This is a genomic window from Rugosimonospora acidiphila (genome assembly GCF_039543385.1).
GTDB lineage: Bacteria > Actinomycetota > Actinomycetes > Mycobacteriales > Micromonosporaceae > Rugosimonospora > Rugosimonospora acidiphila.
In genome coordinates this window covers 1-56,716 of sequence record NZ_BAABJQ010000045.1, presented here as the reverse complement: position 1 = coordinate 56,716, position 56,716 = coordinate 1, and the positions used below count along the sequence as shown (strand labels likewise).

Below are 56,716 nucleotides of genomic sequence, written 5' to 3'. Positions count from 1 at the left end.
CCCCTGCGTCTGGCCGTTCCCGGAGACCTCGGTGCCGAAGATGCCGGACTCGGCGAAGTTCCAGCCGAAGTGCAGACCGATCGGGAGCCACAGCTTGCGCGTGGCCGCGTAGGCGGCGGCGAGCGTGGCGCCGGCCTCGATCGCGATGGCGACCGCGCCCCACACCGTGGCGTCCGGGTTGATCGAGTGCCACAGGCCGAACAGCGCGGCGGTCAGCACCAGCGCGATCCACGTGCCGAGGCGTCCCTCAATGAGCCGGAACAAGACTCCGCGGAACATCAGCTCTTCTGTCACCGCGGCGGCGGCCATGAAGCCGAACAGCCCGATCGGGCCCGCCGCCGACCCGAAGCCGTGGACCCGGTAGCCGCCGAGGAAGGCGATGTTCCCGATGACCGCCGCGAACCACGCGACCCCGATCAGTACTCCCAGGCCGACACGGGTCGTGGCACCCTTGACGGCCACCTCGACCGGCGCGCGGTGCTCGGCCCACCGCACCGCCCAGGCGTACACGAACACCGCGAGCACGGCCGTCGCGAGACCGAGGACCAGGCAGAGAAGCGCATTCCCCTGCACCGCCGCGACGACCTGGCCGCCAACGAAAGCGACCGCCACGACGGGCAGGAGCTGCTTCAACAACCGCATGCCGACTCCTTAGCGAGTATCCGCGGTCGAAACGCCGCGGCTGACTCGAACGCTATGGAATCGGCGATCCGGAATCGTCACCGCACAGTGGACATTCGCGGGTAGCTCGCACGGGGGACAAGCGCGGCGCTTGGCTAGGGCATGGGCCAGCTCTGCCGTGGATACGCCAAGCCGGGTCAGCGCACGCGCGGACGATAGCCGGTTCCACCGGTCGCTGGCCGCATCCTGCGCCGTCTCGGCAAGCTGGCACATCCCGTACCCGGACTCTCATCAGTGGCGCCCTCGCGCCGTACCCACTGATCACCTCGGCAGCTCAGTCCCCCACGGCGGCACGTCATACACAGACATGTCAGTGCGTATGCGGATGAAGCGGACGGGATGCCGCCATCGGTGGTACTCGTACGCGGTGTCGACCTGAATCTCGGCGACCAGCACCGGTAGGACCTGCCGGTAGCGCAGCGGTTGTGGGCGGTTGAACTGCCCAGACCAGTTCGGCGGCAGCGGCTGGGGCCACGGGTGCGGGGTGCTGCGCCCTGGGTCGTATGGTGCCGGTGGGATCAGCAACCAACCCAGGTCCTGCTGCTGCTGGGCGGACAGCGAGTGGCTGCGTCCGGTGTAGCGCAGCCGGCCGCGGGCATCAAGGCGCCCCAACAGCAGCGTCTGCGGGGCGCTCAAGGTGCCGGTGACCCCACCGATGATCGCTTCAGTGGTCAATCGTGACCGGATCTTGTACCAGTCGCGGCGCTGGCCCGGGTGATAGCGGCTGTCCCGCCGTTTCGCGACCACGCCCTCGATCCCGGCCGACACCCATTCTGTCAGCCATTCCTGCGCTGTGACCCGATCGGCGGTTTGTGGGCACAGCGTCAGCGCGGCGGGTGCGTCGGCGAGCAGGGCGGCCAGCTGTCGCCGCCGCTGGGACAGCGGCTCGTGCAGGAGGTCCTGGCCGTCGCGGTCGCGCAGCAGATCGAAGACCACGTAGTGGGCCGGGTGATCGCGGGCCATCCGTAGCAGCCGGGAGCCGCTGCTGACCCGGCGTTGCAGCAGCGCGAAATTGGTCTGCTGCCCATCCCAGATGATCAGCTCACCGTCGAGGATCACTCCTGGTGGAACGTTGGCGTGGACCATTCGACTGACGTCGGGGAAGAAGCCGGTCAACGACCGGCCGGACCGGGAGTACAGCGGTGCCCGATCGACGCCGCACTCCGCGATGGCTCGCCACCCGTCCCACTTGGGCTCGAACACCCACCCCGGACCCGGCGGCAACACTTCGGCCGCCACCGCGAGCATCGGAGCCACTCGGCTGACCAGGACGAACCTCCACGACCGGCGTGGCGTTCATCCCCTCCCGATCGTCGCCTGTCACATGCGCCTCGCGCAGCAAGATCTGCGATCGTGGATAGGCGGCGACCAGGGCAGGGACAAACTGATAGGTCCTGAACCCGACGCTTAGGGCGCGCAATCGGATACTCGGGAAGCGGCAGGTCGCGGCGATACTGGTGACGTTACGCGGAGGCTGTCACCCCTGGTTCGCGGGAGGATCCATGTCCGACACCGCCGAGACCGACGCGATCGATGTGCTGATGCTACGCGATATCCGCCACGGCGGCCCCGCCGACCAGGCGGCCACCGTCGCGCAGCACCTGGCCGCGTTCATCCACGCGGCCGCGGCCAGCGTGGACGTCGCGATCTACGACTTCCGGCTCTCCGAGCCCCTCGCGACCCCGGTCGTGACCGCCCTGGTCGAGGCGGCGCAGCGGGGAGTCAGCGTGCGGGTCGCGTTCGACGCCGGGAAACCCGCCGAGGCCGACCACGCCACGTTTGCCCGGCTGCAGGCCGACCCCGCCCCACCGGGCACCGCCTCCTGGGTCCGCGACCACCTCGGCGACACCCCGGTGGCCATCAAGGCGATCACCGCCCCGTCCGGGCAGCTCATGCACTCCAAGTACGTGATCCGCGACGTACACCACCGTGACTGCGCGGTGTGGACCGGGTCGGCGAACTTCACCGACGACGCCTGGTCGCTGCAAGAGAACAACGTCCTGACGATCCGGTCGGCCGCTCTCGCCGTCGGGTACCGCGCCGATTTTGACCAGTTGTGGGCGGCCGGGACGATCAAGAACACCGGCGGTGGGGACGCGGGCACCACCACCGTGCACCGGGTGCCGGTGGGCTGGGACTTCGCCCCCGCCGACGGTGCCGCCATCGACACCTACCTCACCCAGAAAGTCACCGCCGCAGCCCACCGCATCGTCCTGTCCACCATGGTCCTGACCTCACATCCGCTGCTGGCCGCCCTGGTCGAGGCGATGGGCCGTGGTGTGCCCGTCTCGGGCATCTACGACGCCGGGCAGATGGATTCGATCGCCCACCAGTGGGCCCGCTACCCCTCCGACACCCAGGTCCTGGCCGACTGGAACACCGTCGCCGCTCACCTGACCGGCAAACACTCCACCCCGTACAGCCCCACCACACCGCACGACTTCATGCACAACAAGATCCTGATCGTCGACAACGATCTCGCGACTGGCAGCTACAACCTCAGCGCCAATGCCCAGCACAACGCCGAAAACCAACTCCACATCCACCACCGCGACCTGGCCGACCAGTACGCCGCCTACATCGCGGCGATTACTATCGCCTACCAGCGGGGTTAGCCGCGCGGCCGTCGCGCGTCGGCGGCCGCGAGCCCGCAGCGGGCTCGCGGCAACGCCATTACGCCAAGGTCGGCTCAGTGGTGGGGCTCAGCAGGTGCCGAGCATGCTGGTCAACGCGGTCTTCTCGGCGCTGGTGACGGTCAGCGCCCAGACGTACTTGCTGCGCACCCACATCCGGGCGTAGGTGCAGTAGTAGCTGGTCAGCGGCGGCTTCCACGCGTCCGGTGACTTATCGCCCTTGGATTCGTTGATGTTGTCGGTCACCGCGATCAGTTGCGGGTCGGTCAGGTCGTTGGCGAACGATTCACGCTTGCTGGTGGTCCACGCCCATGCCCCGGACACCCACGCGTTTTTGAGCGTGACGACATGGTCGATGTCCACGTCGGAGGCCGCGGTCCAGGTCGCCCCGTCGTACGGGCTGTGCCAGGTGCCCGAGGTGGCCGTGCAGGCGGAGTTCGTCGCGACGCCGGTGCCGTCGCGCTTGAGCACCGTCTCCCGGGTGTCGCAAGTACCAGAGATGGTGTCCCAGGTGGGGAACAGGTCCCGGTTGTAGGTGGTGGTATGGGTCCATGCGGCCACCGTGAGAGTGGCCAGTTCGGATCGAGCAGTCGCGGCGGACGGGATGCCCGGCGGCGTGGCGCCAGCGGGTGTGGGTACGGCCAACTCCAGCACGCCGATGGCAGCGACAGCGGCGAGCAGCGTGGCCAAGAGACGTCCTCGGATCACAGGTCCTCCCGTTCGATCAGCCCCCAGTTGACTCAAATAGTGCCCTACCGATTGATGGCAAGCTATACATCGAGGTGAACGGTGCCCGACATGCTCAGGAGCGGATCATTGACAAAGGCAATCTCAGCCGTGTGGTGTAGGAATCTCGCCGAAGACGGCTTCCTTGGCCGCTTGGGCGAGTGTGGCTTGGGTGGTGGCGGGTAGCCCGGTTCGGTTCCAGTGAAAAATGATGTGTAGCGCGATCACTGCGCGTAGTCCGCGGGTGAGCTTGCCGGTTTCCCGCAGGTTGCGCAGGTTTGTGCCGGCATGCTCGAACGCGGTGCGCCAGTCGCCGGTGGTGCGGGCGGTGCCGAGTAGCAGGCGGCGGGCGTCGTCGGTGAACGTTCCCCAGGTGCGGGGGTCGGGTCCGGGCGGTTGGTTGAGGTGTTCGGCGCGGTGCTGTGCGACTTTTGCCCAGACGTCGCCTTGTTCGTTGAGGTCCAGCGCTGCGGCGCGCATCAACGCGGTGCACAGGATGAGCGAGCGTTCCCGTCGGTCGGTTGGGTGCTGGTGGAGGTAGGTGAGTAGGTGGCGGCTGTCGTGGTGGAACAGCGTGTGCGCGGTGGTCATGGCGTCGGCTCCGCCGAACGCGTGGGTCTCGGGTTCATAGATGTCGCGGGTCCAGCTGACCCTGTCGGTGAGCAGGTTTCGGGCCAGATCTTGGCCGTCCTGTTTATCTGTGGGTAGGTAGCGGATGCGCCAGGCGCCTTTGCGGATGAACCACCATGAGGTGATGAGCCCGGCGGTCTCGGCGGCCGGAAGCACCTGGCCGAGGTGGGCGACGGCGTGCTGTTCGTGGTGTTGCCGGGTGTGGCCGGGGTAGGAGAGGTTGATCTGTTGCCACTGGGTCTCGTCCACGGCGGACCTTTCGTCAGGCGAGCAGGAGGCAGGCGTCCCACGAGGTTGTGGCGGTGGCGGTGGCGAGGGCTGATCCGGCTGTGCCGTCGAGGAGCCCTGCGGGTTCGTCGATCGTGGGGGTGGTCTGCCGATGGAGATCTTCCATGGAGGCCAGGGGTATATAGGTGAGGGAGTCGGCGGCGACGCGTCGGGCGGTGGCCAGGAGTCCGGCGGTGCCATGGCACAGGCCGCGGTCGATGAGCAGCCGGGTTTGCGTGGGGTCGGTGAGGCAGCTGGTGAACGCGGTTTCGGCGAGGTGCTGGCGGGCGGTGTCGCGCATAGCGCGGCCGGCGAGTTGTTGGGCGCGGGTGATGCTTGGGGTGCCGTAGCACCAGGAGGGTCGTAGCGGGGCCTGTTGGGCCGGTGTGCCGTGGCGCAGGTCAGCGCGGGTGAGGGTCTGCGGCCACCAGGTGATGCTGTTGGTGTGCTGTTGCCAGGTGTCCAGCCAGCGGCAGATGCGGGTCATAGCTGGGATGTGCCCCTGGACGGTGACGCCGTCGAGGAGGGTGAGGGACAGCAGCGCGAGCGGGCCGGTGATGCCGTGGGCCATGCCGAGGTTGGCGTGGCCGCCGGCGGGCGGTGGTTGGGTGCGTTCGGGTCCGTTCCAGCACCACCAGCCGGGCAGGGTGCCCAGCGGCTCGGTGAGCCGGACGAGGTAGTCCAGGACTTGGCGGAGCAGGTCGTGGTCGCGGAGCCGGCGTAGGGTGACGCCGAGACCCGTCAGTCCGCGGATGAGGTCGTATTCGGCGTAGTGGGGCTGCTGGTGCTGGTCGATGCGCCGGTGCGCGGCGTCGAGTCGTCGGCGGGTCACTGTGGCGGTTCCGTGGGCGGCGGTTGCTCGTGCGTGGGCGAGTCCCGGATAGTCGGTGGCGGCGAGGACGAACGCGAGGGCTGGAGCACCGTAGAAGAGGCTCGCGCCGTTGGCAATGCTCATACCACCTGTGGTGGCGCGGCGAAGTGCTGCGCACGCCGCCGGCCAGTTGCCGGTCTCCAGGTGCAGGAGGGCGATGCCGGCCGCGCCATCGGCGAGGGACTGCCCGTCGTTCATGGTGTCTGCCTGGCGTGGGTGGTGTGGGCGATGGTTCTGGCCAGGCGCAGGCAGTGCTGTTCGGAAGCGGTGTCGACGCCGATCATGCGGGCGTGGTGCAGGTGCAGCAGGTCGGCCAGGATCTCGTCGGTGTCGAGCCCGTCACGCTGCGCCAGGGCTCGGTAGCTGGCCAGCGCGGCGGCGAGCCGGTCGTCGCGGATCGGGATGCGGGCGAGGTTGAGCTGGGCGGGGTTCAGGCGGGGGCCGGTGCGTTGGGGCACGTGCGCGGCGAGCCAGCGCAGGCCGCTACCGGTGAAGCCGTCAGCGATGGTGATCATTCCGGCGGCTGTGGCCGCTTGCCGGTCGCCGGTCAGCCGCCGCAGGGTGGCGTGGGAGTCGGCGGCGAACACCGCGTGCGCCGCGGCCAGGGTTGCCCCAGCGCCGTGCCGGGTTTCGGGCCGGTAGGTGTCCAGGGTGTAGTCGTGCGCGACGGCGTCATCGTGGAGGTTCTGTACCCAGGAGTCGAGACGGCCAGCGGTCTCGGCGAACCGGCCGAGGACCCCGACCGGGATGCGCAGCCGCAGGTGGGGTTCGGGGTCGGGATAGCGCAGGAACCACCAGCCCGCCGGTAGGTGGTCGTCGGGGCGGTTGGCGAGGTCGGTCAGGATGTCGTCGAGTCGGCCGTACAGGTGTGCTTCCAGCCATGGTGATAACGGTCCGGGCCGGTGCTGGAGGGTGCACGCGGTCCGGGCCGGTCGGGCCGGCTGGGCGGCGGGTGTGGTGTGGGTGAGGGTGAGCAGGAGTTCGGCGGGGCGGCCGCCGATCCAGCCTGCCGGACCGGGCGCCTCGGTGATCACGGTCCGGGCGTTTCGGTCGAGCTGGTCGCGCAGCACCGCCAGGTGGGCGTTGTCGTTCAAGTCCAGGCGCAGCCGCACGTCGTCGTCGCCCACCAGGACCTGCTGCGGGAGCCGATGCTGCTGGCGGTATCGCTGCCACGCGTCGCGCCACTGCTGCCATGCCACGGCGCGAGCGGGCAACGCTGCTCGGTCGATGATCCACCGGGCGGGGTGCAGGATGGCGCGTCCGCGCCGGACACGGGGCAGGAACGGCAGCCCGGCCGCGTGTCCCCAATCGAACCGGGCGCACGGCGCCGTCCACGCGGTCCAGATCTCCGTCAAAAACCGCATCAGCGGTTGCTGCAGTGTCGGTAGCAGCACGCTGTTGAACAACAACGGTTCGACGGGTCGGCCGGTGGTCCGCGACACCAGCCACAGCCGGCGACCATCGCCGGTCACCGCGAGATCCTCGACCGTCCACGTCGGCTGCGGGTGGAACTCGCCGAGGGGCAGAACGGGTAGCAGCTCGGGCGCCCGGGCCACCGCCGTGAGGCGGGCGTCCAGGGGAGGGCCGGACAGCTGAAGCGTGTCCGCCTCGCACAGGGCGGTCGGCAGGTGCTGGTAGACCCGCTGGAAGGATGCGAGCTCGGCGGGCGTGAGCAGGTGCAGGAACCGCGCGGCGGCGACCCCGGCGTGGCGAGACCCGCTGATCACCGTCAGCGTGAACGCGCCGCGGTCCAGGTCCTGCGGGGTTTCGGCAGCGAGCGTGAACCGCAGTTCGGTATGCGGGATCGGCGGCCGATCATCAGCGCCGCGCAGTCGGCCGATCAGCTCATCGTCGAGTACCACCTCAGTGCTACCGTTCAGCGCGGACTGCTGCGCGAGCTGGCCGAGCAGCCGATCGCGGGCGGTGAACATCACCGGGGCGCGGCGCGAGGATCCCCGGTAGCCAGCCGGGAAGCCCAGCACGTTCAGCACCTCCCGGACCGGCACGGCCGCTGCTGGACCCCACCGCTCGATGAACGCGTGGTGGTACTCGGCCCATCCACGTAGCTGCGGGGCTACCGCCACCAGCGTCGACGCGGCCCGCCCCGCCTCACGCAGCACTGCCGGGGGCAGCGTCACGGCGACCTCGACCCGCAGATCGACCGCGACCTGGCCACCGGCATCCGGTAGGGCATGATGGTCGGCGGTGTACCCGGCCAAGTCGGTGACAGTCATCGCCGGGCGCAGCGCCGACAGCAGCACCCCGATCCGCACCAGGTCGGCCAGCAACCGCTCGGCCTCAGCAAGGCCGGCGGGCCGGGCGATCCGCCCGGCGAGGTCGGCGAACCCGACCGGGCAACCCGCCGCCTGGATCACCGTTCGGACCGGGCCGGTCAGGCGGATCTCGACGTCGAACCGTCGGTCGCCGTCAGCGCGGGCGCAGGGCAGCACCCACCTGCCGCCGCGCTGGTACCCGAGTGAGTTCGTCACCACGGCGACGGTGCGGAGCATGGCGAGGTCCTGCTCGGCCCGGGCGGTGTGCTCGGCGATGAACTCGCCGTCGGGGCGGGCGACCGCGCGATGAGCCGCGCCGACGCGGACCGTCGCGCGGGCACCGAACTGGACCGGGGCCACGCCGGCGAAGGTGCCGAACGGGGTCGCGCGGGTGGTCCACCGCAGCAGATACCGGACCACTGATTCCACGAGGCGGCGCAGCCGCGGCGGCGGTACCGGCTCGCCGGCCACAGCCCGGTCGATCTGTCGGGCCAGCTGCGGCGCCGCGCCGGTGACGGCGCCCGCGAACCCCGGCAGCTGCCACGCCGCGCCCAGCCAGTCCCGCCACTGCTCAGGTTGATCGGACGTCAGGTCGGGCCACGTAGGCAGGACCAGATTGGTCGGATACGCGGCGACTCGGATCAGCGCCGCACCAGCCGCGGGAATCATGATGCACCACCGAGTTCGGACGGGCCCGGCGCGCTGAAGCGCCGGGCCCGACATGTGAGGGAAACGAAGCGGCTAGAAACTGCCGTCGCACTTGGTCGTGCAGGCGCTCGAGCCCGTGTTACCCGAGCCGCAGCCGTCGTCGGTGCTGGTCGCGTAGCCGGTCGCTGCCGGCCCGGCGTCCACCAGGGTCACGTCCAGCGTGAACTCCGAGGTGTTCGTTTCGTCCACGTGCTTGCCCTTCCTATGCGGGGGTGAAGGTGAGGACCAGGCGGCTGTGCCGCTTGTCCAGCACCGTCCCGGCCGGCAAGTCGCCGTCGGGAGTATCAGCGGGCAGGACCTGCAGCACCGGCGAAGGGCTGCCCGCGTCCAGCCATGCGCGCATGTGCTCGACCATCCGCCCGCCCGCCGCCGCGGCGTCAGACCCGTGGGCACGGGCGCCCAGGTCAAACGCATCGTCCGTCCACCGCAGCGTCGAGCGGTAACAGAACGCTCCGTCGTGCAGGGTGGCGGGCGTACCGAAACGCCACGCCGGCACGACCAGGCCGGCATCGACGGCCTCCTGCTGGGCCGAGAGGACAAGGAACTGCTGCCCTGCGTCGGTGATCCGGGCCGCCAGCCACAGATCCAGGTCTGCCAGGACGGTACGAGGCGGCAAGCCCGCCCCGGCCCACACCTGCACCGGCGGCTGCGACAACAGCCCACCGACGGTCCCCGGGTCGACCTGCTGGCCCTCATCCAACCGCAGGTGGACACCCTCGGCGACGTCGACGTACCGCATGTCATGGGCTCCAGCGCCTCGCATCGACACGAACCCGCACAAACGCTGGCTGCGGCTTACCAGCCGGTCGCCCTCCCGACACAGTGCCCACGACCGGGTCATCCCGAACGTCCGCAGCGGCACGACCAGCGTCCCGTGCTCGACCAACTGCTCGGTCCAAGCCGGAGGGATGTCCCACGCCCCGACCGTCACGATGATCAGGTCGTAGAGGCGACTCGGGGGAATCGGCTGCTCGGCGTCCGCGCAGACCACGGTCACGTCGTCGTAGCCGGCCGCCGCCAGGCACGCCGTGGCCCGGTCAGTCACGTCCGGGTCGATGTCCACGGTCGTGACCGACCCCGACGGCCCTACCAGCTCGCGCAGCAGCGCGGCGTTGTAACCGCCGGAACCGATCTCTAACACGTGCCGGGCGTACATTTCGCCATCGAAGGCGTCGGCCGCCTGACCGAGCATCTCCGCGATCAACCACGGCGCCGACACCGAGCTGACGGCCTCGTCACTAACCCGCTTAGTGACCACCGCCTCCTCGGCGCAGTACGCCTCCTCTAACCGAGCATCCGGCGTAAACAGGTGCCGTGGGACGACCCGCAGCGCCGTCTCCACCTCGGGCCGCATCGTCAGCCCTTTATTCGCGTGATCCGCGATCAGCTGATCAACCATCGCGGCACGGAGGCCCTCGCCGCTCACCGTATCGACACTCATCGGACTGCCTCTCGCTATCCATCAAAGTCGCCCGACCGGACAATCCCGCCGTGCGCGCCAGCGTTCCTTCGCCTGTCCCACACGTCCTTCGGTGTGCGGCGGACATCGATGCTTCCCTTACCATCACAAACTGTCGAGTCGACGCGGAAGACCGACTTATGGGGAGACTTACTGGGAGCGCTAACCGCGAGAGGCTCATCGAAGGCAAGGCTCCGCCGCTCACGACGCGACGCAGCGCGGGCCGTAGCACAACTTATGCGGCAGGGCGGACGCCATCGACAGGTAAGCTTCGAGCTGATGGGGACCGACAGGACAGCGTCGTTCGCGGCCAGCCAAAGAAGGCTTCAGGACTCGCAGGGCGGCGTGGTCAACGGCTTGCACAGTTATGCGTTGGCATGTGCAGTTCGATAGGGGCCGGCCCGTGGGCTGCGGCGGTGGTGACGGTGGATCGATGCCGGCGTTGACAGCGTTGCAGGCCGCTGGCGCGGCGGCGACGTGCGACGAGGTCCGTACTGAGAGCGACGACGTCTACTGGTTGGAATCTCGCCCACGGGACAACGGCCGAATCTCGTTGATGCGTCTCGGAAACAACAATGTCCCGACCGAGGTGACGCCATCGTCCGCGAATGTCGGCAGCGTCTTGCACGGCTACGGTGGCAGCGCGTACGCGGTAGACGAATCGCGGATCTGGTACATCGACTCTTCAGATGGGCATATACGGCTGATCAGCGGGTCTGAGGTCCGGGTCATCGTGCGGCGGCGTAACGACCGCGAACATTACGGCGACCTGACAGCTTCCAGCGGCCGTCTATGGTGCGTCCGGGAGACCATCAGCGGCGATGAGCTGGTCGAGATTCGGACGGACGGTACGTCGCAGGTGCTGGCTCGCACGACTGGTTTCTTCGGATCTCCCCGCCCTACTGTGGGCGGGTTAGCGTGGCTGCGGTGGAACGCCGATCAAATGCCGTGGGACGGCAGCGAGCTAGTGGTCGCGCACTACAAGGGTCGTGAGCTTGGAGCGCCGACGCCGGTAGCCGGCAGCCCCCTTGAGTCAGTGACCCAGCCGTGCTGGGGAGCCGATGGCAGGTTGTGGTTCGTCTCCGATCGGACTGGCTGGTGGAACCTCTACGTCTGGGATGGGCAGCGCTCAGACCCGGTCTCCCCGATGGCTACCGACGTTGCTCCAGCCGAGTGGGAAGCCGGATACGCGAGCTATGCTCCCTTACCCGGCGGCGGCGTTGTCATGATCGCTTACGACGGTCCCCGTCATCAGCTTGTCGTCCAAGACGGCTCGGGACTGCGGCCGTTGGGCAGCTCATACACCTCTTACAAGCCCTATCTCGCGGTACGCAGGCAGCAAGTACTTGCGGTAGCAGCCTCGCCGCGTCAGCCACCGCAGGTCGTCACAATCGATCCGGGTCCTCGGGCGCACACCCGGGTACTGTCGCGGCCCGCACCCACCTCGACGACCACTCCGTTGTCACAGCCTCAACTGGTCGAGGTGCACACGGTCTCGGACACGATGGTCAACGTGTTGCTGTATCCGCCGACGGGCGCTGCAGCAGAATGGCGCGCCCCGTTGGTGGTCCGGGCACACCCCGGGCCTACTGCGTCGATCAATACCCGGCTGGACTGGCACGTGCAGTTCCTGACGAGTAACGGGTTCGCCGTCGCGGACGTTGACTACCGCGGCAGCGCGGGATACGGGCGAGCTTTTCGGCGTAGCCTCTACGGCCACTGGGGCACTGCTGAGGTACAGGACTGCACCGCCGTCGCGCAGCACCTACTCGATACCGGCCGCATCCATCCAGGGCGGGCGTTCATCACCGGAGCCAGCGCCGGCGGCTACACGGCCCTTCACGCCGTGTCCGGTCCGTCAGTGTTTGCGGGAGCTGTTGCCCGCTCGGCGATAATCGACCCGACTCGGTGGCGACATACCGTACCTCGCTGGCAGCGGGCTCACGCGGCGGCGCTGCTCGGACCGGCGGGCGCGGTCGATCCACGGGCGGTCAACCGGCCGGTCCTACTGATACATGGAGCCGACGATCACATCGCGCCCATCGCCGACGTCGCCGCACTTGCCGCAGGGCTAGCAGAGCAAGGCCGATGGCATCAGCTGATGATCCTCGGTCGTACGGGACACCGCCTATCAGCTCAGGAAGAGGCAGCTCAAGCCCTTGAGGCGGAAGTCGATTTTTACCGCAGGGTCATCGCCGGCTGAGCACATCTCTGTTGAGTGCTCAGAGCGCCGCCGGGAGGGCGACTCGAATGTACTCGCCCAACTCCGCCACAGGCCGAGTTCCGTGAAAAGGGGTTAGGTCGGCGTATGTCTGAGCCACCCGCACAACCGCACGCGCCGATCCAGCACGTGCCGCCAGATCGGCTGCGGCGCGTCCTCGCGCGCACGCCTCCTCGACCCGGCCCGCAGCCGCCAGCGACGAGGCGAGCAAGGCGGTATCGATAGCGAGCCGGCGTACTCGTCCCGCACCAACACCGGCAACGGCCTGCTGGACTTCCCGCTGCGCGGTGTCGTGGCAGCCGAGGTCGAACATGCAGTGCGCCACCTCGTCGGCCAGATACGCCGGGGTCAGATAACGGATCCATGTCGGCTCTGCGGTTGGATCGCTGGCCGCAAGAAAGTCCTCGGCGGCGCGTAGCGCGTCGGCGCAGCTCGCCGAGTCGCCGAGGCGCGCGTTCGCTCGGGCAACGACCGCCCATAACGCTGCCCGTACCGCAAATGTTGCCTGGGCCGGTAGACCTTTGAGCGCGATCTGCGCCATCCGCAGGCCGCGGTCCGGATGCCCGCAGTGCAGAGCAAGATGACCGAGGCTGACCCCAAGCATATAAGCGCCGAATGCCCGCTCACCGGCCGCGGTAGTCAACACCAACGCCTGCAGATAGTGCCGCTGGGCCAGTCCAGCAGCACCACAATCGACGGCCTGGTAACCGGCCAGTTCATGGGCGCCGATCGCAACCAGGTAAATCTGGTCAGCGGTGTCGCCGTCCCTACATCCGGCCGCGAGTAGGGATCGAATGATGTTGTCGAGAAAGCCCGCGACCAGAGGCCCCACAGCTTTCGCCCCAAACCCGTGGTCCAGCTCGCGTAGCGCGCTCAACTGTCGAGCAGCTGCCTCGACCTCCCCGGGATCCACGCGATGTGAGCCGGCAGTGACGGTCAACCGCTGACAACGCTCACCGCACAGCCAGTCCAACGCCCGGCGGTCTAGCATCGCTGGCTGAAACGGCATATGAGGTCCTGGCGGCGGGCCGATTTGCGTCGCAATAACAGGCGCCATCAGTTCCAGACCCGGCGACGCCCGTCGCGGCAAGGGCCGGTCGGCGGACGTTCCGTGGAGGATCGCCGATAGAGTGCTATCTCCATTGTCGGAATGTTCAAATGGCGAGTCGGACTGTTCGGCGACGACGGACGGATCGACTTCACGCTCGCGCCGGTTGATGTAGAAGCCAAGCTGGACGTCGGTCTGTGCTTTGAGTACGTCACGGAACGCTTCCCGGCGACGTTGGCTGGGCCAGCGAGTGATCCCTCGCTCATACTTGCCGATGTCGTTGCCGTCGAGACGTTCCTGTACACCGTGTGTCCGCCACAAATAAGCGTTGAGTTCTTCGGCTAGCTCCTGTCGGGACATCGGCCTACCCGATCCCGACGGAGACAGCAGGGCGCGCCGAGCGGCGCGCAGCCGCGCGTTACGCGGTGACTCCGGACGCCCGCTCATGGCCCGGCCAGCCTTCCTCGTCCCGTTCGTCTCGCACGACCAGCCCAAGCCGTCGACACTGAAAACGATGCGGCCAGGATGCCACCCGGGCCCAACGGGTACAAGCCAGCACGCCGATTCTCGACACCAGGGCGCGGCCGAGCAAGGAACACGCCACGGGACCAGTACGTAGGTGAACGACTTCCGAGTTGTCCCACGAGCTAAGGACTTGGCGCTCCGTGTTGGCTCTGACATAGCTATGGCTGCGCTCTTGAGGCGCGAGCCCAGATCCTGTGGGGGATCGCCAACGGTCTCGCCAGACTCCTCTGAACCTCAAACGCTGTCTCCAAACTGCTCTCGCCTAATTCTCCCCCTAAATTTCCCTGCAACGCGCCCTCCCGTGTATGCCGACTGTCCTTGATCGTGAACGCACGGCGTACCAGGCGGCGCTTCGGTCGCTCCGGGCGTGCGGTCCGGCGCAGGTGCCTCACCATCCAGCGGTGCACGCCGCGAAAGGCATATAGAGAGCTCGGGGAGGGTTGATGGCTGACGGGCTTCCACCACGGATATGGTGGCCTGGGGACGCGTTCGTAGGCGCCAATGGCGGCCACGGTGGCCGTGCGAGAGGACCCTCGCGTGCCGGACCTGATACTGCTGGACGTGCAGTATCAGGTGCCGCTTCGACCGGCGCAACGGTAACCAAGCCGCTCGGGGCTCAAGGGCGAAAGCCTTATCCGCAGTGCTCCGCTAACCCACCTTCGGTCTCTCTCGGGGTGCCCATCAAGATGTGGCTACCAGCAGAGGCGGAAGCCTGCGCCGATCCGAGGCCGACCTGCTGCAGCGCTTTAAGCCTGCCCAGCAGGCGGCGGTCCGTTTCGCGGAGGTGCCGTCGATGGTTTGGGTGAACGATGTCCGGGGCTGGCCACCTCGGCTGTGGCTCGCTGACGACTTTTGGCTGATCGCGCACCACGACTCCACCGGCCGCCCGAGGCTTGGGCCGGTGGCTCTGCAGCTGGGCGCGGCTGGCGCGCTGTTGGGCGAGCTGGTGCTGTCCAAGCGCATTGTGGTGGCTGGGGGCCAGGTCCGGGTCGTGGCGCCCGCCGTGCCGTCGGACGCGGTCGCCTGCCGCATCGTTGACCAGTTGCTCACCGAGCCTGAGCACGAGTTGCGGACCTGGCTACGACATCTGAGTCACGACGCGGACCGGACTGTTGCCGCGCGGCTGGTACGGGCTGGCTTGGTCGTCAAGGGCGGCGATCGACGCCTGTTCCGGACCGCGGCGGCTTACAGGCCGGTGGACTCGTCGTACGCGTTCTGGCGCTCGGTGCGCCTCAAGCATCTACTGGCGGACGGTCGGGGACAACCCGACTGGTCAGACGTCCTGTTGGCGGGGCTGATCCACGCGGCCGGCCTGTTCCGGGCCGTGCTGTGGGAGGACGCGCCAGCCGCGACCGTTCACCTGCGCAGCTGTCTGGCCCGGGCGGACCCGTCGGTGCGGGAACTCATCGCGCAGGTCGGGACGCTCGTCGGTGACGCGGTACTCGCCGCCCGCGGCTAAACCATCAAGCACCCATCCACGGCCACGCGCCGCCGTTCTTCATCCCTCAAGACTTTTCCCTGGGAGTGTCCATGTCTGCTTCACGATCGGGTACCCGGCCGAGCCGTGTGTCCACCACTCTGGCCGGCGACCGGCTCAATTTCCCCCACGTGGTCGGCTTCGTGATCACCGCGGCGGCGCCGCTGACCGTGGTCGCCGGCGTCGTGTCCACCGGCTGGGCCGTCACCAACATTCAGGGGAGCCCCCTGGCCTTCCTGATCGTCGCGGTCGCCCTCGCCCTGTTCTGCGTCGGCTACCTCGCGGTGGCCCGCCGGGTCCGCAACGCTGGCGCGTTCTCCGCCTACATCGCCCGCGGCCTGGGTAAACCCCTCGGCGTGGCGGGCTCGTTCGTCGCGGTCGCCGCCTACGGGATGATGCAGACCGCGACCTACGGGGCGATCGGCCCCACCGCTGCGGCCCTCATCCACGACAAGACCGGCCTGTCGCTGCCGTGGTGGCTGACCGCCCTGGCCGCCTGGATGCTGGTCGCCGTGATGGGCATCACCCGGGTCGAGGTCACCAGTCGGGTCCTAGCCGTCGCCCTGGTCGCCGAAGTCCTCCTGGTCGTGGCTTACGACCTGGTCGACCTGGCCCATCCCGCACAAGGGCGGCTTACCTTTACCACTCTGGCCCCGCACAGCTTGACCGGTGGCGGCCTCGGCGTGGCCCTGGCGATCGCGGTCACCGGGTTCATCGGCTTCGAAGCCGCCGCCGTGTTCTCCGAAGAATCTCGCAATCCGAACTGGACCGTGCCTGTGGCCACGTACCTGTCCCTGACCATGATGGCGCTGCTCTACGCCGGATCGGCCTGGGCCATGTCCGTCACCATCGGCCCTACCCATCTGCACGCCGCCGCGCAGACCCAGGGCACCAACCTGCCGTTCAGCATCGTCGCCGCGCGTCTGGGCGGCACACTGGTCATCGACCTCGGCCAGGTGCTGTTCCTGACCTCGCTGCTGGCCGCCGCCTTGTCCTACCACAGCACCGTGGCCCGCTACCTGTTCGCTCTCGGCCGGGAACGGGTACTTCCCGAACTGCTGGGCCGCACCGGCGTGCGCACCATGGCCCCCACCTACGCCTCCCTCACCCAAACCACCGTCGGGCTCGCGGTCATCAGCGCCTACGCGATCAGCGGCGCCGACCCGGTCGTCACCCTGTTCTACTGGTTCGGCACGATCGGCGGGTTCGGGGTCCTACTCCTGATCACCGGCACCTCGCTGGCGATCATCCAGTTCCTGCACCGCCGCCCCCTCGGCGAAACCGTCTGGCAGCGCGTCATCGCTCCCAGCCTTGCCTGCGCCGGATTGCTGACCATCGTGTGGCTGATCAGTCGCAACCTGGCCGGCCTACTCGGCGTACCCGCCGACTCCCCGCTGCGCTACGCGTTCCCCGCCGGATTCGCCCTCCTCGCTGTCGCCGGCGTGACCTGGGCACTGGTCCTGCGCCGCACCCGCCCACCCATCTACGCCGCGATCGGCCTGGGCACCCTCGCCTACGGCCTGCCCACCGACTACACCTCACCCACCCTCGCCAGCAGGAGCAGTCACCAATGACCACACAGGTCCGCACCGCCAGCGCCACCGACGCCGCGACCATCGCCTACGTCGTCGCGACCGCCTTCCACCCCCTGGACGTCACCCGGTGGCTGATCCCCGACCCGCAGGAACGCGCCAACCGGTTCCCCCACTACGCCCGCATCCTCATCGACCACGCCTTCGAACACGGCACCATCCACATCACCACCGACCTCAACGCCGTCGCGGTCTGGCTGCCCCACCCGCTGCCCGACCCACCCAGCTACGCCACCAAGCTCGCCTACGCCTGCGGCGTCTGGACCCCGCGCTTCCAGCTCCTCGACCAAGCCATGCACCACGCTCACCCCCAGGACCTGGGCCCGCACGACTACCTCGCGTTCCTCGCCGTCATGCCGCAATACCAGGGACAGGGCTGCGGAGCCGCGCTGCTGGATCACCACCACAACTACCTCGACGAACACGGTCGGGCCGCCTACCTGGAGGCCAGCAACACCCACAGCCGCAAGCTGTACACCCACCACGGCTATACCGACTGCGCCCCACCACTGGACCTGCACTACCAGGGCGAGCCCATGTACCCCATGTGGCGACAACCCCCAACACCCGGCAACAACCGTCTCGCCTGACACCGACACCGTCCGACGATCCCGGCAGGGGCCGCTCGCCCCCGACAGCGGGCGGCCCGACCCCTGCCGCCGCGACCCTCAGGGAGCGGATCGGAGAGTCGGCGCCGGCACGAAGACCCAGGCGCGCCGGGGCCCCGGCAACGGGAACCCGGGGGCCACCACAACCCGACGAGTACGTTGTCGTCTACGGGCCGGACCACCAGGAGGGGCAACCGTCCATGAACCCACGCGTGTCATGGCACGACATGCCGACCGGGCTCCAGGAACGCATCGAAGCCGAAGCTGGCCCATTCATCCGCGCGGAACAAGTCGGCATTGGGCACAACTGCCTGATCGGCATGGTCCTGCACACCACGTCCAGGACCCTGTTCCTCAAGGGAGTACCCGCCGACCACACCCGGGCTGTGTGGACCCAGGCGAACGAGGCCGCGATCAACCGCCATGTTCAACCCGTCACCGCCCCGCTGGCCTTCCACGTCCAGACCGACGGGTGGGACGTCCTGGGATTCCATTACCTCGCTGGCCACCGGCACGCCGACCTCACACCCGGATCCCCGGACCTCCTGTTCGTCAGCACAGCCCTCCACAACCTCGCCACCCTGCCGGCACCTGAGGACGTGCCGCTGCGCACGATCGAGGACCGGTGGGCCGAATACGTCGGCCACGACGCGTCGCTACTGGCCGGGTCGTCGATCGCGCACACCGACGTGCACCGCCACAACATCATGATCGGCGACACCGCGAAACTGATCGACTGGGCGTGGCCCACGCTCGCCGCGCCCTGGGTCGACACCGCCTGCCTCGGCTTGCAACTCATCCACGCCGGCCACCACCCGAAAGGCGCCGAACGCTGGTGCCAGCAACTACCCGCGTACGCGGCAGCCAGCGAGGATGCCGTGTCCACGTTCGTCCGCGCCGTGCACGCGATGTGGCACGAAATCAGTACGGCGGACCCCCAACCCTGGAAGCGGGAAATCGCCGAGGCAAGCGAGCGCTGGGCACAGTACCGAGGGCTCTAGCACAAACCTAATTGTTCTAGACAGCAGTCCGTCACGGCGTGCGCCCGGACAAGCGGGCGGGATGTCAGCCTGCGCGAAGCCGGGACCCGAGCGACATCAGGACGGCGGACACCCTTACCTCCCGCGACTTTCCAGCGCGACAAGACCGACCTCAACGCGACCTGAGGCCAGCCACGGCATTCATGCCGCGCTGACGCCCCAACCCCAATTCGACCCCAGACCGCGGACCCACGCCCAGCGAGGCTGCCGTTCACGCCGGACTCGCCGACATCCAGCAGGCCATCCATGCACATTACCGACCACGGCCCGACCCGTAAACCCGCCACCAGCGCCCGGATCTACGACTCCTACCTCGGCGGCGTCCACAACTTCCCCGCAGACCGGCATACCGCCGACACGATCAGCACCTATCTGCCCCGTGCGGCGAACGCGGCCCGCGCCAACCGGGCGTTCGTCCGCCACGCCGTCCGGGACATCCTGGGCGCCGGCGTGCGCCAATTCCTGGACATCGGCGCCGGCATACCCACCCCCGACCACAACGTGCACGACCTCGCCCGCACCACCGCCCCCGACACCCGCGTCGTCTACGTCGACAGCGACTCGTCCACCGTCGCGGAACTCCTCGAACGACTCAGTGACCCCGAACACGCCGACGCGATCCGCAGCGACCTGCGCACCCCACAGACCATCCTGACCCACCGCACCGTCCGCCGAATGATCGACTTCACCGAACCCGTCGGACTCCTACTCGCCGCGGTACTGCACTACCTACCCGACACCGACCAGGCCCACCACGCCGTCGCTTATCTCACCGAAGCTTTACCCGTCGGCAGCTACGTGGTCATCTCCCATCCAGCCGCGGAAACCTACCCGCCCCAATCACCGCAGTACACCGCCGCTATGCGCACCTACCAGCAGTACACCGGCCACCATCCCACGCCCCGCGACCACGACACCGTGCAGAAGTTCTTCGCCGGCCTGCAACTACTCGATCCTGGCCTGGTCGACGCTCACCACTGGCACACCCCACCCGCCCCACAACCCGCAGAACCGACAGCGGAAAGCGGAGTGTGGGTCGGTGTTGGCGCGAAGACCTGAGAAGCCCGAAACCCGTCTCGGAAGGCCACCACGACCACCCGACAGGCTGACCACCTCGACGCGCCAAAAATCGCGCCGCCGGGAAGTGGGGGGACCGGCCCGGCAAGCGTCGGGTAATCTAAGGCGGCGCGGGCCGCTAGCTCAATGGTAGAGCAGCAGACTTTTAATCTGCGGGTTCAGGGTTCGAGCCCCTGGCGGCCCACCTCTGAGCAGGCTATATAGCTATTGGATGATATATGTTTTGCCCGCTTCGGGCGATATCGGAGGAGCGGCCACCGAGCGCCTAGGGCGTGGCAAGCCGTCGCGCCCCACTTCAGCGCGATAAGGGCCGGTCGCGACCCGCGCCGTTGCTAGAGGCATTCCAGCGCGATCCACTTTTCCACAGGCACGGCCGGCGTTATCCACAGGCTTAGGGTGTGACCTGGACAAGGTGGCGTGCGCGGGGCAGGGTGAGCGATGTCGTCGGCGCGGCCACTCCGAGCCCGACCGGCCACGCCCGTGGGAGGTGGGGTCGAGTTAGCAGCAGCGCCACCGGCGACCGTCTGCCGGCCCATCCTAGGCACTGGGCCGGAATGGACGTCCATGCTTGCGGGCGGACTTCGAGGGGGAATTCGGCCAGCCACTGCACGCCCCAGCTGACTGGATGGGAGTGGGAGGAGGCCGTCGCAGGATCATGTCCAGTCGTGAGGTGTAGCAACAGTGGTTCGGGGTTCCACGACGAGCCGAAGCCAGCGCGTGATCGTGAAACCCCTCCACAGGCCAAGCAAGAACCGGCTCGCGTACTCCACTCTGATCCGGACCTGCGAGTCCGGCTGCGCCTCGAACTCCACCGGACGGCTAAGGGTCGCCGCGACGCCAGCCCGAGCCGTGTGAACCCCGGGACGAACCAAGACGCTGACTCCCTGTCCACGGCGCACTTTAACGGTGGGAACACCGTCGAGCTTGATGAAGTACGCACGTTGCTGGTACCACCGACCACGCCGACGATAGAAAACGACCCACCCGTGAGCAGCCCGCTCTCCGCTCTCATCCCAGCCCGCCACGCCGTCGATGGTTGCAGACCGGTGACGGGACGGGGCTCGCAGGTCCAGAGCTGCCGACTGAAACGCGTTGGTCAATTGGCCGGCATTTTCCGCCACTGGTCGATGGCCGTGTTCGCGGTAATCCTGGCGACGTAGCGCGAAGCATCGGGCTCGCAGTCGTATTCTTGCCGGACGCTGGGGCCCTCAGCCCCGCCTTCCCGGGCCTCGACCCAGAAGTGGCCAGTGGTGTCGTCCTCGTTGAGGAAGACGTCTCGGCGGGCGAGCCGTCCCCATTTGCCGTTCCACCAGTGTTGTCGTCGCCGTTCCACGCTCAACAGGATCGTACAAGCGTTCTAACTGGTCAAGCGGAGGAGGGGTGCGTCACCGGGCGACGATCTGCATGTCCCCAAGCCGGCCGTGGCCGGCCCACCGCGAAGGTCCGGTTTAACCGCGCCACCCCGTCCTCTGATGGGAAGAGTCGCGGGGCGGGCGGCGGCGTGCCCCGCCTTCCCGCCCTGCGGCTGTTGCCGTTCGGCCGTCAGCTGGCGCGGCGTCGGGTGCGGGGTATGAGTGCGGCGGCGGCCTCGGCTTTGGCCCGTTCGGTCTCCAACTCCTGGATGACGGAGGTGTAGGTGTCGGCGGTGATGGAGATGGAGGAGTGGCCGAGGGTCTCCTGGATGTCCTTCATGTCGGCACCGGCGGCCTTGAGGTAGCTTGCGGCGCAGTGTCGCAGGTCATGCAGTCGGATGGGTGGGAGGCCGGCGTCGGCGACGAGGTGTTCGAAGCGTTCGCTGACCAGTTCGGGGTGCCAGGAATGGCCGTCGGGCTTGACGAAGAACAGGCCGGCGCCGGGCCAGTCGGGTCCGCTGACGAGTTGCCAGCGGGCTCGGCGGGCGTGGTGGGCGCGCAGTGCGGTCAGGGTGGATGTGTCGAGGGTGATGGTGCGGTCACCGGCCTCGCTCTTGACCCGTTTCGTAACAGGCGCGTAGCCGAGGGTCGTGATCTGCTGTGAGATCACGGCGATGCCGGTGTCGAGGTCGACGTCTGCGTCGCGCAGCCCGACGGCTTCACCGCGGCGCAGCCCGCGGTGAAGGATCAGCGCGTACAGGGGGTAGAGCATGATGTCGTGCGTTTCGGCGTAGTCGAGGAACTGACCGGCTTGTTGTGGCGTCCAGACCATGACGGGGCTGGGACGCGCCCCGGTGGCCTTCCACGCGGCGACGGCGGCGGCGGTCCAGACTCTGGCCTTCGGGCGTTTCCCGGATGGGAGCTCGACGTGGGCGGCGGGGTTGAACTCGATGAGCCGGTGCGCGCGGATCGCGTCGTTGAGAGCTTTGCGCAGGGTGGCGCGGATGCGGTGCATCGTCGCCCCAGATACGAGCCGGGCGCCTTTGACGCTGTCCCGGATCTGTTTGTCGTCGCTTTGGCGGGCCAGTTCGACCTCGGTGGTGCGCTCGGCGATGGCGTCGAACATGTCCTGCACGTGTCCGATCCTGAGTTGGTCGATCGGAACATGCCCGAGGTGCGGGACGAGGTAGTTGCGAATGTGACCTTCGTAGAGCCGCAGCGTGGTGGTCTCGATCTTGCGGCTGCGGTGCCACTGCCAGAGGTAGTCGGCCAGTGGCATCGCCCTGCTGGCGGACACGCCGGCGCGGACGCGGCGGGCGACGAGGTCCCGGTCGGGTAGGGGTTGGCCGCGTTTGAGGGCGGCGAGCAGGTCGGCGATCTGGACTTCGACGCTGTGCTCGCCAGCGGCCAGGGCCAGCAGTGATCGGGCGGTGCCGAGGTCGTTGGCCGCGTCGTCGCGGGTGTCGAAGCTGGAGCGGCGCAGTTGACGGCGGCCGCCGTCGGCCTTTTGCGGGAGTTCGATCTGGTAGGCCCACCGGCCGTGAGTGGGGCTCCATCCGCCGCCGGGGCGGTGTAGCTTCGGGCACTTGCCGCGTAGTTTGCGGCCCAGCTCGTTGTGGCACGAACAGATTTTGAAGATGGATCCTTCCGCCACGAAACGGGTCTCCTTGGTCTAGGTGGTATCGGGTGCGGCCATGTCGGGCCTGCTGTTTTCGTGGGGTCGATCGACGCGTGACTCGCCCGCGTCGATCAAGTCGCCGGTCGGACTGGTGGGCAGGTGCAGGGCGGCCAGGATCGCCGCGACGGGGATGCGGTAGCGACTGCCGAACCGCAGCACCGGCACGGGGAATTGGTCTGTCTTGATCAGGTCGTACGCGACCGAGCGGGACAGGCCGAAGATCGCTGCGGCGATCGGCACGGTGGTGACGGTGCCGAGCGCCTGGATCCGTTCGGCGGTCCACGACGCGGTGCGCGAGGATGGGATGGGTGGCGAGGCTGGGTTGGACGGGTACGGCGGGGCGGTGGTCATCGTGTCGCGCCTTCCTCGGGTTCACGGCGGTGCGGTGGTCAGCGGGTCTGTGGGCACGGTGGCGGGTTGGCGTTGACTTCGGCGAGCCAGCGCAGCAGGTGGGGGAGGTTGCGGGTAGGGCCGTAGGCCAGGTAGGTGCCGTAGACGGAATCGCAGCCGACTGCGGCGGGGCGCAGCCGGCGCAGGCTGTTGACTCGGCTTCTGGGAGCAGTAGCCGCGTCCACCGACCTTCGTGTTGCGGATGTGCCATCACTGATCTGCACGGTCAGTAGAAGATCGGGCCGCGGCCCTCGGCACGTTGGTGACGGTGCCGAGGGCACGGATTCCCTCGACGACGAGGCCGTATCGGGCGGTCAGCCTCTCGCCACGACGGTGGTGACGGAATCAGTGGAGGCGTTTAGTGGCAGCGGGTTCGGTGCCTGCTTCGTGGTGGGTGGTTGCACCGCCGCCGCTGGCCTGACCCTGCTGGCCCGCGACTGGGTCCACCACGGCGCCGGCCGGCCCGAGGTGCTGGCCTGCATCGCGACCGGCGCCCTGACCAGCGCCGCCCTCGCCGGCTCACGCGTCGCCCTGGCCTCCGCCACCGCGTTCCTGCTTTCCGAACTGGCCGACCTAATCGTCTACCAGCGGCTGCGGCGCAGGGGCTGGATTTGGCCCGGCGGGAATGGGTGTGTCGGCGAGCCGCTTCCGCACCCCGGCCCCCAGGCTCAAGATTCTCGGCGTGGAATCGGTCACGCGACCGCCTCGCCCCCGCCTGCGATGTGGGGTTGAGCCTTGATGAACACGAGGACGTCCTCGTGGGTGATCAGGTGCATCGGGGTGCCGGCGGCGCGGGCCCTACGGACCTGCTGCAGTTGGAAGAAGGACGGTCGGGCCACGAGTCCGCCGTCGCGGACCGCGGCCAGTAGCGCCACGCAGCGGTCTACCGGTGTCAGGCCGGCCCGTAGCCCGGCGCGGATGACCGCGGATGGGAGGTCGACCAGCTCACCGTGCTTGCGCCATGGGCGGGCGGTGACCACGACCACGCCGCCGGGGCGCAGCAGCGTCGCGCAGCCGGTGAGGATCTGGGCGAATCCGTCGGTCAGGCCGGTGAGGTCCCGGTAGGCGAGGTTGCCCTTGTCGGTGCCGTCGTTGTAGGTGTTGTCGAACTTCGCGACTCCGTCGCTGCCGGGTCGGACCAGGCCGTGCACGGTTGGCCCGTACGGCGGGGACGTGACGACCAGCGCGGCTTGGCCGGCCAGGGCGGCGGGCACCAGTGACAGGATGCTGGTGGCGTCGCCGCGGATCACGGCGGCGCGACCGGTCGCTCCTTGGGCGTGGGCGTGGGCGACGTTGGCGTCGGCGATGTCCGACCAGCGGGACTCGTACTCCACCCCGAGTGCGTCGCGACCGAGGTGGACGGCCTCGACCAGGGTAGTGCCGATTCCGCACATGGGGTCCAGCACCAGGTCCCCGGGTTGGGTGTAGGCGGTGATGGCGTGCGCGGCGATTGCCGGGAGCATGCGCGCCGGGTGCTGCACGGACTCGCGTACGTAGCGTCCCTTGCGTTGGACCGGGCCGGTCGCCTGAGCGGTCGCCCACACCGACAGGACTTGGGGACCGGGGACACCGGGTAAGTGTCCCACCGGGAGATCGAAGCTCCCGTCGCGCGGCGGGTCGTCGGGTTGGTCCGCCGCGGCGGTGGTGCGGCGCTTAGCCACGGCGACCACCACTCTTGGGGTCGGACCGGCGGGGCGGCACCGCACGCTGTGCCTGGCTGAAGACCAGCAGGTCCGCGTGTACCCGCAGGTGCGCCAGCTGCCACTGGTCGGCGGTGGTGCGGGCGAGGGCGAGCAGTTCCTCGTCGGTGACGTGGTAGACGAACGCGTCGGCGTCGGTGTCGGCGGTGACGGCGACGATGTGCTGCAGGTAGCCCAGCCCGACGCCGGCCGCGGCGTGGACCACGTCGGAGAAGTCCTGCGGGGTGGCGGTGGCGGGGCTGGTGACAACGAGGATTAAGCAGCCGCCGGGGCGCAGCAGCGCGGCGCAGGTGGTCAGCAGCCACGCCAGCCGAACCCGGTTGGTCGCGGTGCCCTCGTGCAGCGGCCAGCCCGCGACGACGAGGCTGGTTGCCCGCTGCAGCGATTCGCCCTCGGGCGCCTCGGCGTTCGGGCCGCCCGAGGGTGGCAGGTCCGGGTCGGTGAGGTCGTCGCCGAACCAGGCGCGCAATTCCGGCGGGTCGTCCCCGTCGTTGACGCTGTCGCTGGTAGCCGGGTCGGTGCGTGCGGGTGGGGTGGCGGGGCCGATGATGAGGCTGGAGGCGTCGGTGAACCACGCGGGGTGATGCTGGCGGGGACCGGCCGCGCAAGAGGGCGTGAGGGCGTGGTCGCGGGTGAGGTCGACGACGGCTTCGCCGGGGCGGCTGTACGCGGCGATCAGGCGCGCCGCGAGCCGGGCGCCGATGCTGCGGCCAGGGTCGGCCGGGGTGCGGGCGGTGCGCCAGACCGTGAGGGGTACCGGCGGATCGCCGGCGACCAGGTCGGTCTGGGTCGGGTCCCCACCGGCGCTGTCGCTGGTGTCGTCGTTGTCGGGAGTGCTGTGCTGCGGCGTGTATTCGGCCATGTGGTGTCGGCTCCGCGCCGCGCCGTGGTGCGCTGACATTCTCAAACCGGGTTCTGTCGGCCGTGGCGAACACCTGCCGACCTCACACCGCGCTGACAGCGGCACCGCCTGTCCACACAGTCCCGGTTCCAGACGCTTGAACACGAGTGGCCCGTTTCGGTGTCGGCTGGAGCGGGGTCAGCGTGGTGCGGCCGTCGCGGCACTGGACCGCCGTTCGCTGTCGGACACGCGATGTCACACGCGCGAACACGGCGACGGTCCTCGTCAATGACATCAGCCATGTCACGCCGGGTCGGGGGATCGGGCCGTGACATCCCGGCCGGCATCCATGACTGGTCGTGGTGATCTGCCGGTGCCAGTGGCGTGTTATCTCGGTGTCCACGCCTGCCGATCTGCGCTGTCAGTAATCCGTGAGCCAGCCGTGGCGCAATTCCGGTCGTGCGCGCCGGCCATGCCACGCCGGCGTGTCATCGACATTTCGCCTCTGACATGGGAGTTCGTGAGATGACCGCGAAGGACTGGCCCGACTCGCCCCTGGACGCCGTGGACGCCGCGTTCGCTGCGCTGACCAACGGCCCGCAGCCGCTGTCGCTCAACCTCGACCAGGTGCTCGACGCCGTCGGTGATGACGACGGCCTACCCGGTGGTGTCATCGCCTTGCCGGCGCTGCGGCAGTGGCTGCTGGCACACCCCCGCGCCTACTCCGTGCGGGACGCCGTGTGGCGGGAGCTGATCCGCCGGGCCCGCCTGGACGGGCCCGGCTGGGTCATCGCCGCCACGGCGATGGCCATGCCGGCGCTGCGCCGGTACGCCGGACAGCTGCGCGCCGGCTGGGCCTGCGATCCACACGACCTGGACGCAGAAATCCTCACTGGCTTCCTGGCCGCGCTACGCGACCGGGTCGATCTGGCCCGGCCCGCACCGTACGCGGCGATATGCAGGGCCGCGTGGCGCGCCGGCTTCGAGCTGCGCCAGCGCGACGGCGCCGAAGCCATCCCGGTGGACAACCTCGAACACGTCACCGGCCCCCGCACCCCGAAGCGGCCCTACGGGCACCCGGACCTGCTGGTCCGCCGAGCCGTGGAACTGGGCATCATCGACCCCAGCGACGAGCAGCCCTACATCGACCTGCGGCTGGGCCGCCGCGCGATCGAACCCATCGCCGCCCGCCTCGGCATCGAGATCGACACGCTGCGGCGGCGGATCGAGCGCATCGACACCCGCATCGCCGACGCCCTCGCCGACGGGCTGCTCACCGAGGTCACCTCGCCCCGCCTGCAGGAGGACCTCGCCCGGGCGGCCCAGCGCCGCGAACGCATCCGCGCCAGCCGACGCGGCCCTGCCCGCGCCGTGCAGATGCCGCGGAGCGAACTCGCGGCCGCCTGACCGCAGCGCCCGGACGCCGCAGTACGGCGACGCGGGTCCGACCACGGGTCGGGCCCGCGTTCGTCTGCGGCCCCGTCACCGCGATGTGCCGCCCGCCGCCGCGGCGCCCGCACCATGGCCGACCCCAACGTTCGCAGGGTTGGTTGAGGTGCTGGGGTTAGGGTGCGGTGTCGAGGGCGCGGCGGTTGATGACGCTCGGGAGGCATCAGGTGGGTGAGCGAGCGACGGCTGAACGTCTCTTGCTGGTGTCACGGATCGGCCAGTGGTTCCATCTGCGCCGGCCCGTACTCGTCGACCGGGGACAGTCGTACTGGATTGATCGTCAGACCGATGAGCTTTGCGTGGACCGAGGCGATGGCCAGGTAACGCGGCACGCTGGGTGGATGTGTCGGTAACGAGTCGGCGGTGCCGGCCGGTGTCACCCAACCTGGCCAACGTTCGGGGCCAGGTCGCCGGGCCGTGCAGCGGCACAGGGATCTCACCAGAGAGGTACTGAGTCTTTGCCCTGCGTGGGAAGCTGGTCTTATGGACTCCGCCCGCGCGGGGCGACGGCCTCGTCTCACGTCGCCTCAGCTGCTGATCGCTGCCGGTGTAGCGCTCGCCGTGCTCGCTGTAGCGGTGACTAGCTACCCGCGGCTGGTCGCCTCCGGTGCGAACGGCCGGGTTATCGAAACAGTGGGCATCGCAGGTTACATCGGTTTAGCCGGAATCGTACTCCTGCCACTCGCGGCGATCGTTCGGCGGCTTGTCCGATAGGCGTCCGAACCGTCTCCCGGCCAGCGCCGTCGATCTGGCAGCTGTCAGATACCGGCAGCGACCGCCCTCACCATCACCCAGCCCCCGGTGACGACCGTGAGTGCCTGTTGACCCGCGCTGTCAGGAATCCCGAGGCGGTGTGAGAGTTTGCGAGACGGGCAGGTGTTCGCCACCGCTCACCGACGCCGGTTTGAGGATGCGGAACTCCTCCCTCGCCGAATCGGGTGGATGGATCCGCCTGCCGCCGGGCCGGGACAATGGCCGCGAAGGGGCCGGGCGCCTCGGGTGCCGCGCCACGTTGATGCGCTGACACTCATCGATCACCGCTAACCCGAACGGGAGGACGAGCTCCTCCCGAGGTTTGCCGCCGGTCTCGTCGTATGCCTGCCTTCCGTGCCCGGCGGTGGCCGCTAACCGTCGTATCCGACAATTCGCTCCGCCGCGCGTGTAGCGCGAGCGGGGCGGGAGGTGAACCATCCATGTCCCGCGCTGCGCGGGCACGTCTGCGTGCCCTGAACACCGCATTGTGCACGTCGCTGGCGGCCCGTCGGGTCGCCCGCGCCGTGGCGTACGCCGTGCCGGCTGTGCTGGCACTGGCCGTGCCCAGTGTCGCCTATGCCGATACCGGCGAGGCGGTCGTCGTGGCCGCCAACGATCTGCCCACGGTCGTCGCCAACCTGCAGGCGTGGGTAATGGGGATCCTCGCCGCGGTGGCGACCCTGTTCCTGGTTCTCGGGGGCGTCTTCCGGGTCACCGCCGGCGGTGACCCGTCCCAGGTGGACCGGGCCAACGGGTACTTCAAGAACGCGCTGATCGGCTACGGCCTGGCGGTGCTCGCCCCGATCCTGCTGGAAGTCGTCAAGGGCATCGTCGGGGGGTGACGAGTGATGCTCGATTGGTTCGATCCCGCGCATTGGTTCGACGCGATGATGAACTGGGCGTCGCAGAGCATCCTGACGGTCTTCGACGCGATCTTCGCGCTGATCGCCCAGACCATGCTGATCAGCCCGGACGTGACCGAACTGCCGCAGGTGCGGGCGCTGACCGCGAAATCAACCGTGGTGGTCGACACCGTGTTCGTGCTGGCCTTCGTCGCCGCCGGAGCCCTCACCATGGTCGCCGGTGGCAGCGAACGCTCCCGGTACACAGTCAAAGACCTGGTACCTCGCCTGGTGGTCGGGTTCATCGCCGCGCACTTCTCGCAGGTGTTGGCCCGCCAGGCCATCGGCGTGGCCAACGGACTGACCGGTGCGCTGAGTTCCGGGGACACCGACAAGGTCGGGGCGCTGACGGCGATCAGGGGACAGGTCGACGACGCCGCGGGCGGATCGGTGACGCCGATGCTGTTCGCGGTCCTCGTGGTGATCATCGCCGCGCTCGTCGCGTCCACGGTGCTGGGGATGCTGACCCGCTTCGCCGTGCTGCTGGTCCTGGCCTCGGTGGCGCCGCTGGCCCTGGGCTGTCACGCGCTGCCGCAGACCGAATCGGTCGCCCGCGTCTGGTGGCGGTCCTTCTGTGGCTGCCTGATCACCCCGGTCCTGCAGGCATTCACTCTGCAGGCCGGGCAGTGGATGTTGGAAGACCCCGCACATGTCCTGCCCGTGCTCGGCTTACCCAACGACCCGACCGGGTTGCTGAACCTGTTCATCATCATCGTGTTGCTGTTGACCACGGTGAAGATCCCCGGGCTGGTCCGCCGTTACGTCACCCAGGGCGCACGCGGCACCAACCCGCTCGGCGCGATGGTGCGGGTCATCATCGTTCAGCAGCTCACCCGTGGTTTCGGGCGTGCGGCGCAGGCGGTAGCGGCGGTGGCGCGATGACACCGGAAAGTCGTCACGGGGAGCCGCGGATACGGGCGCGGATGCCCGCCGACGTCGACGCCCCGGACAAGGTGCTCTACGGGCTGACGTTCCGGCAGTTGGCGATCCTCGCTGTGGCGGGCGTGGCGTTCTACGGCGCCTGGCACGCCCTGCACACGGTGGTACCCGTACCGGTGCTGGTCGGCGCCGCGATGCTCGCCGGCGGGCTGGTGTTCGCCGTGGCCGTGGGGCGCCGCGACGGCGTGCCGCTGGACCGCTGGTTACTGTTCGCGGTCCGGCACGCCCGGGCACCGCAGGCGCTGACGACTACGGACACCACCGCCGTCCTCCCGGACTGGGTCCAGGCACCGTCGGCGGTGACGCTGCCGGCGCCACTCGCGCTGCCCGCCGACGCGATCGCCGCCGACGGGCAGATCACGCTGGCCGGCAGCCGGGCGGCGGTGGTCGCCGCGACCAGCGTGAACCTGGCGCTGCGGACCGCGGACGAGCAGGCCGCGCTGGTCGACACGTTCGGCCGGTGGCTCAACAGCCTGTCCACCCCGACGCAGATCGTGGTGTCCGCGCAGCCGGTCGACCTGCACTCCCACGCCCGTGGCCTGGCCCACACCGCGGACCGGCTGCCGCATCCGGCCCTGGCGGCGGCGTGCACGGACCACGCCGGGTTCCTCGACGAGCTCGCGCAGCGCCGGGACCCGCTGCGCCGGCAGGTCCTCATCGTCACCCGGACCGGTCCCGGTGAGCGCGGCGAGCACGTCGCCCGCCGACGGGCCGAGAACATCGCCCGGTCGCTGTCCGGGCTGGGGGTGAGTACCCGCGCGCTGGACGCCCCCGCGGTCACCGCGGCGATCGCCGCCGCCGCGGACCCCTACCGGGCCGCCCGCCCCGGTGGGCTGGCCGCCCCCGACACCGTCATCACCGGTTCCGTTACCCACCCCAGCGCCCCGGGAAGGAAGCCCTGAGATGAAAGCTCGATGGCGTCGTGCGGACAGTTCTGGTGGTGGCCGCAAGCCCTCAAGGTTGACGGCCACCGTCGCCCCGGCCTCGGTCGAGGTCACCCCCCGATACTTGCGGGTCGGAGACGGCTACGCCGCGACCCTCGTCGTCACCGGCTACCCGGCCGAGGTCGGCCCGGCCTGGCTGGACCCGCTGCTGTCCTGGCCCGGCCGCCTGGACCTGGCCCTGCACATCGACCCGATCCCGGCACCGACCGCGGCGGCGCGGCTGCGTACCCAGCGGGCCCGGTTCGAGTCCTCGCGCCGCGCGGACGCGGACAAAGGCAGGCTGTCCGACCCGTCCGTGGAGGCCGCCGCCGACGACGCCGCCGACCTCGCCCAGCGGCTGGCCCGTGGCGCGGCGAAACTGTTCCGCGTCGGCCTGTACCTGACCGTGCACGCCCGCACCGAGGACGAACTCGCCGAGGCCTGCGCGCAGGTGAAAGCCGCCGCGGCCTCGACGCTGATCGAGGTGGCGCCAGCGACCTGGCGCCACCTGCCCGGGTGGGCCACCACCCTGCCGCTGGGCACCGACGCGCTGCAGATGCGCCGGACCATGGACACCCAGGCCCTGGCGGCCGCGTTCCCGCTCGCCTCACCCGACCTGCCCGCCCCACTGCCCGGCGAGCCAGCCGCAGCCGGGGGAGTGCTGTATGGCATCAACCCGGACAGCTCCGGAGTGGTGTGGTGGGACCGGTGGGCGCAAGAGAACTACAACAGCGTCGTGCTGGCCCGCTCCGGGGCCGGCAAGTCGTACTTCGTGAAACTCGACGTGCTGCGCAACCTGTATCAGGGCGTCCACGTGTCCGTCATCGACCCCGAAGACGAATACCTGCGCCTCGCCAACGCAGTCGGCGGCACGATCGTGCGGCTCGGCGCCCACAGCGTAAAGATCAACCCCCTGGACCTACCCGTCGGTGACACCCGTCCCGACGTGCTGACCCGCCGCGGACTGTTCCTCCACACCCTCGTCTCGGTCCTGCTCGGGCAGCAGCCACCGCCGGGCGAACGCGCCGCCCTGGACCGGGCCATCCTCGCCGTCTACCGCCACTCCGGCATCACCCCCGACCCCGCCACCCACCACCGCCCCGCACCGCTACTCAAAGACCTGACCACCACCCTGCAACGCGACGACGATCCCGCCGCCGCGCAACTGGCCGCCCGGCTGACTCCCTGGGTCGACGGCAGCTTCAAATCCCTGTTCGACGCGCCGAGCACGACCCGTCCGGACGGGCACCTGGTGGTGTGGTCACTGCGGCAACTACCCGATGAACTGCGCACCGTCGGCACTTTGCTTGCCCTCGACTCGATCTGGCGGGCCGTGGACGCCCCCAGCCGGCCCGCGATCCGCCGCCTCGTCGTCGTGGACGAGGCGTGGCTGCTGATGCGCGACGGGGAAGGCGCCCGGTTCCTGTTCCGCATGTCCAAGGCCGGGCGTAAACGCAACACCGGCCTGACCGTGGTCACCCAAGACGTCGGTGACGTGCTGGGCACCGACCTCGGGCAGGCCGTGGTGTCCAACGCCGCCACCCAGATCCTGCTCAAGCAGGCCCCGCAGGCCATCGACGCGGTCGGCGACGCGTTCGGCCTCACCTCCGGAGAGCGACACATCCTGCTGTCCACCCCCATCGGCCACGGCCTGCTCATCGCCGGCACCAACCGCACCCGATTCGAGGCGATCTCGTCCCCGGAGGAGCACCAGCTGGCAACGACTTCTCCGGAGTTCGTCGCGAGTCCAGAGGATTTCTGACGGAGGTCTGGAGATGACTGCGTGGGAGCGGTCGTCGGCGGTCCACAGTCGAGCCGATCCTGGACGGCGGGCGGCTCAAGCGAGGTTACGACACACTTCGTTGAACACGTCCACTCTAATCTAACCGACCAGGTTGGCCAGTTGCTGCTGCGCCGCAGTCGACTCGAACCGGCCGGTGGTGCCGTTGCTGATCAACTGGCACCCGGTGCGGCGGCCCGTGAGAACCACCGTCCGGCCATCCTGGTAGCTGTAGTACACCCGGATCGTGGAGTCGTCATCTCGCGGGCAATTGATCAGGTCCGACGGTCCCGGTTGGCCTGAGTTGAAAGCTGCGGCAAGCGCCGCCGCCCGATCAGCGTCGATGGTTGCCGAGTTGGCCAGGCTTCTGGGCAGTGATGGGGCATCGTCCTGCCCGTGGTAGCGACATACGATGGCCCCGGCGGGTTGGCCTGGGACCAAGGTAGTCAGGTCCTGGTTGGGCTCATTGGGCGTTGTTTGAGGGTCGGTGTCGGGGCAACCGATTGTCGCGTCGGCGGCGGCAGGCGGGTGCCCACCCGGCGTGGAGCCAGCGACGGCGTCCCCAGAAGCCAGGGCGGCGGTGATGACCACCGCGAGACCTACCCGATGTTTCATGATGGTCATCGAAACTCCCTCCGAATCTGTTGTGCCTATGGGCTCTAACGAGTGATGGGCCCGGACTGCCAAAATGCAGGCGTGGACGACGCGTTGACGGTGCTGAGTCGAGAGTTCGAGGCGGTGGAGGGCAGCTTCCTGCTCCGCCTCCGGGCCGATCGTGTCTGGGACCGAGCGGCGTTCAGCCGATTGGAGCGGACGATGCGGATGGCCTGCGGGCAGTACGAAGGTCGTGATGATCTGCCACGCTGGATGGCTGAGGGTTTCTACGAGGTCTCACATTTCGTAGCGGAGTGGTCCGGTCACCCGAATTTCCCTCGGCCACAGCCGGCGCAGTACTACCAGGATTGCCTCGGACGGTTGCGGGATCTGGCGGACTGGTTCTTCCGCGGGTGGCACGCCTACCAGGAGCCGCACGTGTGGCGTGATCTCTAAGCTAAGGTCACGCGGAGGGCTTGGGCTGAGCCTTGGCGAGAATCTGGTCGGCGGTTTGGTCCAGCGAAACGGTGGGCAGCGCTCGTTGTAGCCGTCGATGAAAGCGCGGATCGCGCCGATCAGGTCGGCGACGCTGTTCACGCGGCGGCAAGCTGGATAACAGTTGCTCGTCCGCGGGTAGCCTCTACGGGGCGCTTGGTCCACTGGCCGTGGAAGGGGCGGCTGTAGGCGAGCTGTGGGACAGCGTTGTCCAACTTGGCTGGGTATCGCTGCGCCCAATCCTCGAGCGGCAGCCGAGACAGGTACGCGGGAGCGGTCCGGACATCTCTCGGCCTCAGGACTCCGATCATTTACTCGTCGAGCCCTGGCGCACCTTCGACAGCACGTCTGGCGCTCCGGTATCTGTGCCATTGCCAGCGCTAAGCATCAGCAGCACGCCCAGCAGGGCGCCGACGTCTCGGATACCCGAGATGACGCCGGTGTCCCTCTGCTGATCGAAGCGACCATCACGACGGTGATCCGCGCCATCGCCGTCGGACGAAACCGTCGCGCGCCGAATCGCGGTCAACACACTGAACTCTGGCGAACACGCGCCGACGAGCAGCTCTCTGACGTCGTCGATCAACAACGCATGAACTCCCGTCACCGAAGAAACCCGTGTTCGGTGCCGATCGACCTCGAGAACGAGGAGAACTCCTGTGACACCCCATCTTCCACTTGTCCTGTCGCCTGGGCCCGCAGGGCCGGGCGACGGCGCCGTCCCGCCCCCGATCGCCACCACCCACTGGGCGACGAATGCCGCCGTGTGGGTTGCTCACCGGTTCTGGTTGCTCGACGTCGCCGCCGCCGTGCTGATCGCCTACTTGGCTGGGCGAAACCTGCTCGACTTGTGGCGGCATCGCCGCCACGCGGCCGGAGCCCGGGTGGTGACGATCGCGGCGCCGCCGCAGGTCGAGCCGCGCGGCGCTGCCGCGCTGTGGGCCAATCTCGCTGGCATCCTGACCCCGTCACGCCACCGCCGGTTGTTGTTGGGCAGCCCGCACGTGGTGTGGCAGTACACCTGGATCGGCAGGCAACTGCTGATCAGTATCTGGGTGCCCGGCACCGTGCCGCCCGGCGCCGTCGAGGCGGCCGTACGCGCGGCCTGGCCCGGCGCGGCCACCAGCACCGCCGAGGCAGGGCCGCCGATCCCCGACACGACCAGCGGCGCGGTGGGCGGTCATCTGCTACCCGTCAGCGCGGAATGGCTCCCATTAGCCACCAGCTTCGACAGTGACCCGCTGCGGGCGTTGATAGCCGCCGGGTCACAGCTGCGAGCCGACGAGTTCGCCTGCGTGCAGGTCCTCGCCCGCCCCGCGACACCGCGCCGGGCCGGCCGGGCCCGGCGGGCCGCCGCCCGGCTACGCCATGGCAAACCCGCCGTGGCAGCTCTGAACCCGGCCCTGCCGCTGGTGTGGCTGCTCGACGCCCTGCTGCCCGGCCACGCCACCCACCGCCGCCCCGGCGGCGGACCCGTCGCACAGCGCGATCCGGCGGTCGAACGTGACGTGCGGGCCATCCTCGACAAGACCAGTCACCAGCTGTGGCAGACCGGCATCCGTTACGCCGTCGCGACGACCGGCCGCCGCGGCGGTGACCCCCGTGATCGGCTGCGGGGGATCGCCGCTGCGCTCGCGTCCTCCTTCGCGGTCTACGCCGAGCGCAACCAGCTGGCTCACCGGGCCCGGATGCCGCACCCGGTGGGGGTCCTCGCCGCCCGGCACCTGCAATCCGGGTTCCTCACCTCCACCCCCGAACTGGCCGTCCTGACCGGGCTGCCGCAGGACCTCGCCGTGCCCGGCCTGGACCGGGCTCGCGCCAAGTCCATGCCCCCACCGGTCGCGGTGCCCAACGGCGGGCGCGGCACCAAGGTCCTCGGCGACGCGGAAGTCGGCGGCCACCGGGTAGCGGTGTCGGTGCCCGACGCGAGGTACCACGTCCATATGGTCGGCTCTACCGGGTCGGGTAAGACCACTCTGCTGGTCAACATGGCCGTTGACGACATCAAGGCCGGTCGCGGCACCGTCGTCATCGATCCGCACGGCGACATGGTGCTGGACATCCTCGACCGGCTGCCCGCCACCGTCGCGGACCGCCTCGTCCTGTTCGACCCGGACCAGCCCAACCCGCCCACCCTCAACCCGCTGTCCGGGCCGGACCCCGACCTGGTCGTCGACAACCTCGTCTCGATCTTCGGCAACATCTTCGCCAAGGCCTGGGGACCGCGGATGGACGACGTGATGCGGGTGGCGTGCCTGACCCTGCTGCGCCATGCCAACGTCACCCTGCAGCACATCCCACCCCTGCTCAACTCCGCCCAGTTCCGGTCCGCGATGACCGTTGACCTCGACGACCCGGCCGGCTTGTCCGGCTTCTGGCAGTGGTACGACGAACTCAACCCCGCCCTACGCTCCCAGGTCATCGGCCCCGTCCTGGCCCGGCTGCGCGCGTTCCTGCTGCGCGACTTCGTGCGTAAGACGATGCGTTACCCGCAGCCCAGCTTCGACATGGGCAAGGTCCTGGACGGTGGGGCGCTGCTCGTGCGGATCCCGAAAGGTCAACTCGGTGAGGACACCACCCGCCTGCTCGGTTCCCTGGTGCTGGCCCAGGTCTGGCAGGCGGCCACCGCCCGCGCCGCCGTCGCCCCGGACCGCCGCCGCGACGCCACCCTGATCATCGACGAGTGCCAGAACTTCCTGACCCTGGCCAACAGCCTGGACTCGATGCTCGCCGAGGCCCGCAAGTACCGACTCTCGCTGGTGCTGGCCCACCAGGACCTGGCCCAGTTCCCCAGGGACCTGCTGGCCGCCGCCAGCGCGAACGCCCGCAACAAGGTCTATTTCACCTGCGCCCCGGAAGACGCTCGGGTGCTGGCCCGCCACACCCTGCCCGAGTTGGACGAGCACGACCTGACCCACCTGGACGCCTACACCGCCGCGGCGCGGCTGGTCGTCGCCGGCCGGCACACCCCCGCGTTCACGATGCGGACCCTGCCCCCGAAACCGCTGGTCGGGCAGACCACCGCGATCCGGCAGGCCGTGGCCGCCACCGTGGCCCCGCAGGACACCAGCGCGGTCGACGCTCTCGTCGAGCATCTGTCCCGCAAGCCCGGCACCGCCGGCAAGGCCCGGTCGAAGCGGACCACGGCGCCCACCTGAGCGTGGCCGCTGCCGCTGCCGCTGCCGCTGTCGCCGACGGCGTTGAACTGGTCGTTCCGTGGATCGTCATACGGCGCGTTGCCCATACCCGCGATCCGCGGCTGTCTACGACCTCACCTGGCGGTTCGTGCCGCACCCGGCCCTGACAGTGGCCGAAACCGGCGCCGACCGGTTCCAGACACCCCTCCCAATGGAGGGGACACCCTGATCCGTAGGAGAACTCAGCCATGTCCGCTCGCGTTCCCCCCGCTCCCGCCAAACCCGATCCGCTCGCGGTGTTCCGCCGCGTCGTGGCCCGGGACCGGATCCTGCTCGATCTGCTCGCCCAGCATTACCTGCTGTCCACCCCCCAAATCGCCCAGGCACTGTTCGCCAGCCAGCGCACCGCGCAACGGCGGCTGACGATCCTGCACCGCCTCGACGTGCTGCACCGCTTCGCCCTGCCCGCCCCGGACCACCGGGCCGTGCCCTACCTCTACACCCTCGGCCCCCTGGGCGTGCAACTGCGCCCCACCACCTACAACGACCCGAATAGGTCGGCGGGCAAAGCGCCGCGCAGCTCACTGGACCGGGCTCGGCGCATCGCCGCCAGCCCCACAGCCCGGCACCTCCTCGGCATCAACCAGTTCTTCATCGACCTGCTCGGCACCAGCCGCCGCGACCCGGGCGCCCAACTGGTCCGCTGGTGGTCAGAGCAGCACGCCACCGCCGTCTACGCCCAGGCCGGCATCCACCCCGACGGGCACGGCGTCTGGACCCGCGACCAGCGCACCGTCGGGTTCTTCCTCGAGCACGACAACGGCACCGAGAACCTCGCCCGGGTCGTGGCCAAACTGCGCGGCTACGAACGACTGACCACATTCGGGCCGCGCTACCCGGTCCTGCTGTGGGTGCCCTCCGCCCGCCGCGAAGCCCACCTCCTGCAGGTCCTGGCCGGCCTGCGCTCACCACACCTGAGAGTCGCCACCGCAGTCCACGGCCCCGACCCGGCCGGACGGATCTGGACCCTGGCCGGCCCCAACACCGGCCGCAGACAGCTGCACGACCTGCCCTCCGATCACGGCCCGGACGCCGCGACCAACCCGAACCCATTCACCGACCTGCCCGACACCGACCCGTGACACTCACAGCCCAGGTCACCCCGCATTCGTTCCGCGTGTCCCTCCCGTGCAATACCCACCGCGACTGTCAGACCACCCGACCGGCGGTGAGCGGCGAATCCCGCTGCCCGCACGCCCACAACCTCCCGCTCACCGGGCCGCGGATCCCGCTCACAACGCAGGTCACCGGCACTATCACCGCCCACCATGAGGCGTCGGGTGCTGACAGTGGGCGCGGCTACCGTCTTCGGCAACACCTTTCCTCATATATCGCTCCACCCGGTTCGGTCCCGCCTTTGGGAACCCATCGCCGCACCCACCGGTGCCCGTCGCTCACCCGCCCCTAGCGGGCCGGTCAGCACCCGCATCGCGCGGCGACCGCCCAGGCCGCACCAACCGCGCACCACCCACGCAACCTGCCCCGCCGACCCACACACCCAGTGGGCCGGTCATCGTCGTGCGCCCTGCGGCGCCCTTGACCGAGGAGGACAGATCATGGCCAAACCCGCTACGACCGGAACGCCGCTGACCCGCTACGGCAACCGAGCGGTCAGGCTGCTACCGCGTCCGGTCACGCCGACCGCCACGGCCACCCGGCCCGCCGCGGTCACACCGGCGGCGACCATCCGCACGATGATCGTCTGCCTGCCCGACGAGTTGCCCCGCGACACCCTCACGGCACACCAGCTCGACCGGCACTTCGGCGTCACCGGCACCCTGTTCGCCGGCTTCTGGGCCACCCCGGCCCTGCACCGGTGGCAACGCACCCACCTGATCGGGCCCCGTCAGGGCCGACCGACCTGCTGCGCCGGTGGACCGGTCAAACTGCTCGACCTGGCCGGCATGCGCCACGCCGCCGGCCTCGGCGCGGGCATCCGCTACCAACAGTGGACCCACGTCGTGCACGGCACCCGACCGGCCACTCCGTGGCCCGTCTTCCACGCCCGCCACCTCGCGGACCCGTCCAGGTACCCGATGGACACCGCCCAGGCGGACTACCACAACCAGCCCCGCGTCAACGCGATCCGGATGCACAACGCCGTCACCTACGGCGCCCAGCAACTGGACCTCGCCGAGCTGGAAATGTTCCAGGCCGGACTCGTGGCCTACCAGCACTACCGCGCGGTCGACGTCCTCGTCCGCGACGCGGTGCTGACCGCCCAGGGCGCCACGCTCGCCCCGGACAGCGACGCCTTCACCCACCGGGTGACCTACCTCGAGCAGGCCCACCGCTACCTCGACTCCCTCGAGCCGACCCAGCGGCTGCTCACCATCACCCTCTAACACCCGCCCGGGAAGGTGGTCTGCCCCCACCGCACCCCGTACCAGGGGACGCGGACGTGTGGAAGCAGACCACCGCACCCCCTCAGCCCTCAACGGACGGAGACCAAACATGATCATTAACTTGACCCCGCATCCGCTGCACATCTTCCCGGCGCAGACCCCGGACCGGATCGCCTCTGGCAGCGTTGAGCCGCTGCGAGTGATCCCCCCGTCGCAGGACTACCCGCCGGCGCGGCTCGGCCAGGTCGTGCTGCGCACCGATTTCATCGACGACATGATCCCGGTCGACCAGGTCGCGTTCGGACCCAGCACCGGGCAGGTCAGCCAGCTGCCTGCGAGCGTGCCGGGCACCTGGTACGTGGTGTCGTTGGTCGTCGGTCTGGCCGCCACGCACCGCACGGACCTGCTGGTACCCCACGAGTACGTCCGTGACCTCGACGGGTCGATCATCGGCTCCCGCCGACTCGCCCGTCCCAGCCGACAAGCACCTGTCATCGAGGCGGCCGAGACGAACCTGAGCAGGCTGCCTGTGGCCGCCTGAAGTCCCCGTTCAGCCGTCAGAACCGGTCAGGCCGGCGCGCCACTCATCCCTGTACCCGGGGGACACGAGTGCGCGCCGCCTGACCGGCTCCTTCCTTGCCTGTCAACACCCACCCGCGAGACGAGAAGGAGAACGGCAGTGAGCAAAAGCATCGATACGCCGGGCGGCGATCAGGCCTCCCACGACTGCCAGACGGCGGGGACGCTCACCTATCGGGGCGACTACGGAGCACCCGGCTTCGGCCAGGCGTGGCGCTGCACCGCATGTGGCAAGGCGTGGTCGCGCCTCGGCAATGTCTTCCAGCCAGAGGAGTGCGGCGCCCACATCCTGACCATCCACGACGTCGAGTGAGCCGACTCGAGCCCCTGCGGGCACCCCGTCCACCACCGCCCCACTAGCCGCGCGAGATCCGCCTGCCGCCCCCGGGCCGGGGCGTCATCCACAGCCCGGCCGGCGCGACGGGCCCTCTTCCCCTCTTCAGCCACCCCGCGACCCGTACGCGGCGCAACCCCGCTATCGCGGCAGGCGACTGCCATGCCGCTGGCCCGCGCCACCGGCGGCCTCAACGGCGCAGCGACCGGGCTCCGCCACACCCACCAGGCTTTCGTCACCGGCCTGACCGCCCACCACCCCAACCGTCACGACAAGCGAACGCACCACGGGCGTGGCCGTCGGCGGCAGCCGATCAGCGTCAAACCCCAGGACGCCGCAGCCAGCCCCGGCACTACCCAATCCCGGCACTACCCAGCCCCGCGCGCCGTCCCGGCGTCGGGGCTGCTCCATATCCGCACAGGGGAAGGACCCACCACACCATGGCAACCCGCTACCTCATCGTTGACGACCTGGACGGCAGCACCGCCGGCGTCGAACCCTCCCGGTTCGCGCTCGAAGGCGTCGACTACCTGATCGACCTGTCGGAGAGCAACCGGGAGCGGCTGCACGCCGCCCTGGCACCGTTCATCGCGGCCGCACGACGCGAGACGCGGAACAGCAGAACGCGCCCTCAGCGCGCCGCCCAAAAGGCCAACCCGGTCAGCAACGCCACGATCCGTACCTGGTGGGCCGAGCACTGGCAGTCCGCCGACCTGCCCGAACCCCGCACCCACGGGATGATCCCCACGCGGGTCCGGCAGGCCTATCAGGCCGCGCACGCCACCCCCACCGCCTGACCAATCGGCCGCCGGCGCGCCACCCACCCTGGGGCCAACCCCGCAGGCGGCGCGCCCGGCGCCCACCCAACTCATCCACGGAGGCCACTTCACACCATGACCATGTCCACACGCCTGTGCTTCCGGCTCGACGAGGTACTACCCGTCGCCGAGCACGCCATCGCCAGCCCGACCTGGCGCGCCACCTCCACGCACCACCACCCCGCTGACCGCGGCCCCGCTCTGATCTGGAACCCCACGGACGAGCAGGACCTGCTGACCTCCAACGGCCTACCCGACCAACACGACGACGACGGCGACCTACGCGCCGCGCCCGCCTGGACCTGGCGACACGTCCCGACCGGGCGGCGGGGCCGACCACACCCCGGCGACGCCGACAGGTTTTGGCCCCTGAACCACCACGACCCCGACTCTCATAGTCGGCCGCTCATCGCCCAGTTGCGGGAGGGCGCCGCCAACGGCGGGCACTGGCTGATGGTCGACGCCGACCCCCGCGACCTGGCCAGCCCCGACCGGTTCCTGGTCCTCGACCACCGGGAACAGATCGCCCCACCCGACACACAGTGGGTCCACGCCCGGGTCACAGCCGCCGCCGTCTGGTACGCCACCTACCCGGCGCTCGTCGCCGACGGCTACAGCGTCCGTGACGGCGACGTGATCGCCCGCTTCGCCCTTCCGACCGTTCGCGGCATGGTCGCCGACCTGCGGGCCATCTACCGCAGCGAGGACCGCCGCAATGACCCCATGCCCGGCGAGACCGCGGCCCTGCGCCTGGACGGTGAGGTCCTGACCGTGTCGTGGAGCCACGACGACGGCCACACAGAGCAATGGACCGAAATCGACCGGGTGTACCCCGACAGCGATGGCCACTACGCGGTTGGCGCCTATCTCTGGCCCTGGAAGCCCTGGCCGACGCCACGACAAGGCGGTGACCGCCGTGGGCGCTGACACCTTCGAGGTCTACAGCGACGGCCGAGACGTACACGACGCGTTCCGGACCGCTGTGGACGCTGTCGCATGGGAACACGGGCACGGCGGCTACACCGGCACCATCGCGGAGAAGAGCGAGTTCGTGATCATCACCAAGCGGGCGATGAGCTACGACGACGCCACCCGCATGGCCGACGACCTGCTCAACCGCGATGACTCGCGGGTCGCGGATAAGTGGGGCCCTGCCGGGGCGATTCCGGTCAAGAAGCCCACCCGCACCGTGCGCCTGGACAACCTGCCGGCCCGCGCGCTGACCGGTCGGCCCAGCGAGCACGTCGCCGAGATGAGTCGCATCGCCCGCGACCGGCAACTGGTCACCGACGCCGAGACCGTCACCAAGGGCGACCGACTGACCAGCGACAGCTTCAGTCTCACCGTGACCAAGGACCCCGCGGTCACTGCGGCACAGACAGAGCCGGATGGTTGGCTGTTCTTCGGATGGGCTAGCAGCTGATGCAGGCGTCCCCCGAACACCGGCCCGGCCGTGAGCCCGGCACCATCCCCGACGCAGCGGCGTTATAGGCGCACGTTAAGCAGCGGCGCTCCACGCCGCCGAGCTCCGCGTTGCCGTACGACCTGGCCACTTGCCGGCCCAGCCCGGGCACGGCCACAGCCGTGCCCGGGCTTCCACCACCCGCGGCGGGCGCCGGATCCCTCTAGCGGAAGGCGCGCAACTGGTGGGCTGGCCACGCGCAGACCACCAGTTGCCCAAGCTGCGGGCGGAGCGATCCGATTCGCCACGCGGTGCACGACGCCTACCGACAGATCCACCCGACCGGCAACCGCTAACCGCGCCGCCAGACCGCCCGCACGGCCCGCCCGGTAGCGGTCGTTCGACCGGCCCACCGGCGCGTCACCGGACGCGAGGGCTCTGACCAGGGCCGACATTAGCGCGTGTCCGTGGCCTCGCGCCGAGTAAGCCCTCGGCGAATAAGTCCCACGATCCGGGCAGACGACTTGATTCATCCCCTTGTCGAAGCGTGCATCAGTGCACGCGCTGACTCATCAACCCTGCCGCGGGCAGGAGAAACGGAGGCCATCCCCTCATGACCGGCAAGCCCACGACCACATCTGATAAGCCCGAACTCGCCCCGGGCCCGGAAAAGGTACTCGCCGCGCTGCACCGACTCGGTGAGGCCACCGCGGCCGCGACCGCCACCGAAGCCTGCCTCGGCTACTCCACCACCACTCCTAAACTGCGCGCCCTGGAAACGGCTGGCTTCGCCGAGCCGTTCCGCAGCGAGGACGGCCGCACCCTGTGGCGCCTGACCGACGCCGGCCATACCCAGGCCGAACAACTCACCGACCTAGGGCGGGCCACCGCGCAGCCAGCGGTGACCGACAGCCCCACCGTCGACGCGGCCGATACGAAGGACACGACCGCCGCGGACATCTGCGAGAACACCAGCGACGGCGCCGCACGCGACGATCCTGAACAGCCGCGCTCCACCGATTTTCCGGACACTCCGGTCGACGTGGCCGCGCAGTCCGCCGAGGCGGCGACGTCCCCCACCTCGGCCGAGAACACGCACAGCGCGGCCGACGACGAGCACGAGGACGGCCCCGCAGCGAGCGCCTCACCCGCCGCCGACGAGCCTCAGCCGGTGGCCGGGGACGCGGCCGGGACCATCACCGTGCCGTCCGACAGCCAGGCGGCCGACGCGCCGACTGAAACCCGGCCGGACAACGAACCGGCGGCGACGGCGGACGACCGGCGGGCGCCGGGCACGCTGCGCGGAGCGATCCTCGACATCCTCGAGGCCAACCCCAACCAGTGTTACAAGGTCAGCGAGCTGTGCAAGCTGATCGACAAGGCCAACGAGGCAACCGACGCGAGAAACGCCAGCGCGGGCGCGGTCAACAACGCCGCGATGAAACTCGTCGGACTCGGCCGCGCGGTCCTCGCCATGGAGAAGCCGGTCACGTTCGCCCTCGCCCGCGACGGCGCCTGACCCGCCGCCCCGCTTCCCGGTAGCCCGGGGGGCGCGCGTCGAACTTCCCGGTCCACGCCCGCCCCCCGGTGCTCCTTCCGAACAAGGAGCTGAATGGAAGTGTCCCCCATCTGGTCCTCGATCGTCACCGCCGCCGGTGGACTCCTGACCGGACTCGCCGGCACCAGCGGCCCGCTATGGCATCAGCGTCGGGCACTGGCCCGGGCCCGGCACGCCGCGGAACACGACACCACCACCGGCCTGCCCAATCGGCGGGCACTGACAGCGGCCGTCACCCGCACCGTGCGCCGCGCCACACCGTTCGGGCTGGTCATGCTCGACCTGGACGGCTTCAAGGCCATCAACGACACCTTCGGCCACGAAGCCGGCAACGACCTTCTCGCCGAAGTCGGCACACGGCTGGCCCACCTGGGGCCGCCGGTGGTCATGGCCGCGCGGCTGTCCGGCGACGAGTTCGCCCTCCTGGTCGCCGGCGGATCCGACGAGATCGCCGCCGCCGCCCACGCCGCCTGGCGCGCCGTCAGCCATCCCCCCGTCCGCCTCGGCGAACAGGCGGTGCCGCTGCGCGCCAGCGTCGGGCACACCACCGCCACCCTCGGGATCAGTCCCCGCAACCTCCTGCACCAGGCCGACACGGCCATGTACCAGGCCAAACAAACCGGAGGCGGCGTCCACGGCGCAACAGAACCCGGCCCGGTCACCGACCCACCGCCGGGCACCCGCCGCCGGGACCTGCGCCACCCCCACTAAAGCCGCGCCTTCACCAGTCAACCGGCAGTGGCCTCGCGTCCGCGACCAGACGCGAGGCCACCGCCACGCGCCCACCTGACGTTCTCGACCCACCCACCCACCCCGCCGCGGAGGATCCCGTGCTGTCGTTTCCCACCGTCCATGCCCTGACCGAATGCCTGCTGCAGGCCCAGCACGACACACCGCCCGCCCCTATGGGCGAGCCCGAGCAGCTGGGCACCATCGTCCTGGCCCAAGACCGCCCGATCGGTCCCGTGCGCTGCCACCTGCGGCAGCTGCGCATCCTGCAACTGCCGCTGCTGGGCGACCCCCACCACCACACGCTGCCCGCCCTGCTACACCGATTCGCCGACACTCTCGCCCCCCGTCCGGCCGCGGCGGGCGACCACATCACGAGCAGCGGCCGGACACGGCACGAGGATGCGCCGCTGCATCCCGACGACCTCGCCGCACTACGCCTCGCGCTGTCCGAGCCGCTACCCGGGCTGCGGCTGCTGGCCTGGGCGGTCTGCTACGACGACGTGCTCGCCGACGCCGAGGAACCCACCACGCTGCGCCGCGTCGAGGCCGTCGACATCGACGGCCGGTTCTACCAGCTCAGCCGCCGCGCCACCGAAACCGGGCCGGTCGTGCTCCTCGACGAACACCCCAACCGCGACGACCTGCCCGCCACCTACCCCGCGCTCGCCCGACTGGCCACAACCGGATGGCCAGCGCAGAACTGACCGCCGCCACATAGCCCCGGCCTCAACACGCCGGCGGGCTGGCGCCCGCCGGCTCGGCGGCACGCACACCCCCGGTTCCTGCTTCGGCGACCCGCTGCCGAAGACCGTTCCCCTGACAAGGAGCAGATCGGCAATGACCAGCACCCACACCTACGCCATCGGCGACCGAGTGATCATCGACCCCGCCGTGGCCCGCCCCAGGCATCTGGGCATCGTCTACCGCGTGACCCGGCTGCTGCCGGTCAACGTCATCATCGAACCAGCCGCCGGCGGCCGACCCGTCCGGGTCAATCCCGGGGATCTGCGGCCCGCGCCCGACACCGACAGCACCACCACCACCGTTACCCCGGCGGCGGTGACGATGCCCTATACGCCGCCGTTGCACCAGGGCACCTTGGTCACCGTCTCCGGTGGGGGCTGGAAGCAGCCCCCCGGTGAGCTGTACGTGGTGCTCCGCGACGCGGGCATGGGTCGCGTCTCCTTCGTCAAGCTCGGCGGCGACGACGGACGCCACTGGAGCGGCGTGCCCCGCCGCCTGCTGTCGATCGTCGACCCCACCCGGGTGCACCTCGAGCCTGACCCGACCATCTGACCCGGCCACCTGTCGTCGTGCTGAGCGGGGCGAATCTGACGCCGACCGACCACGACTTGACCTTCGTCAAGAGATAAGCGTCGATCAGTGCTGGTCGCTGTCCGGCCCGCCATCAGGACATGGAGCTCCCAGGCCCTGGCGAGTCGGGCGGCGATCCGTGCCCGCAACCAGTCGACGGAAGGCCAGCAGCCATGACGCACCGACCGCACCACCCCCGCCCGCAGCACCGCACCAGTGACCGGGTACAGCCGCCGGACGACGTCACGGACCGGCTGCTGTGGGCACTCGCGGTCGACGTCGCGGCCGCCCACCGCCCCGGTCCCGACGGGAACTGCGCCAACCTGCAGTGCCGCGGGCAACAAGGCGCCTGTTGGGCACTACGCGCCGCCCTACACGCCGAACAGTGCGCCCGCCGCGCTGCCACCGACGCTCGCCCGGTAGCCGCACCACGGCAGATGCCCGCACCGAGGCCGCGAGGCCGAGCCGGCACCGCGCAGGGACTCGCCACCGTACCGACCGCCCGCGGCCACTTCGCCGGCTGGTTCACGTCCACCGCCACGCCCGCCGCACCGATGGCAGCCGAGCCCAGGCGGTACGCGACACCCGCAGCCGCACCGTCGCGGCGACCACTCGGGGCAACACTCGCCGCCTGACCCGCTCCCCGCCGTGCCCGCCAACCTCCCGAGGAGTGACCATCATGACCACACGAACGCTCACCGGCATCGCCCTCACAGTCGTCGTGGCCGTCCTGCTGTGCACCGGGGTAGCCGGGTCCCTGATGTTCGCAAACAGCGCCGCCACCGCCGCTTGCCCCACCCCGACCGGCACAGCCCTCGCGGACACCCACGGCTCCGCCTCCGACACCAGCACGTGGAACGCCAAGCAGGTCGGCAACGCCGCCACCATCATCACGGTCGGCGGTCGACTGTCCGTGCCGGCGCGCGGCTGGATCATCGCCGTCGCCACCGCCATGCAGGAGTCATCCCTGATCAACAACCCAGGCGGCGACGACGACTCGATCGGCCTGTTCCAGCAGCGGCCCTCCCAGGGCTGGGGGACACCCGACCAACTCCACGACCCCGAATACGCCGCGACCCGGTTCTACCAGAAGCTGTCGGACGTCCCGAACTGGCAGACGATGACGCTGGCCGACGCGGCACAAGCGGTACAAGGCAGCGGGCATCCCGACGCCTACGCGAAGTGGGAGCAGGACGCGACGCTGCTCGTCAACGAGTTGGTGAGCACCAGCGGGCAACCCGCTACTACCTCGGGCTGTCTGTCAGGCGTCGCGGTGCTGGCTCGGGCATCGACATGGCTGACCGCGTGGCACGGCGGACCCGTGCCGTACCTGTCCAGCGGCGACCCCACGACCTGGTTACAGGGGTACCGCCGGGACTGCTCCGGGTACGCGTCCATGGCTCTCGGGCTGGCCGGACCCGGCCTGAACACCGCGGCGTTAGCCGCCCGGTCCACGCCCATCCAGAAGACCGAGCTACGCCCGGGCGACCTACTGATCAACCCAGCGCCCGATCTGGCGGGCCACGTGGTGATCTTCGACCATTGGGCGGACGCCGCCATGACCAGCTACCTGGGGTACGAGCAGTCCGGGGACGGCGGCACCCACCACCGGATCATCCCCTACCCGTACTTCGGGGGTTACCAGATGAGCCCCTACCGCCAGTTGGTGCCGCTGACTTCGCTACCAACGTGACCGTCGTCGACGTTAGCTCAAGAAGGCGCTGACCCGCCGCCGGTCTTGACGGAACGGGTCAACTTGATGGGCGGCCACCCTTACGAGGACTGCCGAAATGCTGAGTGCCGATACGCGACGGCCGTAGCCGTGATGAGTTGCCGCCGGTGATGATCTATGAGTATCTTCGCCCGATGGTAAGCGCGCTGTGGCAGCGAGGTTTCCGGCTGTTGTGGAGCGCGCAGACCGTCAGCGAGTTGGGTTCAGCGGTGACGCTCGTGGCGTTTCCGCTGGTCGCCATCGGCGTGCTGCATGCCTCCAATTTCGAGGTGGGCGTGATCACGGCGTCGTCCAATGCCGCCTGGCTGCTGGTCGGGCTGCCCGCCGGGGTCTGGGTGGACCGCTGGCCTCGACGGCCAGTCATGATCGTGACCGATCTCGGCCGGGCGGTGCTGATGGCCAGCATCCCGCTGGCATGGGGGCTCGGGGTGCTGAGTGTGGCCCAGCTGATCACCGTCGCGCTGCTCGGTGGAGTGCTTACCGTCTTTTTCAACGTTGCCAACACCGCATTTCTGCCAGCCGTAGTAGGGACCGACCGGCTGGCCGACGGTAACAGCGCGCTGCAGGCCAGCTTCGCGGCGGCCGGCATCGCCGGGCCCAGCTTGGGCGGTGGCCTGGTTCAGCTACTCGGCGCGCCGGGCGCGGTGATCGCCGATGCGGCAAGCTTCATGGTCTCCGCGCTGTGCGTGTTGCGCATCCGTACAACCGAGCCACGATCGCCGGTGCCGGCGGACAGCTTGCCCGTCCGTCGCCGGCTGTCCGCTGAGGTCGGCGAGGGTGTCCGGTACGTGCTGGGCAACCCGCTGACCCGTGTGATCGTGTCGGGAGTGACGCTGGCCAACTTCGTGATCGGCGGGTTCGACGCCGTCGTGTTCGTCTTCTTGGCCCGCCAGCTCGGGTTGCGCGCCGCGGTGGTGGGACTGCTGTTCGCGATCGGCGGCGTCGGGGCGCTGGGCGGCTCGATCCTCGCCGGCACACTCGCCCGCCGGTTCGGCGGCGGCCGCCTGCTGTGGATGTCCTCGGCGGTGGAGGCGGCGGGCAGCCTGCTGATCCCGCTGACTACGCCCGGATGGGGCCTGGCTTGGTTCGTTGTAGGCATGCTTGTGTTGAGCGCGGCCGGTGCGGCGTTCAACGTGTACGCGATAACTGCGGTCCAGCGCGATACTCAGGCACGGCTGCTGGGTCGGGTGTTCGCGTCGACGCGCCTGTTCACCCGGGGCGGGATCGCGCTGGGTGGGTTGGTCGGTGGGGCATTGGCTAGCGTCGCGTCGCCACGCACGGCGCTAGCCATCCTGATGGCCTTGACGGTGCTCCCGCCGCTGTGGATGCGATTCTCGCCCGTCGGCCGCTACAACTCGGTCCGGAATGAGCTGTCGGAGGCAGATCACTGAGCGCTGAGGCTGCCGAGGGACTGATGGATGTCGGCAGTGTCCGGTTCTCAATCCGTAGGCGTTTGAAAGCGTGCAGCACGGTGGCGCGGGGCTGGGACGGTGCGGTGAGTGCCGGAGCCGGTCGTTATCTTTGCCTGTCCGACTACGGTGATCGGACTCCGGTGGCGTCAAGATGACCACCGATGCGCCCGGGCCGGCCGAGTTCGTGGCGTTGGTGCCGCCGTCGGTCGCACCGGTCGCCGCGTCCGACCTGACGGTCTCTCTGGTTTTCCTCGGCATCACAGGCACGTGTACTGGGCGCAGCGGCTCGTCGGCTGAACAGATCGACGGGCCAGGTGCGGACTCTCCGAGCTTGGCCAGGAAATACGACGTAATCGGATATGTGCGGCGTACCAGTTCTGCGCATCACAGGTGGCGGAAGACCACACAATTTGGCGAGTCACCCGATATCAGCTCAGTTTCGTTCGAGGAGCACCTCGACGGCCTCGGCCACCGAGTCGACCGTGAAGTCCGGTGCGGGCCCGGTGAACGACCACGACTTGGGCCGGCGTTTGGGCTGCAACCAGATCGTGCGCAGACCGGCGTTATGACCGCCGGCGATGTCGAGGACCAGGTTGTCGCCGATCATCCAGCCGCCGTGCTCGGGGCTGGCTCCGCAGCGCCGGGCGGCGAGCCGAAAAACCTCGGGGTCAGGCTTGCGGACGCCGACCTCATCGGAGATGCACCACGCGTCGACCAGTGCGTCCAGACCGGTGTTTCGGATCTTTCCGAGCTGGTTGTCGGTCATTCCGTTGGTCACGATCCCGAGCCGCCATCCGGCCCGCCGCAGCCGTCTGAGCGCATCGAGGTTCTCGGCCCGGCAGCACGCCAGCTCAGGCATGCGACTGCGGTACTGCTCCCACACCCGCTCAGGCGGCTCGGCGAGGGCGAACGTCTGGCAGACCATGGCAAAGAAGCGGTCCATCGGGCCGGAGTGATGCGCGTCGCCGAGGATCAGGAAGGTGAGCGCCTTGTCATCGAGCCCGCGGGCCGTGACGAACTCCTCGGCCCAGGCGTTGAACGCCGCACGGCGATCGACGAGCGTGTCATCCAGATCGAACAACGCTAGCGGCCGCATGTCGGCACGATAGCTGAGACGCTCTCGCCGAGCCGAACGGCGACTCCGCGTTCCACCACACCTCTGGGCCGGCCATCAGCTGGGACGGCACCGCGCACTGACCCCACCCGCTTCCGAAGCGCTGGTCGGTGAACTGTCCGTCCTGGTCACACCGCAGCACGAAACGCAATCCGGCCGTCTAGTGGTGTGCCGCCGCGGGCGGCACGCCACGGCACGTGTCGAACCTGCCGTCGTCCCCCGTGCCTCGCCCGGACCCGCCGCGCGACGCGGGACCTGTCGGCCCACCCGCATCACCTCGACATCCCCCATGCCCGGTGACCAACGTGACGCTGCCGTTGCCGACGGCCGCTTCGTCGTCCGCTCCATCAACCGCCTCCATCCCATCGACACGCACACGAGAGGACTCAACTGTGCATCCGCCATGCCGTATCGGTACCCGCGACATCACGAACCCGGATCTGCTGCACCTGCGCCGCGTCCACAGCGGCGGCTATCCCGCGAACATGCTGCCCAGCCTGCGCCTGATCTGGGCGACCACCGCCGGTCGCGACACCACCACCCTCATCGAGGTACTGCTGGCCCACGACTGGGAGTACCTCGACTACCAGATCACCGAGGAAGACACCTCACCGTTCGACGGCGAGCATGCCGTGGCGGGTGTGGGCATGACGCTGGCCGTGAGCCCGCCCGGACCCAGTGTGGCCCCGGAGCAGGTGCTCGACCTGCTGCTGAGTCCGGCCGACCAACCACGCGTCGACTGGCTCTACCTGCTCGACGTCACCGCCGAGACCATCGCCATCTATCAGGGCGGGCTGTTCATCGCTACCCACCCCCTGGCACCCGAATCTCCCGCCCGGCAGGCCACCGGGCCGGGCCAACGCCGAAGGGCCCAGCCGCCCATTCCACCGTTCGGCGGGAGGCCAGGCCCTGCCGTGGCTGAGCCCATGGCGCACGACACCCCTGACCGGCGGCGTAGGGCGGGGTGGGAACAGTTGCTGCAGGCCGCGCGCGACGACGGGGCGGCGGCGGGCCGAGCCCTGGCCGAATGGTGGGCACAGGACACCATCGGCGGTCGGGCCACCGGCGACGTCAAAACCGTCGCCCGCAGGATCCTGGCCGGCCTCGACGACGGCGACCCGGCAATTCTGGACGCCCTGCCCCCCGCCACCCCTCCGGCCCAGGATCAGCCCAGCCGGTCGGATGGATCCGGCGGCGACGGGCCGCCGCTGACACCGCGGGAGCGCGACGACCTGAGCGACGCCTACCTCGACAGCGCGCAGCAGGCGATCGGCGACCAGGTCGCGCAACTGTGCCGGATGGTGCTGAGCCCGACCGGTGATCCCCACGACCTGCGCCATCTGCACCCCGACGAGCTGCGCCTAGGCAGCGTGGGCGTGTTTTGCGGCGACTGGACGTGGGAGCCCGGCCAGGACGGTGAGCTGCACGTTCCGGTCGGGTTCGTCGGGACCCTCATCGACACCTGGAACGGGTGGGCGGTGTTCACCTGCACGCGCCAGGTCGCCGAAGCCATCGTCGCCGAGCAGGAACGGCTCCGCCGCGACCGGCGGCAGGACCTCGTCGGGCGCGGCGTGCCCACCGGCGACGCGGACCAGGTCGTGGATGGCGAGTGGGCGATCCTGACCTTTGACGGCGACGTCATCGTCGTGGACGAACGCGGTGTCCACGACGACGAGCAGGCCATCGAGCGGATCGAGCCGGACCAGTCCGGCCAGTACGTGGTGAAGGGCTGGTCCTGGTGCTGGCAGCCGGTGCACCCCTACGACTGCGACCGCGTCGTCGGTGACCTGCCGACCCGGGACCGTCAGCAGCGGTTCGTGCAGCTGACCCACACCCCGGACATGCGGGTGCCGCACGACCGGCTGACGGTCGGGGCGATGCCGCTGGCACCCACCACCGATCCCACCCGCGTCCTCGAGTTGCGGCTGGACGGCCAGCCGGTCGCCACGATCGGCACCAACGGGACCGACCTGTGTCTGGAGGTGTTCGACGACCCGGAGCTGAGCGTCGAGGCCTGGCGCGGGTATGTGGGGGGCTGCCGCTACCGCGGCGCACCCGCCGAGCAGCAGCGGGTATTGCGGGCCCTGGCCGACGAGTACGAGTTCGAGGTGCTGACCGCGGGCGCGTGGGCCGTGGGAGCGGTCCTCCTGAGGCTGCTCGATACCGACGGCATCACGATGCGGACCTACCGGGTCATGCCCCGACCGGCTCACCCGACCGAACACAGCGCGCTCCGCGACCGGCTCGCCTGCCTGCCCGTCCCGGACGGGGCTGAGCAGTGGGTCGTCTGGACCGGGTCCGGGTGGCGGTGGCAGGCCCACCCGCGCCATGAGGGTGGCCAGGCATGACTCGGCCATCCGAAGCCTCGCAACCGCCGGTGCGCACGACGGTGCTTCGGGTGCCGCTGACCCAGATCGTCGACCTGATCAACCGAGGACAGCTGACCCCCGCCGGCGCACCAGGCGGCCCCGGCTGGGCACCGCGACAGCACGCCGACCTGTGGCACAGTGTCGAGTCCGGCTGGCCCATCGGCCTGCTCACCGTCTGGACGCCGTGGCTGGACCGGCCCCGGCGCTGCTACCTGCTCGACGGGCACCGGCGGGCCGCGGCCATCACCCAGGCGAGCAGCCGCGACGGCGTGCCGCTGCTGCGCAACCTGAGCAGCAGCGGACCGGACTACACCAGCCCGAACAGCCCACACGACGACCCGTACCTGCCGACTACCGCGATGCTGCGCACCCGGGACTTTCTGCCCGCGACCCGGCACCTGCCACCGGACCTGCTGCGTCACGCCGAACGCATCGCCCACGCGGTCATGACCGCACCGGTCGACCTTCTCACCATCGAGGGCGGCAGCCCCCACCAAGTCGACACCCTCTGTCGGCGCCTTCTCGGCCCCAGGGTCGCGCTGGCCACGCTCACCGCGCTGTATGACACCGATCGACCCACAGCCACCCGCTGAGCCCAGCGACTACCGGCCGAAGTCGCATCGACGCCGTCAACGCCACCGTCCTCCTTACCGGCGGGTCCGCGGATGTCGGCGTCGTCCACCCCACCCCGACCGGAAATCCAACAACCTTGGAAGAGAGACAACCATCATGTCTGACACCCCCACGGATACCTCGACGACCGGAACGCCGGACCGCGACGGCATCACCTACCCGCACGTCCGTGTGCAACTGACCGGCCAAGACGGGAACGCCTACTTCATCATCGGTCGAGTCGCCGCGGCGATCCGGGCGCAGGTCTCAGCCGAGGCCGCCACCCAGTTCACCCAGCAGGCCCAGGCCTCAGCCTCCTACGATGACCTGCTCTACCTGGTCATGTGCACCGTTGACGTCCACTGACCACTTGATCTACCACCGATTCGATGCGTTCATCGTCATCGCCCACGCCACAAGGCAGCGCGACGCCTCGACGATGACCCCCGCACCACCCGCGTCAGCAGCCAGCTGACGCAGCCCCACACCACATGTCACGGGATGCGGTGGCCACCCTGCCAGGGGCCTTGCCGCCCACCCCGTCTCCGCAGCGCGGACCGTTCACCGCCCGCGCACCCGGAGACGGGTGCGCGGGCGCGACCATGACAGGAGCGATCGAATGACCACAGCCCCCGAGGCGGGCAGCGACGGCGCCGCCTCCCCCACCGACGACCCCGTCACCACGCCGGCAGCCCGCCGCACCGGCCACCTGTACCCGCAGGTCGCCGCTTACCTGGCCAGCCAGCCCGACACGCTACTGAAAGTCGGCGACATCACCCGCGCCATCAGCGCCCCGTCCTCCGGCGCCGTGTTCCAGGCATTGAAACGCATGACCGACGCCGGGTACGCCACCCACCACACCAACCCGCACCGCTTCCAGATCACCCCGGCCGGCATCGACGCCGCCGGCACCCTTCCACCCCCGCCACCCCGCACCGCCAGCCGATCCGGCCCCGGCCGAAGCTCGCACCGCAAGCCGGTGACCCGCCCCAATGGCGACCTGTACTTCCCCCGCCGCCTGGCCGGCGCCACCGACGTGGACGTGCTGCGCCGCCTGCGCGACAAGCACATCCCCGTCCTGCTCTACGGCCCACCCGGCACCGGGAAAACGGCTCTGGTCGAAGCGGCGTTCCCCGATCTGCTCACCGTCGCCGGTACCGGCGACACCATCGTCGAGGACTTCCTCGGCTCCTTTATTCCGCTACCCGACGGCGGCTACGAATTCGTGTACGGCCCCCTCGTCACGGCGATGCGGGAAGGGCGGCCGCTGCTGGTCGACGACGCCACCCTGATCCCACCGAAAGTCCTCGCCGTCCTCTACCCGGCGATGGACGGCCGCCGCGTCATCACCATCCCCGGGTACCGCAACGAACGCGTCGAGGCCGCCGACGGTTTCTACGTGGTGGCCGGCCACAACCCCGGCGTGCACGGCGCGATCCTCACCGAAGCCCTCGCCTCCCGGTTCGAGGTGCACATCGAGGTCACCACCGACTGGGACCTCGCCCGGCACCTCGGCGTACCCGTCGGCGCGGTCAACGCCGCGATCGCCCTGAACAAGGACCTCGCCGACGGAAAGGTCACCTGGGCGCCTCAACTACGGGAACTGCTCGGCTTCGCCCGCGTCCGCAAGACCCTCGGCCTGGCCGCCGCCGTCGCCAACCTCGCCGGCCGCGCCCCGGAAGACGATCGCCCCGAGGTGGTCGCCGCCCTCGCCGCCCAGTTCGGCCCCGACGTCTCGGCCCTGACCCTCGGTAAGCAGCGCTGACCCGACCGTAGAGAAAGGAACGACCATGCCGCATCCGAAGACCCACCTGACCCCCACGGTCAGCGCCACCCCCCTCGACGAGGCGTGGCGGGAGTGGAGCCAGGCCTGGACCCGCCACATCCCCGTGCTGACCGGCCGCACCGACCTGACCGTCACCGTCGCCCCCGGCGCCGCCGGAACAGCCGACGCCTGCTTCTACCCCCACCAGCGCCGCATCGAAGTGGACGCCGTGCACATCGGCAACCCCGGCGTGGCCAACCCCCGCCGCGCCGGCCACAAAAAGCTGGTACCCACCGCCTACGGACTGCTCGTCCACGAAGCCTCCCACGCCGCCCACAGCCACTGGGACGTGCCCGCCGGCACCCCACCCGTGGTTGCCGACGTCGCCTTGCTGCTGGAAGAGTCCCGCGCCGAAGGACGGCAACGGGCACGCCGACGTGGCGACCGCCGCTGGCTGCGCCACACCGTCACCACCCTGCTCGACCCCGGCGACGCCCCCGTCGACGACGCCTGGCACGCCGGGCAACTCGCGGGACTCCTGCTCGCCCGCGTCGACGCCCGCATCATCACCAGCACACAAGTCCGCACGGTCCGAGCCGCGGTGGCCACCGTGCTCGGCCGCAACCGCCTTTCCTACCTGCGCCGCCTATGGAAAGAGGCACACGCCGTCGCGGACACCGACGCCGACACCATGATCCGCATCGCCGTCGACTGGTGCCACGTCCTGGGCGTCGACCCCGGCCTGCGCCCGAACCCTCCCGAGCCCGACCCGACCGCGTTCCCCGGCCGGCTCGCGGCGGCGATCACCGGCTACCTCGCCGCCAGCGCCGGCCTCACTACCACGCAGTACCTCGAGCGGCGCCTCGCCGCGCGCCACGCCGCCCCCGCGACCTGGACCACGCGTGATCCCGCCCCTGACGAACAGCGCGCCGCGCGGCTGCTGGCCGCCCGCCTACGCCGGGCCCGTACCGACCCCACCGAACCAGCAACCCGCCCCGCCACGGCGCCACCCGGGCGGCTGCGGGTACGGCACGCGATTACCGCTGACGCGCAGGCCGCCGCGGGCATGGTGCCCACCGCCGCACCCTGGCAGCGTCGCACCATCCAACCGCCGCACAAGCCGACCCTGCGCCTCGCCGTCCTGGTTGACGTCTCCGGATCCATGGGCGACTATGCCGCGCCGATGTCCTCGGCCGGATGGATCCTCGCCCACGCGGCCCGCCGCGCCGACGCGGCCACCACCACGATCGCGTTCGGCGACACCGTCACCCTGCTCATCCCACCCCACCAACACCCCACCCAGGTCCTGGAGATGGAAGCTAACGACGGTACTGAGGAATTCGTCGGAGCCGTTCAGCTCGCTGATCAGCTCCTCGACCTGCGGCGCCCCGGCGCGGTGCGGATGCTGGCCGTCGTCTCCGACGGCCACTTCTTCGAGCAGTACGAGGCCGCGCAGAAGGTGATCAGCGCGATGCACGGCGCGGGGTGCGCTGTGCTGTGGTTACACCCTGGACAGCAGAGCAGCCACATCTTCGACGACACCATTGCCATCACCGTCGAGAACCCGATCGGCGCTATTGGCCATATCGCCGATGCCGCGATCACCGCACTAGTACGGCAGCCGCCAATCGCTAGCTGACCAGGGCGTAGTCCCGGTTCAGCCGTGCGCGTTGGGGGACTGTCTTGCTAACGGTGTTTCCGGCCTGACCCGCCAGGCGTTGTGCCTGGTGAGGAGGGCGCTGTGATGACCGCGACACTGAACGATGTGACACCGAGGAAGGCCAGGGCTGGGCAGTCGGCG

General features: G+C 69.7%; 52 protein-coding genes and 1 tRNA gene. 34 read left to right on the top strand and 19 right to left on the bottom strand.

Features of this window, described 5'->3' with window-relative positions; genetic code table 11:
- Positions 1-642: CPBP family intramembrane glutamic endopeptidase (locus ABEA87_RS39605; RefSeq protein ID WP_345638701.1), on the bottom strand; the 642-nt coding region annotated here is incomplete at its 3' end.
- A gap of 300 nt (positions 643-942) precedes the next feature.
- On the bottom strand, positions 943-1,929 hold the full coding sequence (locus ABEA87_RS39600) for an ATP-dependent DNA ligase (RefSeq protein WP_345638708.1): 987 nt from the start codon (positions 1,927-1,929) through the stop codon (positions 943-945).
- A gap of 254 nt (positions 1,930-2,183) precedes the next feature.
- On the opposite strand from ABEA87_RS39600, the gene ABEA87_RS39595 reads away from it, so the two are divergent.
- Positions 2,184-3,296 (top strand): phospholipase D-like domain-containing protein, encoded by a 1,113-nt coding sequence (locus ABEA87_RS39595; RefSeq protein ID WP_345638699.1) that lies wholly within the window; start codon positions 2,184-2,186, stop codon positions 3,294-3,296.
- An 87-nt stretch (positions 3,297-3,383) separates the two neighbouring features.
- Here ABEA87_RS39595 and ABEA87_RS39590 read toward each other — a convergent pair whose 3' ends face one another.
- The 6 genes from ABEA87_RS39590 to fxlM all read right to left on the bottom strand — a co-directional run bounded on the left by ABEA87_RS39590 (position 3,384) and on the right by fxlM (position 10,230).
- Positions 3,384-4,019 (bottom strand): HNH endonuclease family protein, encoded by a 636-nt coding sequence (locus ABEA87_RS39590; protein WP_425571038.1) that lies wholly within the window; start codon positions 4,017-4,019, stop codon positions 3,384-3,386.
- A gap of 126 nt (positions 4,020-4,145) precedes the next feature.
- Positions 4,146-4,919: a thiopeptide-type bacteriocin biosynthesis protein gene (locus ABEA87_RS39585; RefSeq protein ID WP_345638697.1), complete on the bottom strand. Its 774-nt coding sequence runs from the start codon at positions 4,917-4,919 to the stop codon at positions 4,146-4,148.
- 13 nt (positions 4,920-4,932) lie between these two features.
- Entirely contained in the window at positions 4,933-6,006 is a 1,074-nt protein-coding gene (locus ABEA87_RS39580; RefSeq protein ID WP_345638695.1) for a lanthionine synthetase C family protein, read from the bottom strand.
- Complete coding sequence (locus ABEA87_RS39575) at positions 6,003-8,750, bottom strand: lantibiotic dehydratase (protein WP_345638693.1); 2,748 nt, start codon at positions 8,748-8,750, stop codon at positions 6,003-6,005. The genes ABEA87_RS39580 and ABEA87_RS39575 overlap by 4 nt, the downstream gene beginning before the upstream one ends.
- A 72-nt stretch (positions 8,751-8,822) precedes the next feature.
- Positions 8,823-8,978 carry an FxLD family lanthipeptide gene (locus ABEA87_RS39570; protein ID WP_345638691.1) on the bottom strand — a complete coding sequence of 52 codons (156 nt, stop codon included), beginning with the start codon at positions 8,976-8,978 and terminating at the stop codon, positions 8,823-8,825.
- Positions 8,979-8,991: 13 nt separating this feature from the next.
- Positions 8,992-10,230, bottom strand: a complete 1,239-nt coding sequence (gene fxlM, locus ABEA87_RS39565; RefSeq protein ID WP_345638690.1) for a methyltransferase, FxLD system — start codon at positions 10,228-10,230, stop codon at positions 8,992-8,994.
- A 451-nt stretch (positions 10,231-10,681) separates the two neighbouring features.
- Between fxlM and ABEA87_RS39560 the strand changes: the two genes are divergently transcribed.
- Entirely contained in the window at positions 10,682-12,451 is a 1,770-nt protein-coding gene (locus ABEA87_RS39560; protein WP_345638688.1) for a S9 family peptidase, read from the top strand.
- Positions 12,452-12,470: 19 nt separating this feature from the next.
- Here the strand turns inward: ABEA87_RS39560 and ABEA87_RS39555 are convergent, their stop codons facing one another.
- Complete coding sequence (locus tag ABEA87_RS39555; RefSeq protein ID WP_345638686.1) at positions 12,471-13,877, bottom strand: XRE family transcriptional regulator; 1,407 nt, start codon at positions 13,875-13,877, stop codon at positions 12,471-12,473.
- A gap of 958 nt (positions 13,878-14,835) precedes the next feature.
- Between ABEA87_RS39555 and ABEA87_RS39550 the strand changes: the two genes are divergently transcribed.
- The 6 genes from ABEA87_RS39550 to ABEA87_RS39525 all read left to right on the top strand — a co-directional run bounded on the left by ABEA87_RS39550 (position 14,836) and on the right by ABEA87_RS39525 (position 20,020).
- Positions 14,836-15,501 carry a GOLPH3/VPS74 family protein gene (locus ABEA87_RS39550; RefSeq protein ID WP_345638685.1) on the top strand — a complete coding sequence of 222 codons (666 nt, stop codon included), beginning with the start codon at positions 14,836-14,838 and terminating at the stop codon, positions 15,499-15,501.
- A 71-nt stretch (positions 15,502-15,572) separates the two neighbouring features.
- Positions 15,573-17,093, top strand: a complete 1,521-nt coding sequence (locus ABEA87_RS39545) for an APC family permease (protein WP_345638683.1) — start codon at positions 15,573-15,575, stop codon at positions 17,091-17,093.
- Entirely contained in the window at positions 17,090-17,701 is a 612-nt protein-coding gene (locus tag ABEA87_RS39540; protein WP_345638681.1) for a GNAT family N-acetyltransferase, read from the top strand. Before ABEA87_RS39545 ends, ABEA87_RS39540 begins: the two co-directional genes overlap by 4 nt.
- A 218-nt stretch (positions 17,702-17,919) precedes the next feature.
- A complete protein-coding gene (locus tag ABEA87_RS39535) occupies positions 17,920-18,720 on the top strand; it encodes a hypothetical protein (protein ID WP_345638679.1) in 801 nt (266 codons plus the stop codon).
- A 285-nt stretch (positions 18,721-19,005) separates the two neighbouring features.
- Complete coding sequence (locus ABEA87_RS39530; protein WP_345638677.1) at positions 19,006-19,818, top strand: SAM-dependent methyltransferase; 813 nt, start codon at positions 19,006-19,008, stop codon at positions 19,816-19,818.
- Positions 19,819-19,948: 130 nt separating this feature from the next.
- Positions 19,949-20,020: transfer RNA gene (locus ABEA87_RS39525), tRNA-Lys, on the top strand.
- A 912-nt stretch (positions 20,021-20,932) separates the two neighbouring features.
- Here ABEA87_RS39525 and ABEA87_RS39520 read toward each other — a convergent pair.
- The 4 genes from ABEA87_RS39520 to ABEA87_RS39505 form a co-directional block, all read right to left on the bottom strand.
- Positions 20,933-21,169, bottom strand: coding sequence for a hypothetical protein (locus tag ABEA87_RS39520; protein ID WP_345638705.1), 237 nt, complete (start codon positions 21,167-21,169; stop codon positions 20,933-20,935).
- A gap of 209 nt (positions 21,170-21,378) precedes the next feature.
- Positions 21,379-22,842, bottom strand: coding sequence for a site-specific integrase (locus tag ABEA87_RS39515; RefSeq protein WP_345638675.1), 1,464 nt, complete (start codon positions 22,840-22,842; stop codon positions 21,379-21,381).
- Positions 22,843-22,860: 18 nt separating this feature from the next.
- Entirely contained in the window at positions 22,861-23,217 is a 357-nt protein-coding gene (locus ABEA87_RS39510) for a helix-turn-helix transcriptional regulator (protein ID WP_345638673.1), read from the bottom strand.
- A 38-nt stretch (positions 23,218-23,255) separates the two neighbouring features.
- Positions 23,256-23,441, bottom strand: a complete 186-nt coding sequence (locus ABEA87_RS39505; protein ID WP_345638671.1) for a hypothetical protein — start codon at positions 23,439-23,441, stop codon at positions 23,256-23,258.
- Positions 23,442-23,604: 163 nt separating this feature from the next.
- Here ABEA87_RS39505 and ABEA87_RS39500 point away from each other — a divergent pair, with 163 nt between their 5' ends.
- Positions 23,605-23,988 (top strand): hypothetical protein, encoded by a 384-nt coding sequence (locus ABEA87_RS39500; RefSeq protein WP_345638669.1) that lies wholly within the window; start codon positions 23,605-23,607, stop codon positions 23,986-23,988.
- Here the strand turns inward: ABEA87_RS39500 and ABEA87_RS39495 are convergent.
- Together ABEA87_RS39495 and ABEA87_RS39490 are read right to left on the bottom strand one after the other, a co-directional pair.
- A complete protein-coding gene (locus ABEA87_RS39495) occupies positions 23,949-24,842 on the bottom strand; it encodes a TRM11 family SAM-dependent methyltransferase (RefSeq protein WP_345638667.1) in 894 nt (297 codons plus the stop codon). The genes ABEA87_RS39500 and ABEA87_RS39495 overlap by 40 nt on opposite strands.
- A gap of 67 nt (positions 24,843-24,909) precedes the next feature.
- Entirely contained in the window at positions 24,910-25,818 is a 909-nt protein-coding gene (locus ABEA87_RS39490; RefSeq protein WP_345638665.1) for a hypothetical protein, read from the bottom strand.
- A gap of 504 nt (positions 25,819-26,322) precedes the next feature.
- Here ABEA87_RS39490 and ABEA87_RS39485 point away from each other — a divergent pair.
- Entirely contained in the window at positions 26,323-27,204 is an 882-nt protein-coding gene (locus ABEA87_RS39485) for a hypothetical protein (protein WP_425571037.1), read from the top strand.
- A 248-nt stretch (positions 27,205-27,452) separates the two neighbouring features.
- Here the strand turns inward: ABEA87_RS39485 and ABEA87_RS39480 are convergent, their stop codons facing one another.
- Complete coding sequence (locus ABEA87_RS39480; RefSeq protein WP_345638662.1) at positions 27,453-27,578, bottom strand: hypothetical protein; 126 nt, start codon at positions 27,576-27,578, stop codon at positions 27,453-27,455.
- Between the two features lie 861 nt (positions 27,579-28,439).
- Here ABEA87_RS39480 and ABEA87_RS39475 point away from each other — a divergent pair.
- From ABEA87_RS39475 to ABEA87_RS39460, 4 genes are read left to right on the top strand one after another with little or no spacing between them, the layout of a single operon-like run.
- Positions 28,440-28,841, top strand: a complete 402-nt coding sequence (locus ABEA87_RS39475; protein WP_345638660.1) for a pilin — start codon at positions 28,440-28,442, stop codon at positions 28,839-28,841.
- Between the two features lie 6 nt (positions 28,842-28,847).
- Positions 28,848-29,783, top strand: a complete 936-nt coding sequence (locus ABEA87_RS39470; RefSeq protein ID WP_345638658.1) for a hypothetical protein — start codon at positions 28,848-28,850, stop codon at positions 29,781-29,783.
- A gap of 41 nt (positions 29,784-29,824) precedes the next feature.
- Positions 29,825-30,742, top strand: coding sequence for a PrgI family protein (locus tag ABEA87_RS39465; RefSeq protein WP_345638656.1), 918 nt, complete (start codon positions 29,825-29,827; stop codon positions 30,740-30,742).
- Position 30,743: 1 nt separating this feature from the next.
- On the top strand, positions 30,744-32,525 hold the full coding sequence (locus ABEA87_RS39460; RefSeq protein WP_345638655.1) for a VirB4 family type IV secretion system protein: 1,782 nt from the start codon (positions 30,744-30,746) through the stop codon (positions 32,523-32,525).
- 120 nt (positions 32,526-32,645) lie between these two features.
- On the opposite strand, the gene ABEA87_RS39455 is transcribed toward ABEA87_RS39460, so the two are convergent.
- Positions 32,646-33,134 carry a hypothetical protein gene (locus ABEA87_RS39455; RefSeq protein WP_345638654.1) on the bottom strand — a complete coding sequence of 163 codons (489 nt, stop codon included), beginning with the start codon at positions 33,132-33,134 and terminating at the stop codon, positions 32,646-32,648.
- A 105-nt stretch (positions 33,135-33,239) separates the two neighbouring features.
- Between ABEA87_RS39455 and ABEA87_RS39450 the strand changes: the two genes are divergently transcribed.
- Positions 33,240-33,593, top strand: a complete 354-nt coding sequence (locus ABEA87_RS39450; protein ID WP_345638653.1) for a hypothetical protein — start codon at positions 33,240-33,242, stop codon at positions 33,591-33,593.
- A gap of 346 nt (positions 33,594-33,939) precedes the next feature.
- Here ABEA87_RS39450 and ABEA87_RS39445 read toward each other — a convergent pair whose 3' ends face one another.
- Positions 33,940-34,221: a hypothetical protein gene (locus ABEA87_RS39445; RefSeq protein WP_345638651.1), complete on the bottom strand. Its 282-nt coding sequence runs from the start codon at positions 34,219-34,221 to the stop codon at positions 33,940-33,942.
- Between the two features lie 70 nt (positions 34,222-34,291).
- Here ABEA87_RS39445 and ABEA87_RS39440 point away from each other — a divergent pair, with 70 nt between their 5' ends.
- The 14 genes from ABEA87_RS39440 (at position 34,292) to ABEA87_RS39375 (ending at position 49,034) form a co-directional block, all read left to right on the top strand.
- Positions 34,292-36,790, top strand: a complete 2,499-nt coding sequence (locus ABEA87_RS39440) for a type IV secretory system conjugative DNA transfer family protein (RefSeq protein ID WP_425571036.1) — start codon at positions 34,292-34,294, stop codon at positions 36,788-36,790.
- Positions 36,791-37,017: 227 nt separating this feature from the next.
- Positions 37,018-37,911 (top strand): replication-relaxation family protein, encoded by an 894-nt coding sequence (locus tag ABEA87_RS39435; RefSeq protein ID WP_345638649.1) that lies wholly within the window; start codon positions 37,018-37,020, stop codon positions 37,909-37,911.
- A gap of 474 nt (positions 37,912-38,385) precedes the next feature.
- On the top strand, positions 38,386-39,174 hold the full coding sequence (locus tag ABEA87_RS39430) for a hypothetical protein (protein ID WP_345638647.1): 789 nt from the start codon (positions 38,386-38,388) through the stop codon (positions 39,172-39,174).
- A 109-nt stretch (positions 39,175-39,283) separates the two neighbouring features.
- A complete protein-coding gene (locus ABEA87_RS39425; RefSeq protein WP_345638645.1) occupies positions 39,284-39,715 on the top strand; it encodes a hypothetical protein in 432 nt (143 codons plus the stop codon).
- Between the two features lie 138 nt (positions 39,716-39,853).
- Complete coding sequence (locus ABEA87_RS39420) at positions 39,854-40,066, top strand: hypothetical protein (RefSeq protein ID WP_345638643.1); 213 nt, start codon at positions 39,854-39,856, stop codon at positions 40,064-40,066.
- Positions 40,067-40,527: 461 nt separating this feature from the next.
- Positions 40,528-40,884, top strand: coding sequence for an Lsr2 dimerization domain-containing protein (locus ABEA87_RS39415; RefSeq protein WP_345638641.1), 357 nt, complete (start codon positions 40,528-40,530; stop codon positions 40,882-40,884).
- A gap of 102 nt (positions 40,885-40,986) precedes the next feature.
- The gene (locus tag ABEA87_RS39410; protein ID WP_345638639.1) at positions 40,987-41,832 is read left to right on the top strand and encodes a hypothetical protein; all 846 of its coding nucleotides are present in this window, start codon (positions 40,987-40,989) and stop codon (positions 41,830-41,832) included.
- The gene (locus ABEA87_RS39405; protein ID WP_345638637.1) at positions 41,822-42,328 is read left to right on the top strand and encodes a hypothetical protein; all 507 of its coding nucleotides are present in this window, start codon (positions 41,822-41,824) and stop codon (positions 42,326-42,328) included. The genes ABEA87_RS39410 and ABEA87_RS39405 overlap by 11 nt, the downstream gene beginning before the upstream one ends.
- Positions 42,329-42,920: 592 nt before the next feature.
- The gene (locus tag ABEA87_RS39400; protein ID WP_345638635.1) at positions 42,921-43,826 is read left to right on the top strand and encodes a MarR family transcriptional regulator; all 906 of its coding nucleotides are present in this window, start codon (positions 42,921-42,923) and stop codon (positions 43,824-43,826) included.
- A gap of 93 nt (positions 43,827-43,919) precedes the next feature.
- Positions 43,920-44,576 (top strand): GGDEF domain-containing protein, encoded by a 657-nt coding sequence (locus ABEA87_RS39395; protein ID WP_345638633.1) that lies wholly within the window; start codon positions 43,920-43,922, stop codon positions 44,574-44,576.
- Positions 44,577-44,695: 119 nt separating this feature from the next.
- A complete protein-coding gene (locus tag ABEA87_RS39390) occupies positions 44,696-45,301 on the top strand; it encodes a hypothetical protein (protein WP_345638631.1) in 606 nt (201 codons plus the stop codon).
- A gap of 133 nt (positions 45,302-45,434) precedes the next feature.
- On the top strand, positions 45,435-45,893 hold the full coding sequence (locus ABEA87_RS39385; protein ID WP_345638629.1) for a hypothetical protein: 459 nt from the start codon (positions 45,435-45,437) through the stop codon (positions 45,891-45,893).
- A gap of 697 nt (positions 45,894-46,590) precedes the next feature.
- Complete coding sequence (locus ABEA87_RS39380) at positions 46,591-47,604, top strand: NlpC/P60 family protein (protein ID WP_345638627.1); 1,014 nt, start codon at positions 46,591-46,593, stop codon at positions 47,602-47,604.
- Positions 47,605-47,777: 173 nt separating this feature from the next.
- Entirely contained in the window at positions 47,778-49,034 is a 1,257-nt protein-coding gene (locus ABEA87_RS39375) for an MFS transporter (RefSeq protein WP_345638625.1), read from the top strand.
- Positions 49,035-49,488: 454 nt separating this feature from the next.
- On the opposite strand, the gene ABEA87_RS39370 is transcribed toward ABEA87_RS39375, so the two are convergent.
- Positions 49,489-50,151 carry an HAD family hydrolase gene (locus tag ABEA87_RS39370; protein WP_345638623.1) on the bottom strand — a complete coding sequence of 221 codons (663 nt, stop codon included), beginning with the start codon at positions 50,149-50,151 and terminating at the stop codon, positions 49,489-49,491.
- 410 nt (positions 50,152-50,561) lie between these two features.
- On the opposite strand from ABEA87_RS39370, the gene ABEA87_RS39365 reads away from it, so the two are divergent.
- The 5 genes from ABEA87_RS39365 (at position 50,562) to ABEA87_RS39345 (ending at position 56,554) form a co-directional block, all read left to right on the top strand.
- A complete protein-coding gene (locus tag ABEA87_RS39365) occupies positions 50,562-52,517 on the top strand; it encodes a hypothetical protein (protein ID WP_345638621.1) in 1,956 nt (651 codons plus the stop codon).
- Entirely contained in the window at positions 52,514-53,131 is a 618-nt protein-coding gene (locus tag ABEA87_RS39360; protein ID WP_345638619.1) for a hypothetical protein, read from the top strand. Before ABEA87_RS39365 ends, ABEA87_RS39360 begins: the two co-directional genes overlap by 4 nt.
- A 136-nt stretch (positions 53,132-53,267) precedes the next feature.
- Complete coding sequence (locus ABEA87_RS39355) at positions 53,268-53,516, top strand: hypothetical protein (protein WP_345638617.1); 249 nt, start codon at positions 53,268-53,270, stop codon at positions 53,514-53,516.
- 253 nt (positions 53,517-53,769) lie between these two features.
- Complete coding sequence (locus ABEA87_RS39350) at positions 53,770-54,915, top strand: AAA family ATPase (RefSeq protein WP_345638615.1); 1,146 nt, start codon at positions 53,770-53,772, stop codon at positions 54,913-54,915.
- Positions 54,916-54,940: 25 nt separating this feature from the next.
- Entirely contained in the window at positions 54,941-56,554 is a 1,614-nt protein-coding gene (locus ABEA87_RS39345) for a vWA domain-containing protein (protein ID WP_345638613.1), read from the top strand.
- Positions 56,555-56,716 lie beyond the last annotated feature (162 nt).

What these genes read in the sequence shown, in the direction of transcription:
- ABEA87_RS39600 (WP_345638708.1), bottom strand. Translation starts at nt 1,929, where the DNA reads ATGCTCGCGGTGGCGGCCGAAGTGTTGCCGCCGGGTCCGGGGTGGGTG.
- ABEA87_RS39595 (WP_345638699.1), top strand. Translation starts at nt 2,184, where the DNA reads ATGTCCGACACCGCCGAGACCGACGCGATCGATGTGCTGATGCTACGC.
- ABEA87_RS39580 (WP_345638695.1), bottom strand. Translation starts at nt 6,006, where the DNA reads ATGAACGACGGGCAGTCCCTCGCCGATGGCGCGGCCGGCATCGCCCTC.
- ABEA87_RS39575 (WP_345638693.1), bottom strand. Translation starts at nt 8,750, where the DNA reads ATGATTCCCGCGGCTGGTGCGGCGCTGATCCGAGTCGCCGCGTATCCG.
- fxlM (WP_345638690.1), bottom strand. Translation starts at nt 10,230, where the DNA reads ATGAGTGTCGATACGGTGAGCGGCGAGGGCCTCCGTGCCGCGATGGTT.
- ABEA87_RS39560 (WP_345638688.1), top strand. Translation starts at nt 10,682, where the DNA reads ATGCCGGCGTTGACAGCGTTGCAGGCCGCTGGCGCGGCGGCGACGTGC.
- ABEA87_RS39555 (WP_345638686.1), bottom strand. Translation starts at nt 13,877, where the DNA reads ATGTCCCGACAGGAGCTAGCCGAAGAACTCAACGCTTATTTGTGGCGG.
- ABEA87_RS39550 (WP_345638685.1), top strand. Translation starts at nt 14,836, where the DNA reads ATGGTTTGGGTGAACGATGTCCGGGGCTGGCCACCTCGGCTGTGGCTC.
- ABEA87_RS39545 (WP_345638683.1), top strand. Translation starts at nt 15,573, where the DNA reads ATGTCTGCTTCACGATCGGGTACCCGGCCGAGCCGTGTGTCCACCACT.
- ABEA87_RS39540 (WP_345638681.1), top strand. Translation starts at nt 17,090, where the DNA reads ATGACCACACAGGTCCGCACCGCCAGCGCCACCGACGCCGCGACCATC.
- ABEA87_RS39535 (WP_345638679.1), top strand. Translation starts at nt 17,920, where the DNA reads ATGAACCCACGCGTGTCATGGCACGACATGCCGACCGGGCTCCAGGAA.
- ABEA87_RS39530 (WP_345638677.1), top strand. Translation starts at nt 19,006, where the DNA reads ATGCACATTACCGACCACGGCCCGACCCGTAAACCCGCCACCAGCGCC.
- ABEA87_RS39510 (WP_345638673.1), bottom strand. Translation starts at nt 23,217, where the DNA reads ATGACCACCGCCCCGCCGTACCCGTCCAACCCAGCCTCGCCACCCATC.
- ABEA87_RS39490 (WP_345638665.1), bottom strand. Translation starts at nt 25,818, where the DNA reads ATGGCCGAATACACGCCGCAGCACAGCACTCCCGACAACGACGACACC.
- ABEA87_RS39485 (WP_425571037.1), top strand. Translation starts at nt 26,323, where the DNA reads ATGACCGCGAAGGACTGGCCCGACTCGCCCCTGGACGCCGTGGACGCC.
- ABEA87_RS39475 (WP_345638660.1), top strand. Translation starts at nt 28,440, where the DNA reads ATGTCCCGCGCTGCGCGGGCACGTCTGCGTGCCCTGAACACCGCATTG.
- ABEA87_RS39470 (WP_345638658.1), top strand. Translation starts at nt 28,848, where the DNA reads ATGCTCGATTGGTTCGATCCCGCGCATTGGTTCGACGCGATGATGAAC.
- ABEA87_RS39465 (WP_345638656.1), top strand. Translation starts at nt 29,825, where the DNA reads ATGCCCGCCGACGTCGACGCCCCGGACAAGGTGCTCTACGGGCTGACG.
- ABEA87_RS39460 (WP_345638655.1), top strand. Translation starts at nt 30,744, where the DNA reads ATGAAAGCTCGATGGCGTCGTGCGGACAGTTCTGGTGGTGGCCGCAAG.
- ABEA87_RS39435 (WP_345638649.1), top strand. Translation starts at nt 37,018, where the DNA reads ATGTCCGCTCGCGTTCCCCCCGCTCCCGCCAAACCCGATCCGCTCGCG.
- ABEA87_RS39430 (WP_345638647.1), top strand. Translation starts at nt 38,386, where the DNA reads ATGGCCAAACCCGCTACGACCGGAACGCCGCTGACCCGCTACGGCAAC.
- ABEA87_RS39425 (WP_345638645.1), top strand. Translation starts at nt 39,284, where the DNA reads ATGATCATTAACTTGACCCCGCATCCGCTGCACATCTTCCCGGCGCAG.
- ABEA87_RS39415 (WP_345638641.1), top strand. Translation starts at nt 40,528, where the DNA reads ATGGCAACCCGCTACCTCATCGTTGACGACCTGGACGGCAGCACCGCC.
- ABEA87_RS39410 (WP_345638639.1), top strand. Translation starts at nt 40,987, where the DNA reads ATGTCCACACGCCTGTGCTTCCGGCTCGACGAGGTACTACCCGTCGCC.
- ABEA87_RS39400 (WP_345638635.1), top strand. Translation starts at nt 42,921, where the DNA reads ATGACCGGCAAGCCCACGACCACATCTGATAAGCCCGAACTCGCCCCG.
- ABEA87_RS39395 (WP_345638633.1), top strand. Translation starts at nt 43,920, where the DNA reads ATGGAAGTGTCCCCCATCTGGTCCTCGATCGTCACCGCCGCCGGTGGA.
- ABEA87_RS39385 (WP_345638629.1), top strand. Translation starts at nt 45,435, where the DNA reads ATGACCAGCACCCACACCTACGCCATCGGCGACCGAGTGATCATCGAC.
- ABEA87_RS39380 (WP_345638627.1), top strand. Translation starts at nt 46,591, where the DNA reads ATGACCACACGAACGCTCACCGGCATCGCCCTCACAGTCGTCGTGGCC.
- ABEA87_RS39375 (WP_345638625.1), top strand. Translation starts at nt 47,778, where the DNA reads ATGGTAAGCGCGCTGTGGCAGCGAGGTTTCCGGCTGTTGTGGAGCGCG.
- ABEA87_RS39370 (WP_345638623.1), bottom strand. Translation starts at nt 50,151, where the DNA reads ATGCGGCCGCTAGCGTTGTTCGATCTGGATGACACGCTCGTCGATCGC.
- ABEA87_RS39360 (WP_345638619.1), top strand. Translation starts at nt 52,514, where the DNA reads ATGACTCGGCCATCCGAAGCCTCGCAACCGCCGGTGCGCACGACGGTG.
- ABEA87_RS39355 (WP_345638617.1), top strand. Translation starts at nt 53,268, where the DNA reads ATGTCTGACACCCCCACGGATACCTCGACGACCGGAACGCCGGACCGC.
- ABEA87_RS39350 (WP_345638615.1), top strand. Translation starts at nt 53,770, where the DNA reads ATGACCACAGCCCCCGAGGCGGGCAGCGACGGCGCCGCCTCCCCCACC.
- ABEA87_RS39345 (WP_345638613.1), top strand. Translation starts at nt 54,941, where the DNA reads ATGCCGCATCCGAAGACCCACCTGACCCCCACGGTCAGCGCCACCCCC.